Genomic DNA, 55,534 nt, shown 5'->3' with positions numbered 1-55,534 from the left:
GAGATACTCGACCGCCGCCGTCGGCACCGCGAACGAGTCGCCCGGGTGGTACACGCGGTCGTCGATCAGGTAGCCGAGGTTCGGGATGACCGGGATGGACGGGTGGATCACCGCGTGCTGGCCGCCGAAGGTCCGGATCGAGAAGCCCGCGGCATCGAACGCGTGACCCGGCTCGACCGCCACCACCTGCTCGCCGAGACCGAGCTGGTCGGCCACCGAGGCCGGACCCCAGATCCGCAGTCGCGGGTCCCGCTCGGCGGCGGCACGCAGCTGCTCCACGTCGAGATGGTCCACGTGGTCGTGGGTGACGAGCACGGCGTCGGCGCCGTCGAGCGCCGCCGCGATCTCGCTGAACGCGCCCGGGTCGACGACGAGGGTGCGGTCGCCGTCGTCGAGACGCAGGCAGGCGTGGGTGTACTTGGTCAGTCGCACTGCTCAGACCGTCTCGGGACCGTCGGTGTGGGCCGGCGGGGCGGCCTCGTCCGCGGCGTGCATCGCGGCCTCCTCGGCGCTGGCGGCGTACCCCGCGCGCCCGACGTCCGTGGCGACCTCGTCCTTCTCCTCGTCCGGGTGCGCGCCCTCGTCGGGGGCCACCAGCCGGCCGGTGCGCTCGGCCTCGTCCGCACGGTCCAGGTCGGCCTCGCTCACGTCCGGCTCCTCCTCGGCCAGCTTGGCGTCGAGGGACTCCCCCTCCAGCGCCTCCTCCGCGGTCTCGCCACGCCACGACTTCTGCGCGCGCTCCGGCGGCGAGTAGCCCGCGTCCAGCGGGTCCTCGGTGTTGTCACCGGTCAGCGTGTCGGAGGGGTCGGCCTGGTCGCGGTCGACGACCACGCCCTCGTAGAGATCATCGGATTCGCGCTCGCTCATGCTGGTCTTCCTTCCCGATTACCGAGAGATGCTCACGGGGACGCTGCGCGATGTGACCTCCGTGCTCTGGTTCCGACGAGACCTGCGGCTGCGCGACAACCCGGCGCTGCATGAGGCGGCGAAGGACGGCCCCGTCGTCGCCCTGTTCGTCCTCGACCACACCCTGCTCAAACCGGCCGGCGCCCCCCGTGTCGCGTTCCTGTACCGGGCGCTGCGTGCGCTGGACGCCGAGCTGCGCGAGCACGGCGGCGAGCTCGTCGTGCGCCGGGGCGACCCGGTCAACGCCGTACCGAAGGTCGTGCGCGAGACCGGGGCGGGCGCCGTCCACGTGGCAGCCGACTTCGGACCGTACGGCTCGCAGCGCGACGCCCGGGTCGAGGACGCCCTGGGCGACGTGCCGCTCGTGCGCACCGGCTCGCCGTACGCGATCGCTCCCGGACGCATCCGCAAGGACGACGGCCAGCCCTACAAGGTCTACTCGCCGTTCTACCGGGCCTGGCTCGAGCACGGCTGGCGCGCGCCGGCGGCCACGATCACCTGCCGGGTCGACTGGCACTCCGGCGCGGACTCGGTGGACATCCCGCAGGACCCGCGGCTGCCGGCCGACCTCGACCTGCCCGAGGCCGGCGAGGCCGCCGCCCGCAAGGCCTGGAAGGCGTACCGCGACAAGGGCCTGCTGCGCCGTTACGACGACGACCGCAACCGGCCCGACCTCGACCGCACGTCGCACATGTCGGTCTATCTCAAGTACGGCTGCATCCACCCGCGGACGCTGCTGGCCGACCTCGGCGACGGCGACGACACCTACCGCAAGGAGCTCGCCTGGCGCGACTTCTACGGCGCGATCCTGCATCACTTCCCCGAGTCGGCGCGCGAGTACTACCTGCCGGAGTTCGCGAAGATGAAGTACGCGCGGGCCGACACGGATGCCTTCGACGCCTGGCGTGAGGGGCGCACCGGCTTCCCCATCGTCGACGCCGGCATGCGACAGCTGCTGGGCGAGGGGTGGATGCACAACCGGGTGCGGATGATCGTGGCGTCGTTCCTCGTCAAGGACCTCCACATCGAGTGGCAGCACGGCGCGCGTCACTTCATGCGGCACCTCGTCGACGGCGACCTCGCCTCCAACCAGCACGGCTGGCAGTGGACGGCCGGTACCGGCACCGATGCCGCGCCGTTCTTCCGGGTCTTCAACCCGGTCACGCAGGGGCTCAAGTTCGACCCGTCCGGCGACTACGTGCGTCGCTGGGTCCCCGAGCTGCGCGGCGTGTCGGGCAAGGCGGTGCACCAGCCGTGGGACCTGCCCGACGGGCTGCCCGACGACTACCCGACACGCCTCGTCGACCACGCCGAGGAACGGCGCGTGGCGCTCGATCGCTATGGCAGGATCCGGAGCTGATCCGGCCACGGGGGGCCTGGACCGTCGGGGGGCGTGATGCTCGGGCTCGTGATCGTCGTGGCGGCGACCGCCGCCGCCATGGCGCTGCTCGTGCGCTACAGCGACCACGTGTTCGAGTCGAACCGCACCCGGGTGGTGCGCGAGCGGCCGGCACGCCGCCGACCACTACGCCGACCACTACGCCGGCACGCGCCCTCGCCCGGCCCGGACCCGGTGGTCTGGCGCACCCTCGTCGGCGCCGGCCGCGACTGACGCCCCGCCCCGCAGAGCAGGGGCACATGCGAGCTTGACGAATCCTTGACGATCTCGTGACGGCGGGCTGAGGACCGATCCGCGATCGTGTCGCGGTGACCGTAGAGACACCTGCCGCCGCGCCGCCCGCGGACCTCGAGAACACCTCCCCCACCGCGGACGCGGCACCGTCGCGTCGCCGCCGCGCGCTGCGCGTGCTCACCGCCAAGCCGTGGCTCACCGCGGTGGTCGTGGTCGTCGTGGCCGGCACGGCCACCGGGGTCGCCCTGCTCACCGCCGGCGGTGACGACGACACCGACGCCGCGCAGGCCACGGTGACGACCCGGCTGGTGAGCCCGTCGACCGGGACGGTGCAGGCCTCGGTGTCGACCACCGGCACCCTCGCCGCGGCCGACACCACCGACGTCAGCTTCTCCTCGGCGGCCGAGATCACCTCGGTGCGGGTCTCCCAGGGCGACAAGGTGACGAAGGGACAGGTGCTCGGCACCATCGACACGGTCTCGCTGCGCTCGGATCTCGCGCAGGCCCGGGCGACGCTCGCCGAGGCGAGGTCGACCCTCGCCACCGCCGAGGACGACAGCGACACCAGCGACGCGCAGCTCGCCGCCGACGAGGCGGCGGTGACGAGCGCGAAGCAGGGCGTCGCCACCGCCAAGGACGACCTCGCGGCCGCCACCCTCCGCTCGCCGATCAGCGGGACCGTCGCCGAGGTGAACGTCGACAAGGGCGACCAGGCCTCCGGCTCGGGCACGTCCGCCACCACCACCTCGTCGGACTCCTCGTCGGGCTCGTCGGGCTCCTCGGGCTCGTCCGCCGGCGGGTCGAGCGGCCAGTCCGGCACCGGCGACAGCTCGACGTCGTCCTCGTCGTCGGGCGACTTCGTGGTCAGCGGCCTGAAGAAGTGGACGGTCTCGGCCACCCTCGACGACACCGAGGTGGGCCTCGTCCACAAGGGCGACCAGGTGCAGGTCACCACCGACAACGTCTCCGGCACCGTGTTCGGGACGGTCACGTCGGTGTCCGTGCTGTCCTCGGGCTCGTCGAGCTCCTCGGGCAGTTCGTCGAGCTCGGCGAGCTACCCCGTGGAGATCGCGGTGACCGGCTCGCCGTCCGGGCTGCACGACGGGGCGTCGGCGACGCTCGCCATCGTCTACAAGCAGGCCACGAACGTCACGACCGTCCCGACGACCGCCATCCGCACCGACGGCTCCACCAAGTACGTGTACGTCGCGAGCAACGGCAAGAAGACGAAGCGGACGGTCACGACCGGGCTCGCGTCCAGTGGCACCACGCAGATCACCTCCGGGCTCACCACCAGCGACCGCGTCTACGTCCAGACGATCACCGGCGCCGGTGGCCGCGGCTCGACCGCCGGATCACGCAGTGGGAGCAACACCCAGAACGGGTACGGCCAGCAGGGCCAGCAGGGCGGCCAGCAGGGTGGCTTCCCCGGCGGTGGCGGCGGCGGGATGCCCGGCGGCGGTTTCGGCGGCGGCCAGCAGGGCGGCTCGCGATGAGCGCACCGGCGGTCGAGCCGATCATCTCGCTGCGCGACGTGCGCAAGGTCTACCGCAGCGGGCTGCTCGAGGTCGAGGCGCTGCGCGGCGTCTCGCTCGACATCCCCGAGGGCGAGTACGTCGCCATCATCGGCCCCTCCGGCTCGGGCAAGTCGACGCTGATGCACGTGCTCGGCTGCCTGGACGTCGCGACCAGCGGCGAGTACCGCCTCGCCGGCGAGGACGTCGGCGGACTCGACGACGACGACCTCGCCGAGATCCGCAACCGCCGCATCGGCTTCGTGTTCCAGCAGTTCCACCTGCTGCCCGCGTTCACCGCGCTGCGCAACGTCGAGCTGCCGCTGTCCTACGCCGGCGTCCCCCGCGACGAGCGCCGCGAGCGCGCCGCCGCCGCGCTCGGCCGCGTCGGGCTCGCCGAACGCCTCGACCACCGCCCGGGCGAGCTGTCCGGCGGCCAGCAGCAGCGCGTGGCCGTCGCCCGGGCCCTCGTCACCGAGCCCGCGATGATCCTGGCCGACGAGCCGACCGGCAATCTCGACTCGCACGCGACCGAGGACGTCCTCGCGCTCTTCGACGAGCTCTGCGCGGCCGGCCGGACGATCGTGCTCATCACCCACGACGCCGAGGTCGCCGAACGGTCGCAACGCGTCGTCCGGGTCCGCGACGGGCTCGTGGTGCCCGAGGCCGTCGAGGTGCCGGCATGAACTGGGGCGAGACGATCCGCACCGGCCTCGCGGCGGTGCGCGCGCACCGGCTGCGCTCCGGCCTCACCGTGCTCGGCATCCTCATCGGCATCGCGACGGTCGTGTTGTCCGTGGGGCTGGGCGAGGGGACGAAGTCGTCGGTCAGCAGCGAGATCAACGCACTCGGCAGCAACCTGCTCATCGTCTCACCGGGCAGCACCACCAGCTCGTCGGGCGTGCGCAGCGGGTTCGGCTCGGCCGCCACACTGACCGTCGGCGACGCCGCAGCACTGGGGTCGAAGTCCGCGGCGCCCGACGTCCGCGCCGTGGCCCCGACGCAGAGCTCGTCGGTCGAGATCGACTACGGCAGCACCAACTGGACGACGACCGTCGTGGGCACCACGCCGTCCTGGCTCACCGTCCGCGCGCGGCACCTGTCGTCCGGGACGTTCCTCACGGCCAAGGACGAGGACGACGCGGCCACCTCGATCGTGCTCGGCTCGTCGACCGCGCAGGAGCTGTTCAGCGGCCTCAACCCGGTCGGGCAGCAGGTGACGATCAGCGGCATCACGTTCACGGTCAAGGGCGTGCTCGCGGCCGCGGGCTCGGACTCGTCGAGCAACCTCGACGACACCGCCGTCGTGCCGCTGTCGACACAGGTGCAGCGGCTCTCGACCAGCTCCTCGCGCAGCTCGTTGTCCAACGTCTACATCGCGGCGACGTCCAACGACACCATCTCGGCCGCCTACCAGGAGGTCGACGCGATCCTGCTCGCCCGCCACTCGATCACCGACTCCTCGTCGGCCGACTTCACCATCACGACGCAGGACTCGCTGCTGTCGACCGCGACCTCGGTCAGCGGCACGCTCACCATCCTGCTCGGCGGGATCGCCGCGCTGTCGCTGCTCGTCGGCGGCATCGGCGTCATGAACATCATGTTGGTGTCGGTGTCCGAGCGGACCCGCGAGATCGGGCTGCGCAAGGCGCTCGGCGCGACCCCGCTGCTCATCCGGCGCCAGTTCCTCGTCGAGGCGTCGACGCTGGGGCTGGTCGGCGGGCTGGCCGGGGCCGCCCTCGGTATCGGCGGCGCCCACGTGATCCCGCACTTCATCTCCAACGAGATCACGGTCTCCTCGACCGCGATCGCCGTCGCGATCGGCGTCGCCGTCGCGATCGGCCTCGTCTTCGGCGTGTACCCCGCGAGCCGCGCTGCGCGGCTCGCGCCGATCGACGCGCTGCGCAGCGAATGACCCGTTCCGCCCACCCGACCCCAGCACCGACCTCACGAAGGACACCTGTGATGAAGCACCTCCCGTCCGTTCCGTCCCGCCGCCGCGGGACCGTCGTCGCCGCCCTGGCCGGCGGCTGCGCGCTCACCGTCGCGCTGGCCGCCTGCTCCAGCGGCTCGGACGGCGGCACCGGCAACGCCAGCCCCGCCGGCAACGCCGCATCCGGCTCGGCCGCCGCGGGCAACGGGGGCGGCAACGGAACCGGCAACGGTGGCGGCAACGGCGGGCCGGGGGCCGCGGCGTCCGGCGAGATCGCGCAGGTCAGCGGCAAGACCCTGCAGGTCCAGAGCTCCAGCAGCCAGTCCGCGGTGACCTACACGGCCAAGACGACCTTCACCGTGCAGCGGTCGGGCACGCTCGCCGACGTCACCGTCGGCTCGTGCGTCGTCGGCGCGGCGGCGAGCTCGTCGGGCTCGTCGGGTTCGGCGGGCTCGGCGGCGACCGCCGTCACCGCCACCACGGTGCGCATCACGAAGGCCACGAACGGCACGTGCAGCGTCGGCGGCTTCGGCGGCGGCGCTCCCGGCGGGCAGCAGGGCGGCGCGCCGAACGGTGGCGGCGCCCCGAGCGGCGGCGCCCGGCCGAGCGGCATGCCCAGCGGTGGCGCGCCCAGCGGGATGCCCGGGGGGCAGGGCGGCCGACAGGGCGGCCAGCGCGGCGCGATCGTGGCCGGCAAGGTCACGAAGGTGTCGGGCTCGACCATCACCGTCGCGGTGACGGCCCGCCCGGCCGGCTCGGGGTCGAGCTCGGCGAGCTCCGCGACCTCGACGGGGACGATCACCGTCACCTCGGCCACGAAGTACACCCGCACCGTGACGACGACGGCGAAGTCGGCCAAGGTCGGCACCTGCGCGGTCGTGCAGGGCTCGACCAACTCCTCCGGCGCGGTCACCGCGCGGGCGATCGCGCTGAGCAGCAAGGTCAGCGGCTCGTGCACCACGGCACTCGCCGGCCAGGGTGGCGGCCCCCGCAACGGCGTCGCCTCGTCGACGGGCAACGGCAATGGCTGATCGCGCGCCGGCCCGGCGCCGCCGGCAGCGACGTCGGCGCCGGACCGTCGCCGGGGTGGCCGCGCTCGCCGTCGTCGCGGCCGGCGCGGGGACCGCCTGGGCGATGTCCGGCGACGACGGCCCGAGCTACCGCGTCGCCACGGTGACCCGTGCCGACGTCGAGCAGACCGTGGACGCGGACGGCACCCTCACGGCCAAGGACACCGCCACGCTCGCGTTCGCCTCGGCGGGCACCGTCGCCGCCGTCCGCGTGGCCGTCGGGGACACCGTCACGGCGGGCCAGACCGTCGCCACCCTCGATCCGGACGACCTCGAGGCGGCGGTGGACGACGCCAGGACCGCCGTCGCGCAGGCGAAGGAGCAGCTGGCCACCGACCGCGAGGCACAGGCCAACGGCACCACGGTGTCGACGAGCACCGGCGGCTCGGGCGCCAGCTCCACGTCCGGCACCGGCAGCACCGGCACCGGCACCGGCACCGGCACCGGCACGACGGGCGGCACGACGAGCGCCAACGCCGTCAGCACCACCGCGCTCGACACCGACGCGGTGGCGGCGGTGCGGCTCGTCGCGGCCCGGACGCCCACGACGTCGTCGTCGTCGGCCGGCAGTGCCGTCACCTCGGCGCAGCAGGCCGTGATCAGCGCGCAACAGGCGCTGGACAAGGCACTCGCCGCGCAGGACGACGCCGTCGACGACCTCGTCGACTCCTGCGCGGCGTCGGCCGAGTCGAGTCCGACGACGGTCACCGCGACCGCGGGCGACGACGGCACGGTGAGCGGGCAGGTGAGCTCGGCGTCCGCGGTGACGCTGCGGACGAAGTCCGGCGACCTCGCCGAGACGACCTCGGCCAACCCGCAGCGCCCGAGCGCCGGCGGCAGCTACTCGTTCGCCGGCCTGACCGCCGGCACGACCTACCGCGTCGAGATCGCCCGGACCGCGACCGTCGACACCGACGCCTGCCAGGACGCGGTGAGTGCCGTGGGCAGCGGGCAGAAGGCGCTGGACAAGGCCGCCACCTCGCTGAGCAGCGCGCTCGCCACGCTCACCAAGGCCGTCACCGCGCTCGTGAAGAGCGGCACCGGCTCCACCTCCGGCGGCACCGGCTCGACCGGCACCGGTTCGACGGGCGGTTCGTCGAGCGGTTCGACGGGCGGTTCGACGGGCGGCTCGCGCAGCGGCGGGACGACACCCACGACCGGCGGTTCGACGGGCTCGGGGACGACGTCCGGGTCGGCGTCGGGCTCGACCTCCGGTTCGTCGTCGGGCTCCGGCTCGTCGTCCGGGTCCTCGTCCGGGTCCTCGTCCGGCACGACCGTGACCGCGGAGCGCATCGCCGCCGACGTGAAGACGGTCGACGCGAAGCAGGCCGCCCTCGCGGTCGCGAAGCAGGCGGTCGGCCACGCCACCCTGACGTCGTCGGTGGGCGGCACGGTCGCCGCCGTCGACGTCGCGAAGGGCGACACCGTCTCGGCGTCGTCGAGCAGCAGCACGATCACGGTGGTGGGCCGCGGGACGCTCGCGGTCACGGTGGACGTCGCGATCGCCGACATCGACCTGGTGAAGGTCGGCCAGTCGGCGGCGGTCACGGTCGACGGGCGCACCGCTCCGGTGCCGGCGAAGGTCAGCTACATCGGCGCGACGAACACGTCGAGCAGCAGCGGCTCGTCGGCCACCTACCCGGTCACCGTCACGCTCACGCGGCGCTACGCCGCGCTCTACGACGGGATGGGCGCCGGCGTCTCGATCGACGTCGGCACCGCGAGCAAGGTCCTCACCGTCCCCGTCTCGGCGCTGCACACGACGTCGCGGGCGAGCACGGTGCAGGTGCGCAACGGCAAGACCGTCTCCACCAAGACGGTGCAGGTCGGACTCGTCGGCACCGAACGCGCGCAGGTCACCTCGGGTCTCGCCGCCGGCGACGAGGTCGTGCTCGCCGAGATCTCGGCCGCGGTGCCCTCGAGCAGCAGCACCAGCTCCACCCGGCGCGGCGGCAGCAGCACGCTCGGCGGCCTGACCGGCTCCAACGGTGGCGGCAGCGGGGGCGGCGGCGGCTTCGGCGGCGGCCCGCCCGGCCGCTGACCTGAGGATGTGGTGACGGCGGCGGATCCGCGGGGGACGCCGCCGTCACCGCCTCCCCACGTATCGCCCTACTTCAGCAGCTGGCGCGCCATCACCATGCGGTTGATCTGGTTGGTGCCCTCGTAGATCTGGGTGATCTTCGCGTCGCGCATCATCCGCTCGACCGGGAAGTCCTTCGTAAATCCCGCACCGCCGAAGAGCTGGACGGCGTCGACGGTCACCGACATCGCGGTGTCGGAGGCGAACACCTTGGCCGCGGACGAGCTGAACGTCAGGCCCGGCTCCTCGCGCTCGGCGCGCGCCGCGGCGGCGTAGACGAGCTGGCGGGCGGCCTCGATGCGCATGCCCATGTCGGCGACCATGAACTGGACGCCCTGGAAGTCGGCGATGGCCTGACCGAACTGCCGCCGCTCCTTGATGTAGCCGACGGCCTGGTCGAAGGCCCCCTGCGCGATCCCGAGCGCCTGCGCGCCGATCGCGAGGCGGGTGTGGTCCAGCGTGCGCAGGGCGGTCTTGAAGCCGGTACCCGGTTCACCGACGATGCGATCGGCCGGGATGGTGCAGTCCTCGAAGTGGATCTCGCAGGTGGGGCTGCCCTTGATGCCGAGCTTGCGCTCCTTGGGGCCGACCGAGAACCCGGGGTCGTCCTGGTGGACGACGAACGCCGAGATGCCCTTGGGGCCCTTGCCGGGCTCGGTGACGGCCATGACGGTGTACCAGCTCGAGACGCCGGCGTTGCTGATCCACGCCTTGGTGCCGTTGAGCACCCAGTGCTCGCCGTCGCGCACCGCGCGGGTGCGCATCGACGCCGCGTCCGACCCGGCCTCACGCTCGGACAGCGCGTAGCTGAACATGGCCTCGCCCGACGCCAGCGGCGGCAGCACCTGCGCCTTGAGTTCCTCGGAGCCGGACAGGATCACCGGCTGCGACCCGAGCTTGTTCACCGCCGGGATGAGCGAGGACGAGGCGCAGACCCGGGCGACCTCCTCGACCACGATGCAGGCGCTCAGCGCGTCCGCGCCCATGCCGCCGTACTCCTCGGGCACGTGGACGGCGTGGAAGCCGGCACGGACGAGCGCGTCACGCACGTCGTACGGGAACTCGCCGGTCTCGTCGATCTCGGCCGCCCGCGGCGCGATGCGGTCCTCGGCCAGCTCGCGCACCGACTTACGCAGCAACTGCTGCTCCTCGGTGAGCCGGTACTGGTCGAAGTCGGAGGTCGCGGAGGCCATGCCCGCGATACTAGGACGCCCGACTAAATTTCTCAGCCCCGGTCGGCGGGGATCTCGTCACTCACCCGGCGGACCAGCTCGGCGACGGTGCGGCGGTGCAGGGCGGCGCGGACGGCCTGCGCCATGTCGTCCTCGATGTCGCCGAGCAGCCCGTGCACCTGCCGGCCGATCGGGCACGACGGGTTCGGCCCGTGGGTGGCGACCAACGCCCCGGTGACGACGACTTCCCACACCTCGTCGAGACGGATGTGCTCGGCGGCCCGCGCGAGCTCCCAGCCACCGCGCGCGCCGGGGCGCGAGCGCAGCAGCCCGGCCTCACGCAACGGGCCGAGCACGCGGCGCAGGTGGACGGGATTGACGTTCACGCTCTGCGCCAGCTCGTCCGAGCTCACCGGACGGGCGTGCGCGCCGAAGCCCCCGCCCGCACCCGCGAGGTAGACGAGCGCGTGCGCGGCGACGGAGAACTGCGTGTTCGCTCGGCCGGCCACGCCACCATCTTGCCTTATCGCAACCGATACGGCTACGGTTTGATCCGTAACCGAAACAGTTGCATTAGGGAGCGTGCACATGACCACCTACGCCGTCACCGGCGCCTCCGGACAGCTCGGCCACCTCGCCGCCGAGCGGCTGCTGCAGCGGGTCGACGCGAGCGACGTCGTCCTGCTCAGCCGCGATCCGGCCAAGCTCGCGCAGTTCGCCGACCGCGGCGCCACCGTGCGGGCCGCCGACTTCACCCGCCCCGAGACGTTGGCCGATGCCTTCGCGGGGGTGGACCGGCTGCTCCTCGTCTCGACCGACGCCATCGGCGAGCGCGTCGCGCACCACCGGGCGGCGATCGACGCGGCCGTGGCCGCCGGGGTCGAGCGCATCGCCTACACCTCGCTGCCCCGCCCCACCGCCGACAACCCGGCCGGCGTCGTGCCGGACCACGCGGCGACCGAGGAGTACCTGCGTGCCAGCGGCCTCGGCTGGTCGATGCTGCGCAACAACCTCTACGCCGACATGCAGGTCGACGCGGTGCGGCAGGCCGCGGCGCACGGCTCGTTCGTCACCAACTACGGCGCCGGCCGCGCCGCCTTCGTCACCCGTGCCGACTGCGCGGCCGCCGCCGTCGGCGCGCTCGTGTCCGACACCGGCGACGTCGTCCACGACGTCACCGGACCCGAGGCATGGACGGCCGAGGGGCTCGCCGGCCTCGCGAGCGAGGTGTCGGGCACGCAGGTCGGGGTCACCGACCTCGACGACGCGGCGTACGCCGAGACGCTGGCGGGCGTCGGCCTGCCGCAGCCGGTGGTCGAGCTGGTCGTCTCGTTCGGCCGTTCGGTCCGCGAGGGGTTCCTCGCCGACGTCACGACCGCCGTGCGCGACCTCGGCGGCGCCGATGCGACGTCGCTGCGTGACCTCGTGTCCCGACCGGGTGACCTCGTGTCCTGACCGGCGTCACATCCGCGCCTGTCACATCCCCAGTCCGTCGCGGACGTCGGCGAGCGCGGTGCCGAACGCCGCACCGTGGGGCAGCGCCGGCTCGCCGGGAAGGAGCGGCAGGTCCGGCGTCACGACGTCGGGCGTGACCCGCGCCAGGCCGGCGAGCACGGTCGTCACCGCCTCGACGTCGGCCTCGCGCAGCACGTGCTCACGGTCGTCCATGCCTGCGCGCAGCGGCCGGCCCGCCAGCCTGTCCTCCACGCTCACCACGCGGTCGTCCGCGACCAGGACCTCGCGGATGCGCGGGGTGCGCAAGCCGTGGTCCGCCCCGGCCAGCGCGTCGTAGAAGCGCTGCAGCCGCAGCAGCGTCTCCGCGGTGCCCGACCCCGGCCAGGGCCGCGAGCACCTCGTCGGGGAGGTCTGCGCCCACCTCGCCATCATGGCGCCCCCGCGCCGCGTAGGACAGCCCGTGTGCGGCCCGTATACGGCCCGTGTGCAGTCTGCACACGCCCCGTGCGACATCCCGTGGACGGCCGGTGGTCGAGGGGGAGGTGAGCCGACGCTGCCGTCGTAACGAGCCGTGACGGTGGAAGGCGGCAGGGACGCGGCGGCGGCCGTCGCCCGCGGCCCACGGGCACGGTCCGCTAGGGTGAGCCGCGAGCCGTGACTGGCGCTTCGCAGGTGGATCCGACCACCGGGGAGCGGCTCGCGCACCACCGCCGCGCGCCTGGGCTCACCGAGACGACCGACGGAGGCCCTCATGTCACTGCCCTTCGACGCCGCCACCGCGTCGTCCGCGTACCAGGCCGCGCTGCAGGTGATCGAGTCGGTCGAGCCGACGGTCGCGGGCGCGATTCGCGGCGAGCTGGCCGACCAGCGCGCGTCGCTGAAGCTGATCGCCAGCGAGAACTACGCGTCGCCCGCCACGCTGCTGACGATGGGCACCTGGCTCTCGGACAAGTACGCCGAGGGCACCGTGGGCCACCGGTTCTACGCCGCCTGCCAGAACATCGACACCGTCGAGCAGGCGGCGGCCGAGCACGCGAAGGCGCTGTTCGGCGCATCGCACGCATACGTGCAGCCGCACTCGGGCATCGACGCGAACCTCGTCGCCTTCTGGGCGATCCTCGCGCAGCGCATCGAGTCGCCCGCGCTCGCCGAGGCCGGCGCCAAGCACGTCAACGACCTCACCGAGGACGACTGGCAGCAGCTGCGCCGCGCCATGGGCAACCAGCGCGCGCTGGGCATGTCACTCGATGCCGGCGGGCACCTCACCCACGGTTTCCGGCCCAACATCAGCGGCAAGATGTTCGAGCAGTCGTCCTACGGCACCGATCCCGAGACCGGCCTGCTCGACTACGACGCCGTCCGCGCGACCGCGCGCGAGTTCAAGCCGCTCGTCCTCATCGCCGGATATTCCGCGTATCCGCGCAAAGTCAATTTCGCCACCATGCGCGAGATCGCCGACGAGGTCGGCGCCGTGTTGATGGTCGACATGGCGCACTTCGCCGGTCTCGTCGCCGGCAAGGTGTTCACCGGCGACTTCGACCCGGTGCCGCACGCCCACGTCGTCACGACCACCACCCACAAGTCGCTCCGCGGCCCGCGCGGGGGCATGGTGCTGTGCCAGCCGGAGTTCGCCGACTCGGTCGACCGCGGCTGCCCGATGGTGCTGGGCGGCCCGCTCGGTCACGTCATGGCTGCGAAGGCGGTCGCCCTCGCCGAGGCGCGTCAGGACTCCTTCCGCGCCCACGCCCAGGACGTCGCCGACAACGCCGTCGCGCTGGCCGAGGGGCTGTCCCGCCGCGGCGTGCGGCTCGTCACCGGCGGCACCGAGAACCACCTCGTGCTGCTGGACGTCTCCGGCTTCGGCATCACCGGCCGGCAGGCCGAGTCCGCACTGCTGGACTCCGGCATCGTCACGAACCGCAACGCGATCCCCCGGGACCCCAACGGCGCCTGGTACACGTCGGGCGTGCGCATCGGCACGCCCGCGCTGACCTCGCGCGGGTTCGGCACGGCCGAGTTCGACCGCGTCGCCGAGCTCATCGTCGACGTCCTCACCGCGACGGCCCCGACCGCCGCCGCCAGCGGCGGGTCGTCCAAGGCGAAGTACACCATCGCCGACGGGGTGGCCGAGAAGACCCACACCGCCGCCGACGAGCTGCTCGCCGCGAACCCGCTCTACCCCGGTCTCGACCTCGGCTGACCGTCAGGCCGGGACGCTGGACTCCTCGACCGCGGGCAGGCCGAGGGGCCAGCGCCTGGGATCGCCGGCGGCGTCCCAGAGCTCGGCGAGGTTGCCCGGCCAGACCGTCTCGGCCGTCGCGTCGAGCTCGGCGCGCGTCCACCAGTGCTGCCCGAGCACGGTCTGCTGCTCGTCGGCGGTGAAGCCGGCGGTGTCGACGTCGAAGGCGGCGGCGCGGACGAGCACGTAGGTGTCGTGCGAGTCGATCACCTTGTCGCTGTAGCCGTGCACGACCCGCACACTCGCCACCGGTCCGCGGACGTCGGCCGCGGTCACGACGAGCCCGGTCTCCTCGCGCAGCTCGCGGACCGCGGCGGCCACGACGTCCTCGCCGGGGTCGATGCCGCCGCCCGGTGTCATCCACCAGGAGAAACCGGGGTGCTCGCGCGGCAGCCCCTGGTCGCTGTCGTGCATCAGCAGCAGCCGTTCCCGGTCGTCCACGAGCAGCACCCGCACGGTGGCACGAGCGCGACGCGGCCGCGATTCGAGGTCGACATCCACGGTTTCCAGTGTCGGGCACCGTACCGTCGGAGGTGACGAAGGGGGTCGCCATGATGGAGACCGCTGCCCCGGCCGCGCCCGTCGTCCGGCCGCACGCGGTCGTGACGGCCGCCCGGCTGATGATCGCCACCGCCGCGGTCAGCGCGATCTCGCTCGTCGTCTTCCTGGTCCGACTCGACGACGTGCGGCGGCGGCTGCGCGACGCCACCCCACCGCCGAGCGACGCCAGCGTGACCACCGCCATGACCGTGACGGCGCTCGGCTACGTCGCCGTCCTGGTCCTCTTCCCCGTCCTCACCCGTCACGTGACGCAGGGGCGCAACTGGGCCCGGCTCGCCACCTGGGGTCTCGCCGGCCTCGGCGTCGTGCTGACCCTGTCGACGATGACCCGACCGCAGCTCGGGTTGGCACGACTGCTCGAGATCGTCGGTCTCGTCCTGGACGCGGCCGTCATCGCGCTGCTCGTGCTGCCCGCGAGCAGCCGGTGGTTCCGCCCCCTGGCGCGCTGAGCCCGTCCGCGCGTGCCAGGATCGCGGCATGCCACTCGACCCCCAGATCGCCGGCCTGCTGCAGATGATGGAGGCCGCCGGGAACCCGCCGATCTCCCAGGGCACGCCGGACCAGGCGCGAGCCGGCCTTCGCACGTTGATGGTCGACCTGCGCGACCCCGCCTCGCTCGTGCCGGTGGCCTCGGTGACGCCGGGGACGATCGGCGACGGCATCCCGGTGCGCGTCTACCGGCCCGAGGCCGACGGCCGCGCCACCCGGCCGACCGTCGTCTACTTCCACGGCGGCGGCTTCGTCATCGGCGACCTCGACACCCACGAGAACGTGTGCCGCCGGCTGTGTCGCGACACCGGCGCGGTCGTCGTCAGCGTCGACTACCCCCTCGCCCCCGAGCAGCCCTTCCCGGCCGCGCTCGACACCAGCTACGCAGCGCTGCGCTGGGTGGCCGACCACGTCGACGACTACGGCGACGACGAGGACCGGCTCGTCGTCGGGGGTGACAGCGCCGGCGGCAACCTCGCCGCGGTCTGCGCGCAGCTCGCCCACCGTGACGGCATCGCCCTCGCCGCGCAGCTGCTCGTCTACCCGGCCGTCGACATGCTCGGCGACTACTCGTCACGGACCGAGAACGGCGCCGGCTACTTCCTCACGCTCGACGACATGCACTGGTTCGCCGCGCAGTACCTGGCCTCGGCCGGCCCCGACGACGAGCGAGCGGCCGCGTTGGCGGCCGACCCGCGGGTGTCGCCGCTGCTCGCGGACAGCCTGGCCGGCATCGCGCCGGCCGTCGTCGCCACCGCCGAGTTCGACCCGCTGCGCGACGAGGGCGACCGCTACGCCGAGGCGCTCACGGCTGCCGGCGTCCCGGTCCGGGCCCGCCGCTTCCCCGGACTGATCCACGGCTTCTACGGCATGGAGACGTTCAGCAGCGGCGCCGACGCCGCGACGACCTGGATCAACGGCCAGCTCGGTGAGCTGCTGGCGGGAACGAGTACGGACTCGCGGTGACGCCCTCGCCGCTGCCGTCGGCGCGCCACTCGTAGACGTCGACGCCCCGCACGAACACCCGCAGCGCGCGGCTCATGACGTCGAGCGGGTCGCCGTCCCAGATCACGACGTCGCCGTCCAGACCGGGGCGCAGCGAGCCGACCCGGTCGTCGAGACCCATGATCTGCGCCGGGTTGACGGTGATCGCACGGAGCGCGTCGTCGCGGGTCATGCCCTCCTTCACCGCCAGCGTCGCCTGGTGGACGAGGAAATGGATCGGCACGACCGGGTGGTCGGTGGTGATCGCGACCCGCACGCCGGCGTTCGCGAGCCGGCCGGGGTTGGCGATGGTGCGCTCCCGGAGCTCGACCTTGGAGCGCGTGGTGAACAGCGGCCCGACGACGCACGGGATGTCCCGATCGGCCAGCACGTCGGCGAGCAGGAAGCCCTCGGTGGCGTGGTTGACGATCAGCCGGTACCCGAACTCGTCGGCGAGGCGGATCGCGGTGGCGATGTCGTCGGCACGATGGGTGTGCTGGCTCCACGGCAGCTCGCCGTCGAGCACCCGCACCAGCACCTCGCCGGTGGGGTCGCGGTCGAACGGCTTGCCCTCCTCGGCGGCCGCGTCCCGTCGCCGCCGGTAGTCCTGCGCCTTGAGGAACGCCTCGCGGATCACGGCCGCCACGCCCTGCCGGGTCGAGGGCAGCTGCTTGCGGTCGCCGTAGACGCGTTTGGGGTTCTCGCCGAGCGCGCTCTTCACCGACGCCGGCGCCTTCATCACCATCTCGTCGACGATGCGGCCCCACGTCTTGATCGCGACGGTCTGCCCACCGATCGGGTTGCCGCTGCCGGGCTTCACCACCACCGACGTGACCCCGCCCGACAGCGCGTCGCGAAAGCCGATGTCGGCGGGGTTGATGGCGTCGATCGCACGGAAGCGCGCCCCGTTGGGGTCGGTCATCTCGTTGGTGTCGTCGCCCGCCCAGCCCTGCGCCTCCTCGTCGATGCCGACGTGGCCGTGCGCCTCCACGAAGCCCGGTAGCACCCACCGCCCGGACGCGTCGACGGTCTCGACGCCGTCGGGCACCGTGACGTCGACGCCCACCGCGGCGATCACGCTGTCGGTCACGAGGACCGTCCCGGATTCGTGGACGGTGCCGTCGCCGACGACCACCCGGCCGCCGACGATCGCCACGCTCGCGTTCTCGATAGGGGGCATGCCCCTACGGTAGTGACGCCGTCAGCCCGCCGTCGCGACGCCCAGCTGGTTGGGCTGGTAGCCCACGAAGACGTCGGACAGCGATCCCACGTTGAGGCGTTTCTGCACGAGCTCGCCGAGCACGTCGAAGGGGTTGTTCACGCCCGGCACATCGCCGGAGTCCAGCGTGTTCGCCGCGAGCGGCGTCCACTTGCCGTAGACGCCACTACCCGCCAGGCCGCCGCCGAGCAGCCACATCAGGCTGCCGTGGCCGTGGTCGGTGCCGCCGCTGGCGTTCATCGCCACCCGACGCCCGAACTCCGTCATGACGGCGACGGTGACGCGCTTACGCCGCTCGACGCCGAGGTCGTCCATGAAGGCCTTGAGCGTCCGCGCGGTGTAGTCGAGGTTGTTGTCCAGGTCGCCGACCTCGTCGGTGTGGGTGTCCCACCCGCCGACGTCCACCGTGGCGACCTGCATGCCGACCTCGGCCCGCAGGATCTGGGCGAGGTTCTTCAGCTGGGTGCCGAAGGAACCGCTCGGGTAGGTCACGCTCGTCGCCGCCTGGGCCCGGATGGTGTCGGCCGTGGACAGCGCCGAGATCGTGGTGGGGACGTCGGCGCCGAGCGGCCCGCCGACGCCGCGGTAGAGCGAGAGCAGGGCCTGCTGCGCCGTCGGAGCGAGCGAGTCCCCGCCGGGGAACTTGAAGTCGCCGATCGCGTTCATGGTCAGCGACGGCTCCGCTCCGGCCAGCGCGACCGGCCGCGCCGAGCCCTCGGCGACCGCCCGGAACGTCGTGCCGGGGCCCAGCGCCTCGAGAGTGCGCTCGAGCCAGCCGGTCGACGACGTGTCCGATCCCCCCTTCTCCAGCCACTGCTGGGCCTGGAAGTGACTGCGCGAGATGCCGCCCTGCGAGCAGCCGGGCACGAACGCCAGCTCGCCGGTCGCCCACAGCTGGTCGTAGAGCGGCTTGAGCTTGGCGTTCAGGCCCCAGCCGCCCGACAACCCGACGAGGTTGGCGTCGCCCAGCGTCAGCCCGGATCGGACCTGCTTGAGGTAGTCCAGCCCCAGGTCGGCGGTGTTGGGCTGGACGATGCGCAGGCCGTCCGCCGCGCCGCGCATGAAGATCACGATCAGCGTGCGATCGGACGTCGACGGCGTGGCGGCGTACGCCGCGCGCGTGGTCGCCAGCTGCGTGCCCATGGCGGCGACGCCGGCCATGCCCACGCCGGCGAGGAACCGGCGCCGGGTCCAGCCACCGGTACCCCACGCGTCGTCCTGCGCGCAGAGTTGCGCGCCGACGCGATCGGCGTGCGCGCGGATCGTGCTCTCGAAGGCGTTCTCGGTGTGCATCGGGTCGTCCGTTCTCAACGCAGCGCGTGGTGGGGGCCGTCGAGGATGACGGCGGCGACGTAGTAGCCGAGCCAGCTGAGGCGCGACCGGCCGATCGCGGTCGCGGCGGGCTCGCCGGCGACCGTCTGCACGGCGGCGAGGTGGTCGGCCGTCCACGTCGTGCCGGTGAGCCGCTTGGCCATTGCGGCGATGGCCTCGCCGCTGGTCTTCGCGTCGCCGTAGAGCGCGGCGACGTCGGGCTTGGTCAGGCCGCCCCACCAGCCGCCGGTGAGCGCCACGTGCTGCTCCCACGTCTTGAGCAGCGCGCCGGGCGAGCGCCAGGCGGCCGCGACGTCCGGGTAGCCGTTGGGGGCCGCCCACTCCAGCGGCGTATGGCCCATGCCGCCGCTGACCCAGGTCAGCGTGTTGAGCGCGTCCTTCCAGCTGCTCGCGCCGATGCCCAGCACACGCACGGTCGCGAGCAGGTTCTCGGCGGGGCGGCGCACCTTCTTGCCGCGGCTCTGCCAGAACTCGACCGAACGCAGGATCGTCGACACCATCGGCAGGATCTGCGTCCGGCCGTCGAGATAGGCCTTGGCCACGGCGTTGACGAGGTCGGTCGACGGCGAGTCCGAGACGAAGCGGACGCACATCTTGCGGGCGAGGTTCTGCGCCGTGTACGGGTGCGACGCGAGGTAGCGCAGCAGGTCGTCGCCCGCCTTCTCCCCCGCCGCCGCGTTGCTGTTGGCGTGGGTGAAGCCCAGCACCGTCACCTTGCCGGTGGGATGCACGTAGTCGTCGAAGACGTAGTGGAAGCTGTTGGTCAGCGTCCGTCCGGTGAGCAGGCGTGCGGCGTTCTTGACGTCGTTCTCGCTGTAGCGCAGCCCCACCGTGTGCAGTTCGAGCAGCTCGCGGCCGTAGTTCTCGTTGACCGCACCCTTGGTCGAGTCCTTGAGGCTCAGGTAGGTCAGCATCGCCGGGTGCTTGGACGAGGCGAGCAGCATGTTGGTGAACGAGCCGGTCGCGTACTTGCGGACGACGTCGCGGTCGTAGGCGTGGCGGGTGACCCAGACGTCGCCGTTGTGGTTCGGCACGTTGAGGTGGTTGCTGAAGAAGTCGACCAGCACCTCGGCGAGCTGCGACCCGCTCCAGGCCTGCAGCCCCAGCGTGACGCGGGTGAGCTGGTCCATCGCGTCCCAGCCGTACTCGCGGTTGTTGCTCTTGAGCCACTGCCGCAGGTCGTAGGGGGTCATGCCCAGGAGCGGCCCCTGGGCGGCGACGGCCGGGTGGCCGGAGTAGCCGGGGTAGCTGCGGGCCCGCGAGACCATCAGGTCGTACCAGGCGTCGGGGCCGCGCTTGGTGACGTACGAGCGCGACGACGTGGTCGAGCCGAAGGAGAAGCGCGACAGGAGGTGGTCGACCGGGTCCCAGGCCAGCGGCGCGACGGCGGTGCGTTTCGCGGCCTTCACGGCGGCCGCGATCGTGGGGTAGACGCGGGCGGTCATGAGTAGCTCATGGGCGGGGGCCGAACCTCTCGGAATCGACCGGCGTCCCGCAGCCGGCCACTGACGCTCCCCGCGCAGACGTGAGATTAGCGTGAGACGGCCCTCGGCGCCAGCAACCGCCGGGGCTCGGTTCGCTTTTCGGCCCGATTACGTTGGTCTCATGAGCACCGAACCATCAGCCACGATCGGCGTCACCGGCCTCGCGGTGATGGGCCGCAACCTGGCCCGCAACCTGGCCCGCAACGGGCACACCGTCGCGCTGCACAACCGCACCCATGCCCGTACCGAGTCGCTGGTGGCCGAGCACGGCGACGAGGGCACCTTCGTCCCCTCCGAGCGGCTCGAGGACTTCGTCGCCTCGATCGAGCAGCCCCGCGCGATCATCGTCATGGTCAAGGCCGGCGCTCCGACCGATGCCGTCATCGATGAGCTCGTCCCGCTGCTCGACGAGGGCGACATCATCGTCGACTGCGGCAACGCGCACTACGCCGACACCCGGCGCCGGGAGCAGCAGCTCAGCGACAAGGGCATCCACTTCGTCGGCTGCGGCGTCTCCGGCGGCGAGGAGGGCGCGCTGAACGGGCCGTCGATCATGCCCGGCGGCTCGCGGCACGCGTGGGACCGGCTCGGGCCGATCTTCCGCTCCATCGCCGCCGAGGTCGACGGCGAGCCGTGTTGCGTCCACGTCGGGCCGGACGGCGCCGGGCACTTCGTCAAGATGGTGCACAACGGCATCGAGTACGCCGACATGCAGTTGATCGCCGAGGCCTACGACTTGCTGCGCGAAGGCCTGGGCGCGACGCCGGCCGAGATCGCCGACATCTTCCGTACCTGGAACGAGGGCGACCTCGAGAGCTTCCTCATCGAGATCACCGCGGTCGTGCTGGCCCAGGAAGACGCCGACACGGGCACGCCGTTCGTCGACGTCGTCGTGGACCAGGCCGAGCAGAAGGGCACCGGCCGGTGGACGGTGCAGAGCGCGCTCGATCTCGGCGTGCCCATCACCGGCATCGCCGAGGCCACCTTCGCCCGTGCCCTGTCGTCGCACGCCGAGCAGCGCGGGCCCGCCCGGGACGCGTTCGGCACCGAGACCGGCGAACTCGACGCGTCCGACCGCGACGAGTACATCGAGAACGTCCGGCTGGCGCTCTACGCCTCGAAGGTGGTCGCCTACGCACAGGGCTTCGACCAGATCAAGGCCGGCAGCGTCGAGTACGACTGGGACGTCGACCCCGGTGCCATGGCGATGATCTGGCGGGGCGGCTGCATCATCCGGGCCCGGTTCCTCGATCGCATCCACGACGCCTACACCGACGACCCCGACCTGCCCAGCCTGCTCGTGGCGCCCTACTTCGCCGACGCGGTCCGCAACGGGCTGGACGCCTGGCGCCAGGTGGTCTCGCAGGCCTCGCTCGCGGGCATTCCGGTCCCGGCCTTCGCCTCGTCGCTGTCCTACTTCGACGGGCTGCGTCGCGAACGGCTGCCGGCCGCCCTCATCCAGGGCCTGCGTGACAACTTCGGCGCCCACACCTATCGCCGCATCGACCGCGACGGCATGTTCCACATCGAGTGGGCCGGCGACGCGCTGCAGCACGACGCCTGACCGGAGCGCGGTGGGTTGCGCCCGCCGACGGGCACAACCCACCGCGCTCGGCGGCTCACTCGCCGGTCGGCAGCTCCACGTGGCCGCCGAAGGCCTGCCGCATGGCCGAGAGCAGCTTGTCGGCGTACACGGCCTCGCCACGGCTGGAGAACCGGGCGAACAGCGACGCCGCGAGCACCGGGGTCGGGACGCCCTCGTCGATGCCGGCCTTGATCGTCCAGCGCCCCTCGCCGGAGTCGGACACGCGCCCGGCGATGCCGTCGAGGTTCGGGTTGCCGTTGAGCGCGCCGGCGGTGAGGTCCAACAGCCACGACGCCACGACCGACCCGCGACGCCACACCTCGGACACCTTCGCGATGTCGATGTCGTACTGGTAGTACTGCGGCTGGTCGAGCGGGGTCTCCTCGGCCGAGTGCGTCTTCTCCTTCTTGCCGGCGTTCGCCTTGTGCAGGACGTTGAGCCCCTCGGCGTACGCGGCCATCATCCCGTACTCGATGCCGTTGTGGACCATCTTCACGAAGTGCCCGGAGCCCGCCGGCCCGCAGTGCAGGTAGCCCTGCTCCTCCGGAGCCGGGTCGCCCTTGCGGCCGGGGGTGCGGTCGATGTCGCCGACCCCCGGGGCGATGCTGGCGAAGAGCGGCTCGCAGTGCGCGAACGCCTCGTCGGAGCCGCCGATCATCAGGCAGTAGCCGCGGTCGAGACCCCACACGCCGCCGCTCGTGCCGACGTCGAGGTAGTGGATCCCCCGCTCGGCCAGGGCCGCCGCGCGGTCGAAGTCCTCGCGGTAGTTGGAGTTCCCACCGTTGATGATGATGTCGTCCTCGTCGAGCAGCTCGGCCAGCTGTTCGACGACCTTGTCGGTGATGCCGGCGGGGATCATCACCCACGCGACGCGGGGCTTGTCCAGCTTGGCGACGAAGTCCTCGAGCGACTCGGCGCCGGCCGCGCCGTCGTCGGAGAGCTGCTTCACGGTGTCGGCGTTGGTGTCGTAGGCGACCGCGGTGTGACCGTCGCGCATGATGCGGCGCACGATGTTGGCACCCATGCGGCCGAGGCCGATCATTCCCAGTTGCATGTCAGGACTCCTTGGCGGACCGGCGCGCGGCGCGGTAACGGGTGATCAGGGCGTTGGTGGAGCTGTCGTGCGCGAGGTCGGGGTCGTCGGCGGCCGACAGCTCGCCGGCCACCTTCTTGGCGAGCACCTTGCCCAGCTCGACACCCCACTGGTCGAAACTGTTCACCGACCAGATGGTCCCCTGCGTGAACACGCTGTGCTCGTAGAGAGCGACGAGCGTACCGAGCGCGTGGGGCGTCAGCCGGTCGAGCAGCAGCGTGTTGGACGGCCGGTTGCCCTCGAACACGCGATGGGGGACGAGGTCGGCGTCGGTGCCCTCGTCGCGCACCTGCTCGGCGGTCTTGCCGAACGCCAACGCCTCGCCCTGAGCGAAGACGTTGGCGGTGAGCAGGTCGTGGTGCTCGCCCAGCGGGTTGAGCGACTGCGCGAAGCCGAGGAAGTCCACCGGGATGAGCAGCGTGCCCTGGTGGATGAGCTGGTAGAAGCTGTGCTGGCCGTTCGTCCCCGGCTCCCCCCAGTACACCGGGCCGGTGGCGTAGTCGACGGTCTCGCCGGCCAGGGTGACGTGCTTGCCGTTGGACTCCATCGTCAGCTGCTGCAGGTAGGCCGGGAACCGCTTGAGGTACTGGTCGTAGGGCAGCACGGCCTGCGTCTGCGCATCGAAGAAGTCCGCGTACCAGACGGTGAGCAGGCCGAGCAGCACCGGCAGGTTGGCCTCGAACGGGGCGGTGCGGAAGTGCTCGTCCAGCTCGTGGAAGCCCGCGAGCAGCTCGCCGAACGCGTCCGGCCCGATGGCGATCATCGTCGACAGCCCGATCGCGGAGTCCATCGAGTACCGGCCGCCGACCCAGTCCCAGAAGCCGAACATGTTCATGACGTCGATGCCGAACTCGCTGACGGCGTCGGCGTTGGTCGACACCGCGGCGAAGTGCTTCGCCACCGCGGACCGGTCGCCGAGCGCGTCGAGCAGCCAGTCGCGAGCGGTCTGCGCGTTCGTCATCGTCTCGAGGGTGGTGAAGGTCTTGGACGACACGATGAACAGCGTCTCGGCGGGGTCGAGGTCGCGGGTGGCCTCGGCGAAGTCGGTGCCGTCGACGTTCGACACGAAGCGGAACGTGAGGTCGCGGTGGGAGTAGTGCCGCAGCGCCTCGTACGCCATGACCGGACCGAGGTCGGAACCCCCGATACCGATGTTGACGATGGTGCGGATGGGCTTGCCGGTGTGCCCGATCCAGCGACCGGAGCGGATGCGCTCGGCGAACTCGGCCATCCGACCGAGCACCTCGTGCACGGCGGGGACGACGTCGACGCCGTCGACCGTGATGCGCGTACCGGACGGGGCGCGCAGCGCGACGTGCAGCACCGCACGGTCCTCGGTGGTGTTGATCTTCTCGCCGGCGAACATCGCATCGATGCGCTCGCGCAGCCCGGACTCCTCGGCGAGCTGCAGCAGCAGCCGGAGGGTCTCGTCGGTGATCCGGTTCTTGGAGTAGTCGAGGTAGATGCCCGCGGCCTCCAGGGTGAGCCGGGTCCCCCGGTCCGGATCGTCGGCGAACAGCTCGCGCAGGTGGCGGCCGCCCACCTCGGCGTGATGGGCCCGTAGCGCGGCCCAGGCGGGTCGTTCGGTCAACGGAGCGGGAGTGGTCATGTGACGTGCCATGGCGTGAGGATGCCCATACCGAATGCGTACCAGACCGGCCCGAACGGTCGATGACGGCCGGTTAGCCTGGGTTCATGAGCGAACTGCCCAAGCTCTCGGTCATCGGGACGGGATACCTCGGCGCGACCCATGCGGTGAGCATGGTCGAGCTCGGCTACGAGGTGATCGGCCTCGACGTCGACCAGGCGAAGATCGATCTGCTCCGCGCCGGGAAGGTGCCCTTCTTCGAGCCCGAGCTGCCCGAGCTGTTGGAGAAGCACGTCAACGGCGGGCGGTTGCGCTTCACGACCGACTACGCCGAGGTCGCCGAGTTCGCGGACGTCCACTTCGTCTGCGTCGGCACCCCGCAGCGACCGGGCGAGCTGGCCGCCGACCTGACCTATGTCGAGGCCGCGTTCCGTTCGCTGGCCCCGCACTTGGACCGCAGGGCCCTGGTGGTGGGCAAGTCGACCGTCCCCGCCGGGACCGCGGTACGCATGGAGGCCCTGCTGCAGGACCTCGCCCCGAACAAGGAGGTCGAGCTCGCCTGGAACCCGGAGTTCCTGCGCGAGGGGTTCGCGGTGCAGGACACGCTGCGTCCGGACCGGCTCGTCCTCGGCGTCCACAGCGACTGGGCCGAGAAGACCATCCGTTCGGCCTTCGAGCCGGTGATCAAGGCCGGCACGCCGGTCGTCGTCACCGACTTCGCGACCGCGGAGCTCGTCAAGGTGGCGGCCAACTCGTTCCTCGCCACCAAGATCTCGTTCATCAACGCAATGGCCGAGATCTGCGAGACCACCGGTGCCGACGTGACGCAGCTGGCCGAGGCGATCGGCCACGACGCCCGTATCGGCCGCAAGTTCCTCAACGCCGGTCTCGGCTTCGGCGGCGGCTGCCTGCCCAAGGACATCCGAGCCTTCATCGCCCGGGCCGGCGAGCTGGGCGTCGACCAGGCGGTGTCGTTCCTGCACGAGGTCGACAGCATCAACCAGCGGCGCCGGGCGCGGACCGTCGACCTCGGTCTCGACCTCCTGGACGGCTCCTACCGCGGCGCGAAGGTCGCGGCCCTGGGCGCCGCCTTCAAGCCGAACTCCGACGACATCCGCGACTCCCCCGCCCTCGACGTCGCCGCCGCCATCGGCCGCCGCGAGGGCCAGGTGATGATCTACGACCCGCAGGCCATCGAGACGGCGCGCGCGAAGCAGCCGGAGCTCAACTACGCGACCTCGCTCGAGGACGCCCTCGACGGCGCCGACATCGTCTTCCTGCTCACCGAGTGGGACGAGTTCAAGTTCATGCACCCGGGTGTGGTCGGCAAGCTCGTCGCCCAGCGCAAGATCGTCGACGGCCGCAACGTCCTCGACCCGGTGCAGTGGCGGCAGGCGGGCTGGCAGTACCGCGCGCTCGGCCGCCCCTGACCCCCGCCTTCCTCGGCGAGTTGGTGGCAACCGAGCCCGGTTTTTCGACCAACTCGCCGAGGAAGGCGTCAGGGGACGAGGCTGATCCGCACGGCGCGGAATTGTTCGGGCGTCGCCTCGAGCACCCGCCGCCGCGGATCCTTGACCTCGAGCCAGGGGCCGGTCGGGTCGAGGTGGGCGAGCCGGCGGTCGGCGAGCACGGCCCGGACGGCCTCGCGGTCGCCCCCGGCGACGACGGCCTCCAGCGCGGCGCCGGCCAGCACCCCGGCGGCGCCGTCCGCCGCGGTCGCGAAGGCCGCCTCCGCCTGGTTCGCCCGTCGCCGCGCGTAGCGCTGCTGTGACCAGCCGCCCGCCTTCGTCCCGCCCTGGACGTAGCTCGACCCCACCTTGGACGAGATCAGCGCCGTGCCGTCGAAGACGCCCGCCGCATACCCGCCGCGTCGCACGAGCAGGACCCCGACGCGCCTCGATCGCGTGGCGTGGGCGACCAGATCGCCGACGGTGTCACCCACGAGGGGCGGGAACGGTACGTCGAGCCAGGCGCGGTCGCCGTCGGCCCCGACGAGCTCGACCCGGTCCGGGCCCACCGTCTCCTCGGTCTCGCCGTGCCGCTCGCGGAAGCCGGTCAGCCAGCGTTCGAGCCGCTCGGGGGCGACGGTCACACGTCGCGCATCGGCCGGGGGTGAGGTCACCCCGACGATGATGCCCCGGCGAGCGGGATCTCGAGTGCCGCGTCGTCGCCGGTCGCCCCGTCGCGCTCGTCGACGCGGACCAGCGCGATCCCGGCGAGCACCACGAGACCACCGATCAGCTGCAGCACCGACGGTTGCTGGTCGAGCAGCAGCCAGGCGAACAGGATGGCGAAGAGCACCTCGGCCAGCCCGACGAACGACGCCACCTTGGCCCCGAGCCGGCGCGCCGCGGCGATGCCGGTCGTGTACGCGGCGACGGTCGCCACCAACGCCACCCCGAGGGCCGGGACGAGCCAGCTGAGCCGGGCTCCCCCGAGGTCGACGTCGGCGGCCCTCGTCTCGAACGGGATCAGGCCGACGAGTGCGAACACCGCGAGCGCCGTGAAGCCGAGGACGCAGCCGGCCCACGCCATGGCGACGGGATGCAGCTGCGCGTCGCTGTGCGACGAGACGACGAAGTACGTCGCGAGGCCGGCGGCGGCGCCGAGACCCCAGAGAACGCCGACGAGATCGACGCGCTGCGGACCGGTGAGGTCGAGCACCAGCACCAGGCCGACGATCGCGATCAGCCCGCCCGCCACGGTCAACCGCGACGGCCGCTGCCCGTGGCGCAGCCAGAGCCACAGCACGACGAACAGCGTCCCCGAGTACTCGAGCAGCAGCGCGACGCCGACCGACAGGTGCTCGACGGCGTTGAAGAAGAACAGCTGGCAGCCGGCGAGGGCGACCAGCCCGTACGCGGCCACGTCGGCGGCGCCCGTGCGCAGCGACCGCCAGCGCCCCCGCAGCACGAACAGTGCGGGGACCGTCAACGCCAGCGCGGCCAGTCCGATGCGGACGGTCACCGCGCCGCCCGGCGTCCAGCCCGACGCCATGAGCGAATCGGCGAACGAGCCCGACGTGCCGAACGTCGCGGCCGAGACGACCGCCAGCCCGAGCCCGACCGATCTGCCGCGCAGCGCCACGGTCATCCTCCACCGTAAGGGTCTAAAGTGATTTCGGTCGTGACGCTATCGACCGGCCCGGTAAGGAGTCAAGATGCTTTTCGCTCATGACACCGAGGTGGCCCTCGCCGCGGCGGCCGCGCTGGTCAACACCGAGGAGAACGGCGGTCTCGACAGCGTCGCCGAGCTGGCCGACTTCGTCACGAGCTGGCGGTGGTCCGGCGCCCACCGCCGCAGCCGGTCCGAGCTCGACGCGGTCCGCGCGCTGCGGCCGCGGCTCCGCACGGTCTGGCACGCCGACGTCGACGAGGCGGTGACGATCACCAACACCCTGCTGCGGGAGTCGCACGCACTGCCGCAGCTCGTCGCCCACGACGAGTGGGGCTACCACCTCCACGCCACCGACCCGGACGCCCCGCTCGCCGACCGCATGGCGGTCGAGGCCGCGATGGCCTTCGTCGACGTCATCCGCCTGGAGGAGCTCGACCGCCTGCGGGTGTGCGCGTCAGACGACTGCGAGTCCGTGCTCGTCGACCTGTCGAAGAACCGCTCGCGGCGCTTCTGTGACTTCGGGTGCGGCAACCGCGCCAACGTCGCGGCCTACCGCGCTCGCCGGTCGAGCGCTACGACGTGATGTCCTTGCGGTCGAAGCGCAGGAACGCGAGGCCGAGGAACACCGCGATGTAGACGAGCGCCACGCCGGTGCCGCGGATCATGTCGTCGTAGCGGACGGGCGAGGACAACACGTCGACCCACGAGTAGTCCCAGTGCGCCAGCAGGTAGTTGCGCAGGCTGCCGAGCGCGGTGATCTGGTCGATGATGTTCGAGATGACGGTCAGCATCACCGCGCCGCCGACCGCGCCGAGCGGGTTGTCGACGCAGACGCTGAGGAAGAACGCCAGCGCGGCGATGCCCATCAGCTGGACGACGATGTAGCCGACCGCGACGAGCATGCGCCAGGACGACCCGCCGCCGCCGAACGACCCACCCAGCGGGGACACCGCCGGCCCGAAGCCGAAGAAGACGCCGCCGACCAGGAACGACCAGACCGGCAGCACCAGGTTCGCCGCCACGGTCATCACGCCCGCCACCGCGAGCTTCTGGCGCAGCAACCGGGCCCGCGGCACCGGCTGCGCGAGCAGGTAGCGCAGCGACGACCAACTGGCCTCGCTCGCCACGGTGTCGCCCGCGAACAACGCGACCACGACGACGAGCAGGAACCCCACCGACGCGAACTCGGTGAACAGCGCGAAGTTGTAGCCGCCGGCCGTCGCCAGTCCGACGAGCTCGGGCGCGCCGTCCGATGCCGCCTCGGCCGCGCCGCCGAACTGGAAGGCGCAGGCGATGATGATCGGCAGGACGAGCAGCAGACCGAACGACACCTGCGTCCGGCGTCGCTTCACCTGCCGCACGAACTCCACCCGCAGCCGCAGCGTGCGGTGCGCGTTGTAGGTGTGCGGCCGGTCGGGGTCGAGCACGGCGAGCCGGTCGTGCACGCCGCGATGCGTGGCCGCGACCTTCGACAGCTCCCGGTCGGTCGTGCGGGTGGCGCGGCCGAGCCCGGCGCGGCCGTTGGCGTGCTGGGTGCCGGTCGGCTGCTCAGCCACTGACGTCCACCTCTTCCCCGATGAGCTCGAGGAACACGTCCTCGAGCGAGCGGCGGGCCGGCACGAGCTCGGCGTCGACGCCGGCCGCGGCCAGGATCTCGGCGGCGCGGGCGGGGTCGCCCACGGCGAGCTGGGCCCCGTCGGTGCCCGAGATCTCGTCGACCGACCCGGCCGACACCACGCGGCCCTTGTGCATGACGACCACGTGCGTGCAGGTCTGCTCGACCTCGGAGAGCAGATGGCTCGACACCACGACCGTCCGTCCGGTGTCGGCGTACTGCTTCATGACCTCACGCATCTCGGCGATCTGCGGCGGGTCGAGGCCGTTGGTCGGCTCGTCGAGCACGAGCAGTTCGGGCAGGCCGAGCATGGCCTGCGCGATGCCGAGCCGCTGCCGCATGCCCTGGCTGTAGGTGCGGACGCGGCGGTCGATGGAGCCGCCGAGACCGGCGATGTCGAGCGCGACGGTGAACTCGGCCTCGTCGTCGGGACGCCCGGTCGCGGCCCAGTAGAGCCGCAGGTTCTCCCGGCCGGTCAGGTGCGGCAGGAAGCCCGGGCCCTCGATGAACGAGCCGAGCCGCGACAGGACCGGCGCGCCCGGCGCGACGGGCTGGCCGAAGACGTGCAGCTCACCCGAGGTCGGGGTGATGAGGCCGACGAGCACGCGCAGCGCCGTCGTCTTGCCCGCGCCGTTGGGGCCGAGCAGGCCGACGACCTGGCCCTTCTCGACGCGGAAGCTGATGTCGTCCACGGCGCGGTACCCGCCGGAGTACTCCTTGACGAGGTTGCGCACGCTGACCGGGACGTCGGTGAGGTCGGGGTCCGGCCGCAGCACCCGGCGGCGCCGCAGGAACACCGCTCCCACGAGCAGGGCGACGAGCAGGCACGCGCCGAGGCCGGCGAACAGCCAGCCGAGCGGGAACCCGCCGGACACCTCGGTGCCCTTCACCCCGGACGCGACCCGCAACGGGGTGGCCTCGGCGGCGAGACCGATGGTGTAGCTGCGCGGCTCGGCCGGGCCGGCGTACGCGAAGTCCGACGTGCTCACCGACAGCACCAGCCGATGACCGGGCAGCACGTGCTGGACGACGGTCGGCAGGGCGACGTCGACGGTCTTCGGCTGCCCGGGGGTGAGCCCGGTGACGCGCAGCGGCGACACGAGCTGCGAGGGCAGCGTGTACGAGCCGTCGGGGGCGAGGTCGCGCAGCCCGGCGAAGAGCACGGTGTCGGTCGAGTTCCGCGCGGTGACGGTGATGCGGACGTTCGAGCGGCCCACGACGGTCGTGTCGTTGTCGATCGTCGCCGTGCTGAACAGCGCGGTCTGCCCCGGCGCGGAGGGCAGCACCGCGAGCGCGCGGTCGAAGCGGCCGGAGATGCCGCCCAGCCCGGGGATGCTCGTGATGACCGCGGGGACGCCGCCCGCCGGCGACGAGACGGTCTGCGGCCGCCCGGTCAGCGCGTACCCGGTGGTCTTCCCGCTGCCGAACGCGAGCGTCGGGTACGCGGCCGCGCGCATCGTCGAGCGCTCGCTGTCACCGGTCTCGGCGCTGATGACGCCGTCGTCCTGCGAGTAGGTGAACGGTTGCGCGCCGCGCAGGTCGTCACCGGCGAAGACCTTGCCGAACCACGAGATCGCGTTGTTGGCGGCGGTCGAACCCCCCGCGGCGCTGTTGTCGTGCCCACCGGCGCGCCACGACACCGACACCGGCGTCCCGGTCGCGGCGATGCCCCGGGCGTTCGCGTCGGCCTGGCTCAGCGGGAACAGCGAGTCCTGCTCGCCCTGCGTCAGCTGGGTCGGGGCCTTGATGCGCGACAGGATCGTCGCCGGGCTCGCCTCGCGCATCAGCGTGCGCAGCGCCGCCGTCGGTGCGCCCCGGGCGGCCGACTGCTGGTAGGCGCGACAGACGTCGGCGGCGAACCGGCCGCAGGTCGGCGTCCCGCTCACCGTCGGTTCGCGGCGGCCGCCTAGCAGGGCCTGCAGGCCGCCGCTCGTCCGGTCGCCGAAGCCGTTGCCGAAGAGCTGGCCGACCCAGAGCTTCTTGAACGGGCCCGGCCCGGTGCCGCCGAAGTTAGGGAAGAACGCCTGCTCGAGGTCGTTCCAGGTGATGTCGGCGCTGACCGCCTTCACCCGCGGGTCGTAACCGGCGAGCAGCAGTGACAGCCCGCCGCCGTAGGACGAACCGGCCGCGGCGATCTGCGCCTGGCCGCCGCTGCGCTTCACCTCGTCGCGCTGCGAGAGGTAGGTGACGAGCAGTTTCGCGTCGGCGACCTCGTAGCGCGGCGACGCGAAGTGGATCTTGCCGCCGGACTTGCCGAAACCGCGTGCGGTGTAGGTCAGGACGACGTAACCCGAGCGGGCGAACCGCTCGGCGTCGCTGCGCAGGCCCGACTTGTCGCCGCCGAAGCCCTGGGTCAGCAGGACGGCCGGCGCCGGGGTGGTCTCGGGCAGGTAGAGCGTCGTGTCGAGGCGGACGGCGGTGCCGTCGGGCTCGGGCGTCCCCGTGACGAACTGCGACCGGCTGCGGACGGTCGGGTCGGCGCCGGTGACCGCGAGGGTGGTGATCAACCCGGCCGCGATCACGACGCCGAGCAGGACGATCAGTACGGTGCGCGAGCGCAGTCTTTCGCGTAGTGCGCCCAACGTCACGCTGCGTCCGCTCGCTGCCGGTCACCCATCAGGTCACTGTACGGACGGTAACTGTGTCCTGACGTCGGGGAGGACCCCGAGCGTCACCCTGATGCGGGGGCCGTCGGCAGCCGCTGTTGCAACGCCTCGTTCTTGGCCTCAGCGCCGGCCGCGAGATCGTGCTGGAACTCGGTCATCCGCTGCGCGAGGCGCGGGTCGTGCGCGGCCAGGATGCGGACGGCGAGCAGTCCGGCGTTCCGGGCCCCGCCGATGGACACCGTCGCGACGGGCACGCCGGCGGGCATCTGCACGATCGAGAGCAGCGAGTCCATGCCGTCGAGGTACTTCAGCGGCACCGGGACGCCGATGACCGGCAGCGTGGTCAGCGAGGCGACCATGCCGGGCAGGTGGGCCGCTCCCCCGGCGCCGGCGATGATCACCTTGAGACCGCGGCCGGCGGCCTGCTGCGCGTAGTCGGTCATGCCCAGGGGGGTGCGGTGGGCCGAGACGACCCGCACCTCGTGCGCGACGTCGAACTCGGCCAGCGCCTCGGCGGCGGCCCCCATCACCGCGAAGTCCGAGTCCGAACCCATGATCACGCCGACGTCAGTCATGCGGTCCCCCGTGCATCAGGTAGTCGGCCGCCGCCGCGGCCCGCTCGCGGAGCGCGGTCAGGTCGTCACCGCAGACGGTCACGTGCCCGACCTTGCGGCCGGGACGGAACTGCTTGCCGTACAGGTGCAGCTTGACGTCGGGCCAGTGCGCCATGAAGTGATGGACGCGCTCGTCGATGCCCTTGGGCTCGACGTCCTCGGGGCCGCCGAGCAGGTTGACCATCACCGTCCAGCGGGCGGTCGGGTCGGGCGTGCCGAGCGGGTAGTCGAGCACGGCGCGCAGGTGCTGCTCGAACTGTGACGTCCGCGCGCCCTCGATCGTCCAGTGCGCGGAGTTGTGCGGTCGCATCGCGAGCTCGTTGACGACGAGACCGCGCGCGGTGAGGAAGAGCTCGACGGCCAGTACGCCGGTGACCCCCAGCTCGTGCGCGATGCGCAGCGCGAGGGCCTGCGCGGCCTCGCCGGTGTCGTCGTCGAGCTCGGGGGCGGGGGCGATGACCTCGACGCAGATGCCGTCGCGCTGCACCGTCTCGACGACGGGCCAGGCGGCGCCCTGCCCGAACGGCGAGCGGGCGACGTCCGCGGCGAGCTCGCGCACGATCTCCACCTTCTCCTCGGCCAGCAGCCGGGTCCCCGACGCCAGGACCGCCGCGGCGTCGTCGACCGAGTCGACGACCCAGACGCCCTTGCCGTCGTACCCCCCGGTCGCGGCCTTGAGCACGATCGGCCAGCCGGCGTCGTCGCCGAAGCGCTGCAGGCTCTCGGCGGTGGTGATCGGCGCCCAGACCGGGCACGGCACGCCGAGCGCGGTGAGCCGCTCGCGCATGGCGAGCTTGTCCTGCGCGAAGCGCAGCGCCGCGGACCCCGGCTGCACGTTGACGCCGTCGGCCTCGAGGGCCTCGATGTGCGCGTTGGGGACGTGCTCGTGGTCGAAGGTGACCGCGTCGCACCCGTGTGCGAACGAGCGCAGGTCGGCCAGCTCGCGGTAGTCGCCGACGGTGACGTCCCGCGCCACGAGCGCTGCGCCGTCGTCCGCGCTGTCGGCCAGCAGGCGGACCGACTGGCCCAGCGGGATCGCGGCCTGGTGCGTCATGCGGGCCAGTTGCCCCGCGCCGACCATGCCGACGACGGGCAGTCCGGTGCGCTCGTCCACGGTCAGCAGCCTAACGAGCGCCCAGCCTGGGCAACTGCTGGGCGAGCCACCACGTTCGCGTCGTCGGGCGGCTAGGGTGCGGAACCGATGACCACCCTGCGCCCGTCCTCCCTCCGCGATCGCCTTCGCGGGTCCGCGCGCATCCTGATCAAGGAACTGTCCGCGTTCGGCGTCATCGGCGCGGTCGCGTTCGTCCTCGACATCGGCTTGTTCACGCTGTGCGCGTCCTTGGGCGCGCTCAAGGCCAAGGTGATCTCGACGGCCGTGTCGACGACGTTCGCCTACTTCGGCAACCGGCACCTGTCGTTCTCGCACCGCGCGCGGACCGGGCTCGGCCGCGAGGCGGCCTACTTCTTCGGCATCAACCTGATCACGCTGGCGTTCTCGCTGCTCGTCATCGCGCTGTTCGTGTACCCGCTGGACTTCGACCACGAGAGCGCCACGGTGCTCGTCGTCAACGTCGTCACGATCGGGCTGGGCACGATCTTCCGCTTCTGGGCCTACAAGCGGTTCGTCTTCCTGCACCCGGACCGCGTGCACGCCCGCACCGTCGACCTCGACGAGGAGCTCGCCGAGTAGGCCCGCACGCCGGCCGGCCGGGACGACGTCAGCCGGCGCCGCCGATGTCGGTCTCGTACGCCTCATAGACGAGGTCGGCGCCGCGCTGCCGGTGCCGGATCAGGTGCGCGAGCAGGGCCGTGGCGCGGTCGCGCAGCTCGGTGACGTGCTCCTTGCCGACCGGGCCGTCGCTGTCGACGACCAGCGAGGCGATCTCGGCGGCGAGCTGCTGGTGCTCGGCGGTGAGCTGGTCGACGCCGTGGGTCAGCCGGACGTCGCCGGTGAGGATCGTCTGGTGCAGGCCGCCCGGGCCCTCGGTGACCTCGACGTGGGCGGCGAAGTCACCGGCCAGCGTGACGAGGGCGTCGTGGACGGTCTCGCCCCACACGACCGCGCGCCCGTACGCGGGGGCGGCCAGGGTGATCTCCACGTAGTCGAGGGTTCCGCGCAGTTCGGCGCGGCGCGCCCGGACGGCGGCGAGCTCGGTGTCGGCGTTCGTGACGGGTTCCATGCGATCACCTCCGGTGAGGGGACGTTCATGCTGTCGCTCCCGATCTTGCGCCGTCCACCCGGGTGGCACGACGCGCACGGGTCGCCGGTGTGATCTCACACCACCAGGACGGACTTGCCGACGATCGCGCGCCTCTCGATGGCCTCGTGGGCACGGGCGGCCTCGGCGAAGGGCACGCGTTGCCCGATCCGGGGGCGGACGACCCCCGTCCCGAGCAGGTGCAGCGCGGCCTCGGTCAGCTCCCTGCGGTCGGCCTCGACCACGTCGCGGTCGATGCCGTGGACCACGACGTCGTCACGGTCGGGCGCGCCACCGAAGCTCCCGCTCGCCGCACCATAGGCACCGAGGTGGCCGCCGGGGCGCAGCAGTGCGGCCGCGGCCCGGCCGATGTCACCGCCCACGCCGTCGAGGACGACGTCCACGGGCGCGATGTCGCGCGTCCAACCGTCCGCGGCGTAGTCGAGGACCTGATCGGCGCCCAGCTCGCCCACGGCCGCGGTCTTGTGCGGGCCGCCCGCGGCACCGAGCACCGTCGCGCCCGCCCGCTTCGCCAGCGGGACGAACCAGTACCCCACCGCGCCGGCCGCGCCGGTGACCAGCACGCGGGTGTTCCGGCCGAGCGGCACGGGCGCGAGCTGCGACAACGCGAGGACGCCGTCGTGCAGGGCCGCGGTCGCGACCGCCGGGTCGAGACCGTTCGGCATCGCGTAGACGTCGTGCAGCGGGACCGCCACCCGTTCGGCGTATCCCCCGGCGTTGCCGGTGCGGGCGATCACGGGCTCGCCGACGCGATCCGTCGGCACACCGTCACCGACCGCGGCGATCGTGCCGGCGACGCCCGTGCCGGGCACCCACGGTGGTCGCATCGGGAAGTAGGCCTGGCCCCACCCGGAGCGCAACTGCGTGTCGAGATGGATGATCTCGACGAGCTCCACGTCGATGCGTACCTGGCCCGCCGCCGGTTCCGGGTCGGGTCGTTCCCGCACCGTCAGGACGTCGGGACCGCCGAACTCGGACACCTCGATCACGCGCATGACACCTGTCTAGGGGTTCGAGCGCGGTTGAGGTCAAGCGTCGATCGGTTTCCCGTCGGATCGCGCGCGGCGGACTCCGAACCCGGCACCGATCAACGCTGCCGCCGCGCCGCCCAGCAGGCATGTCCAGAGCGACCAGGAGGTGACGTACGCGAGCAGCAAGAAGGCGAGCGGGCCGAGGAACAGCCCTTCGGCGACGGGATGCCGGCGGGACCACTCGCCGAAGGCCCCGTTCGCGTCGAACCACATCGCGAGGGCGATGATCCCGTACACGATCGCGGCCACGACCCCCATCGGCCAGCCGCGTTTCGACCCCAGCTCGACCACGACGAGCACGCCGATCGGCAGGATGAGGAGGCGGGACCACACCGGCGGGCTCGCGGCGAAGTCGGTGAATCGGGTCAGCAGGCCGGCCACGACATCCCCTCCCAGGACCGCGATGGTGCGGACCAGATGGTGGCACAGCCTCGGCGTCTCGGCGCGGCTGACACCGCGGCCGATGCCGTAGATGAAATCGTCTACAACGATCTAGGGTGGTGGTCATGCCGGACACGACGACGATCAGGGTGAGCCGGGCGACCCATGCCCGCCTCACCCGCCTTGCCGCGGAGCGGCACGAGACCGTCGACCAGACCGTCAGCCGGGCGGTCCGCGCTCTCCGACAAGACACCATGGGCCGCGATCTCGCGACGGAGCTGACGGATGACGAGAGGGCCTGGCTGGATGCTGACGCCGGGTGACGTGGTCGAACTGGATCTGGGAATCCCTGCCGGCAACGAGGCGGCGCTTCGCCGACCGGCCGTCGTCGTCACCGCGGCACGCGTCCTGCGTGGCGGTCCCACGGTGGTGCAGGTCGTCCCGCTCACGCGAACGATCAGGGCGAGTGGGGCCGAGGTGGTCATCGACCCCGACGACGGCAACGGCCTCGGCGCGCGCTCGGCTGCGCAGTGCCAGCACGTGCGCTCGGTGGCGACCGCGCGGATCCACGAGCAGACCGGGAACGTCGGGCCGGTGATCCTCGGCGAGGTCCGCGAGACCTTGTCTCTTCTGCTGGACGTGTAGGCCACGGCCACCGGCGGCCACGACGGGACTCCTGTCAGCACCGCGCCGGCACTGTCAACCTTCGTGGCGCACGACCGTCGCGACGACGGGCCGACCTCGTCGCGTGGATCGCCGATCAGCGCGGCGTCGCTGCCCAGCAGGCGCGTCCACAGATTCGTGCGCCGTTCGTGGCACCCCTTGCGGCTGAGGACGGAACTGTCGTACCCCCTCGCTAGCCTCGAACACATGATCGAAACGGTGGTCGCGACGGCGGACGACCTCGCCGCCTGGGCCGCCGAGGCCACGCCCTTCGACGGGTTCCTGACCCCGTTCGGCGGGTTCGACGTGCCCGAGCTCTCCGAGGTCGGCCGGGTAGACGCGCTGGTGGCGCTGCAGCGGCTGCGGTCGTGGATCGACGCGCAGGAGGCCCGGCTGTTCGCGGCCACGGTCGCTGCCGACGGTGAGAAGGGTTTCGCGCTCGACGAGATCGGCTGCGCGCTACGGCTGTCGGCCGGGGTCGTCGCCGAGCGCGCTCACGTGGGCACCGAGCTGGTCGACCGGCTGCCCGCCACGCTCGCCATGTTGGAGTCGGGCGCGATCACAGGCCGTCATGCGCAGGCGCTGGTCGACGCCGTCTCGCTGCTCGACGCCGGCATAGCCACGCGGGTCGAGCAACGCGTGCTGTCGGGTGCGGCCGAGCAGACGCCCGCCGCGTTCCGCCGGTCGGTGCGGCGCGCGGTCGCGTCGTGCGACGCCGCCGGCGTCGAGGAGCGGCACGAGCGGGCAATGATCGACCGCCGCGTCTGCGTCACCCCGACGAACGACGGGATGGCCGAGCTGTGGGCGCTGCTGCCCGCCGACGGCGCGGCGTCACTGCTCGCGGCGCTGAACGGGGTCGCCGGCCGGCGGGTGGCCGGTGACGAACGGACCGCCGGCCAACGCCGCGCCGACGCGCTCGTCGGGCTGGCCGCGCAGCAGCTCACCGACCCGTCGCTGCCGGCATGGCAGGGGCGTCGCCCGGCCGTCCAGGTCACGGTCGCGGCCACCACGCTGCTCGGAATGGACGACGAGCCGGCCGAGCTCGACGGCTTCGGACCGCTCCCCGCCTCGATCGCCCGGGCGATCGCCGCCGACCCGTCCGGCACGTGGCAGCGGCTGCTCACCGACCCGGTCGGCCAGCTGGTCGACTGCTCCCGCCGCTACCGTCCCGCCGCTCCACTCGCCGAGTTCGTCATGGCCCGCGACCGCACCTGCCGCTTCCCGCGGTGCCCTCGTCCGGCGCGACGGACCGAGCTCGACCATCAGATTCCGTGGGAGGACGGCGGCACGACCACCGCCGACAACCTGGAATGCCTTTGTTCCCGCCACCACCACCTGAAACATCAGTTGATTCGATAAAGTGCCATCATGTACATGCCCCGCGCCGCTGCGATCTACGCGCGCATCTCGAAGGACGTCACCGGCGAAGCGCTTGGCGTAGAGCGACAGCTCGATGATTGCCGACGACTGGCCCGAGAGCTTGGCTGGACCGTCGTTGACGAGTACATCGACAACGATCTGTCGGCCTTCAGCGGCAAGCTGCGTCCGGAGTACCGGCGCATGTTCGACGACGTCAAGACGGGCCTGCGCGACGGCATCCTGAGTTATCACACCGACCGGCTCACCCGGCAAACCCGCGAGCTCGAGGACCTGATCAGCCTGTGCGATGCCAACCGCGTCGCCGTGCAGACTGTTCGTGCGGGATCGCTGAACTTGTCGGATGCCTCAGGCCGGATGACAGCCCGCATCGTCGGCGCAGTCGCGCGCGGCGAGAGCGAGCGGATGAGTGAGCGAATGAAGGCCGGGAACAAACAGCGCGCCGAGAAGGGCCGACCCGACACCCGCGGCTACCGCAAGTACGGCTACGAACGCGACCACATGACCATTCGCGAGGACGAGGCCGCAATCATCCGCGAGTTCGCCGACCGGCTCTTGGCTGGGGAGAGCCTGACCGCCCTGACCCGCGAACTCAACGACCGCAACGTCCCCACCGCCACCGGACGAGGGCCCTGGTACTCAGCAAGCCTGCGACAGATCTTGCGCAGTGCCCGGCTCAGCGCACAGCGCGAGTACCAAGGACAGATCGTCGCCCTCGGTGAGTGGCCTCCGATCCTGAGCCGGGAGCAGACCGCCCGCATCCGGCACCTGCTCGACGACCCGGCACGACGCACGTTGCGGACCCCGAGTCGCTATCTGCTCTCCGGGGGATTGCTGCGCTGCGGGACGTGCGGCGGTTCGATGTCCGGGCGACCGAAGGAACACACCCCGTCCTACGAGTGCCGCAAGATCGGCCACAACTGCGGACGAGTGTCGATCAAAGCCGAACCGATGGAGGACTACGCCCGCGACCTGGCCCTGACCGCGCTCGACGGCCCCGACCTCGCCGCGAGCCTCCGCAGCTTGGAACAGGGCACCACTCAGACCGCGACCCTCACCGACCAGCTCGCCGCCGATGAGCAACGCCTCGACGAGCTGGCCGAAGCCTTCGCCGACGGCGAGGTCACAAGAACCCAGCTCACCACCGCGACCAAGAAGCTCACCGCACGGATCACCGCCAACCGCGACCGGCTCGCCGCCGACAACGGCCACCGCGACCTGTCCCGCTATCTCGGCCAAGGCATCAGACTGCGCCGCGACTGGGACACCATGACCCTCGACCAGCGGCGAGCAGTCATCACTGCCGTGTTCGAGCAACTGACGATAAGCCCGGTCCTGCGACGCGGCCAACGCGGCTTCGACACCGACCGGATCGGCATCGTCTGGCGCGTCTGACGCTGCCGGGTCACGTACCGCCCCCGCCCCGCTACCCCACGGTCCGGGCAACCCGGCGCGCGTCAAGGGCACGCTCGCAAGCTCGCTCTCCGGCCCCTGACACGAGCCGGAACGCCCGGTCCTGGCAGCTATCGGGGCGGCGGCTCAGGAGTGGCCGCGCGCGGCGGACCCAACGCGCTCTACGCCAACACGTCGACCACGGTGCCCACGCCCTCGACCTCGCCACCGCACGCCGTACACGACCAGCTCAGCGGCGAGGACTCTCCGACCCCCTGACTCGTCGGCATCGGGGGAACCACCATCGACGACGCTGCCCCGCACTCGACGCAACGCCCGACAGCCTCCCGAACCGCGAGGTGCGCACACCCGCAATCCAGCCCATGCACACGACCGGCTGCCCGAGCGGCCGCGCGAGCTGCGGTCCGCCGTTGCTGCCTGTTCATCCCGCCGGCTCCGATGCAGCGTGGCGCGGGCCTGCGGCCGGCGCGCCGGCCGCGCTGCGCTTGCCGTCCGGCGCATCCGGCTCGGCGGCATCGCGCTCCGCCACCCCGGAGCCGCCGGGACCGAGCACCTCCCACCGACGCCGCTGCACCACGTAGCCGATCCGATACACCTGGGCCCGATCCAGATCACTCAACCGCACCCCACGCCTCGCATGCGGCCTCGGCCGCTGCACCTGTTCAGTCATGCCGCCCCCTGCTCGTTCCGTACGCCCTCGATTACCACAGCTACCGCCCGCAACGTCACCGGATCGGCGACCCGCTCCGGCAGTCCCTGCGCGTGCCGCGACGCCGTGACCACTGCAGCGATTTGCTCATGGGTGAGCCCGTGCTCGGCCATCACGCCACCGCCCAGGACAGCCAGAACGACTGCCGCTCGTCGCCGGGCAGCGAGAACCACGACCGCAACAGCGGGTGCGCACCCATCCGCGCGTCGAGCCTGCCGACAAGCTCGTCACGGGTGGCGGCCTCGAACCGTTCCACCTCGGGCTGAAAGCCCTGCGCGCACTCATACCGATGACGGCCCAGCGCCCGCGCCGACTCCTCGAACCCTTTGCCCAGGTACTTGCCGATGTATCGAGCCGCGATCCTTGCCCGCTCGACCACGGCAGCGTCCGACAGGCCGACCCGGCCCTTACGCGCAAGATCGATACGGTCGCCATGCGGCCAGCACGCCCGAACGGTCCGGATCGGAACGAACGCCCCGAGCGCAGCGTGCGCGTGCCACCCGTGGCCGCCAGGATGTAGCTCCGGCACCCACAAGTACGGGAACGACCCCCCGACCTCGCCACGCAGCGTCCGCCAGAAGTCGTGCAGATGATCAACCAACAGGTCGCGATCATGGTTCCCGCTGCCGCGATAGGTCAGCGTCAACATGCGATCACAGCGATTCGACACCACGTAGTGCCGTACCTGACGCCGCGCACGCCGTGCACCTTCCTCACCGCTTCGCACCGTTCCACCGGCGCCAGGCGCGCGTTCACGCGCAGGCTGCGACGTGACGAACCCACCACCCGCCTCGAACGCGCCAGCCACAAGCCGAGCCGACCACCGAGAACTGAGCTGTGATGCACGGACAGCTCGCGCAGCCGACGACACCACAGCCACCGGCTGCCGTGAAGGTTGTGCGGACACTGCGAGCGCTCCCCGACGTCGATCCAGAATCGAATCGACCTCGGCGGCTACGCCATCGCTCTATGTGCGCGTCTGGGTGTCAGCGCAATACCCACCCGCAGACCATGATGAGGATCGTCCACTCGGCGGATTGAGGTCTTACCCCCGGACCGCCCTGCGGGTTGCGCTCCGGTTTGCCAAGTGCGGCAACCTTACAGTCGTGTAACTCCGTGTCGCAACGACCAAGGGCCCTACTGCGACGCCACGGTGATGACCGAACCAGCGACGGCGCCGCCCAACGCGCCGAGCGAGGTCGACACTGCTAATACGCGCGAGTCGAAGGTCGACGCGACTTGGTTCATTGCGTCGACTACGCGTTGCAGATCGATGGCCTCGATCTCACTAATGTCCGAGCGCATGTCATAGCCGAAGAGGAACATTTCCCCGATGTCGTATCTGCTGTCCTGCAGACTTCGCAAACTATCGAGCCAACGCTCGGTCAGCGAGTCCACGTTAGACATGGCTAGCCAAAGACGCGCCATTAGTTGGCGGCCCTCTTTACGCCAGCCGCGGTTCGCTCGCGCAGCCTTCATTCGTTTGACCGGCGACAGTGCGCGTCCGGAGGCGTACGCATAGTTGTGCGCTAACAGGTGGCTTAAATCAGCGCGAATCTGATTGCGAATGTCAAGAATGCGCCGACCGACGTTCTTCACCTCGGCGAAGTGGCCGCTCGACGTACGAAGACTTAGTAAGCCAAAAAGCGCCATTTCCTCGAGCTCTCCGCGAGCGTCGTATCCGATTGTAAATCGTACGCGATTGTTACTGGCGCCGGCCGCTGGCTCGATCTCTGCCTTCTCAGAGGCAGCGTCGGCCGAGACCTCCATTGCCGTATGTAGGAACACATAGTCACACCCAGGACTGCATGCTTGCGTATAGGACCCAAAGCCAGCCGCGGTGATCGCATCGGTGATCACCTTCGCCGCTATGTGACCCCCGGAGAGCGGAAGGTGGCGACTCTTTTGCTTCCACACGACCAACAACGTCAGTCCGTCCCATGCCACCGCGTAAGTATCTGTAGGAGGCTGATCAGTTCCATGGTGAGATTGTTGATGTTGCACTGCGACGCGGAGTGTGAAAACTATAGGCGCACTGAATTCGACTGAAGCAAACCCATCTTCGCCGGTCAGTACTGTATTTGCGCCAGAGCTGTTAGCGGGAAACATTCCCCGCCAAGAACTCCAAAAATCGTCAATGTCCTCGACGTCAATAGTTCCAGGTATACGCGAGTCCTCACTGAGCTTCTGAACGATTGCGGCAGCGACCACAGCAGCAGACTCAGGTTTGGGCCTGGTCACCATGAGCGTTCCTAGACGGGCGAAGTAGTACTCCTTCGCTGCGCCGACCTGGTCCTGGCCGCCCGCCAGCTCAAGTTTGGTGTCACTCACCTGCACGTCCCCCTGGAAGTCTCTTCAGCACGACTGTGCCACCGGCCGACTCCGTGGACACCGCTAGGAGGTTCGCTCAGTTTCGTTGGTAGATCAAGAGGAGTAGTGCCGTGCCGCGCTGCGCGCGACACGACACGCCACCCATCGCACCGCCAATCGGGAGGCCCGACAGGGCACCTCTACGAATGGTGAAGCACGAGGCCGGCTGGACGGTCACGGGCGACCCGGCCGACGGGTTGGTGTGGCGTAGCCGGACCGGTCACGTCTACCGGGCACCGCCGGGGTGATCCCCCCGGGCGCGTCGCTGCAGCACCGCGCGCTCCTGCTCGTTATCGCACAGCTCGGCGGCGCGCCGGAACTCCGCGGCCGCGTCGGCGGCGTGCCCCAGCCTCGCGAGCACGTCGCCGCGCACCGCCGGTACGAGGTGGTAGCCGCGCAGAGCGGGGAGGTCTTCGGCGATCAGGTCGTCCACGATGGCGAGCGCCTCGGCGGGGTCGCCGGCCATCGCGACGGCGACCGCACGGTTGAGCTCCACGACCGGCGAGCCGGTCACCTCGACGAGCGCGTCGTACCGCTCGGCGATGCGCGCCCAATCGGTGTCCTCGGCCCGGGCCGCGCGGGCGTGGCAGGCGGCGATCTGCGCCTGCAGCACGTACGGCCCCGCGCCACCGAACGACTCGGCCCGCGCGAGAGCGGCGAGCGCGTGGGTGATGAGCGTGCGGTCCCAGCGCGAACGGTCCTGGTCGGGCAACTGCACCGGCTCCCCGGCCGCGGAGACCCGCGCCCGCAGCCGGGACGCCTGCAGCTCCATGAGCGCGACGAGGCCGTGGGCCTCCGGCTCGGGCGGGGCCAGCGCCGCCAGCATCCGGCCGAGCCGCATCGCCTCCTCGCACAGGACCGGCCGCGTCCACGTCGCCCCGGACGACGCGGCGTACCCCTCGTTGAAGACGAGGTAGACCACCTCGAGCACCGACGCGAGCCGCGACGGGAGCTCCGGCCCGGACGGCACCTCGAACGGCACGCCCGCGGCGCGCAGCGCCTTCTTCGCCCGCGTGATCCGCGCCGCCATCGTCGGCACGGGGACGAGGTACGCGCGGGCGATCTCGTCGGTCGTCAGCCCACCGACCATCCGCAGCGTCAGCGCGACCCGCGCCTCGGGCGCCAGCACCGGATGGCAGGCGGTGAACATCAGCCGCAGCACGTCGTCGGCGACGGTGGTCTCGACGTCGATGTCGGCCATCGGGTCGGCCACCTCCTGCCGCTCGTGACCGATCTCGGCGAGTTTGCGTTCGTAGGTGACGGCACGCCGCACCGAATCGACGTAGCGACGCCGCGCCACCGCGGTCAGCCACGCGGCGGGGTTGTCGGGCACGCCCGACGCCGGCCACTGCTCCAGCGCGGCCACCAGTGCGTCCTGCGCGAGATCCTCGGCCAACCCCACCTCGTGGACGACGCGCGCCAGCCCCGCGACGACCCGCGCGGCCTCGATCCGCCAGACGGCGGCGACGCGAGACGCGACGTCCTGCGTCACTGCCCCTGGTCGGCGATCCGACTGCGCAGCTTCTGCTCCTGCACGCGCATGTCGGGGGTGAAGTTCTCGCCGAGGTCCTCGATCTCCATGATCGGGCGCACCTCGAGTTCGCCGTCGACGAACGGCACCCGCTGCGCCCACTCCATCGCCTCGTCCATGGAGCCGACCTGCCAGATCCAGTACCCCGAGACGAGCTCCTTGGTCTCGGCGAACGGGCCGTCGACGACGGTGGTCTGCCTGTCGGCGAACCTGATGCGCTTGCCCCGCGAGCTGGGCGCGATCCCGTCACCGGCGAGCATGACGCCGGCCGCGACGAGCTCGACGTTGAACTTGCCCATCGCGTCGAACTCCTCCTCGGTGCCCACGTGTCCGGCTTCGCTGTTCTCGGTCGCCTTCACGATCACCATCACGCGCATCGCGTTCTCCTTCGCTCGGCCCGGGTCCTACACCCTGACTCACTCGGACGTCGAACGGCCAGCCGCGGAATCGACAGCCGACGAAGACTTCCTACAACTCGATCGCGTCGATGGCGCGGTAGATCCGCTTCTCGCTGACCGGACGGGGGGTGCCCAGCTGCTGCGCCCACACGCTCACCCGCAGCTCTTCGATCAGCCGGGCGATGTCGCGGACGTCCTCGGCCGCCGCCCGGATCGGCGGCAGCGCCCGTACCAGCTCGTCGTACGCGTCGCGGACGGCATGGACGCGCAGCATCCTCCCCCGGTCGGTGTCGACGTCGCGGGGCAGCATCTCGAGCCGCCGCCCGATCGCAGTGACGTAGCGCGCGGCGTCGGCCAGGTGCGCCGCGCCGATGCGGGTCACGAAGCCCACGGGCAGCAGCCGCCGAAACTGCTCGCGGACGTCCGCGATCGACTCCGCCTGGGTGCGCGGCGGGTCGGCCGGCAGCGCGAGCCGCACCTCGTGGGCGGCGGCGAGCACCGCCTCGACGCGGCGCACCACGTCCGCCGTCACCGCGACGAGCTGCCCGGCCACCGTCGCGCGCAGCTGCTCGAACCCGTCACGCGTCCACACCGGCTCGGCGACCAGCGAGTCGACGGCGGCGTCGGCCGCGTCGTCGATCAGCGCGGCGAGCGAGCCGTCGGGGTTCGAGCCGAGGACGAGCCGTGACCGCGTGCCGATCGTCCGCTCCACGGCCTTCACCGGTGAGGACGTCGCGAGCCGCAGCAGCCGGCGGACGCCGGGACGCATCGCGGCCGCCTGCTCGGCCGCCGTCGCGAACACGCGGACCGCGACCGAACCCCCCTCGTCCACCAGCGCCGGGAACCCGCGGACGGTGTGGGCACCACTGCTGCGCTCGACGCTGCGCGGCAGCTCGGCGAGGTCGGCCGGCCACGCGGTGAGCCCGCCGCGCTCCAGCTCCCCAGCCACGGCGGCGGCCACCGCGGCGCGGACCGGCGCGGCCAGCTCCTCCTGCAGCGCGGTCAGGTCCTTGCCGCGCGCGACGACGTCCCCGGTCGCGTCCTCGACGGCGAACGACACCCGCAGGTGGCCGGGCACCTTGTCCACGTCGAACGCCTCGAGCGGGACGAGCACGCCGGTGCGTCGCTGCAGCTCGCGCTGCAGTCCGGGCAGCAGCGGATCCTGCCCGGGCTGCAACTCGGCGAGCACCGCCCGCGCGGTGTCGGGCACGGGGACGAAGTTGCGGCGCAGCTCCTTGGGAAGCCCGCGCAGCAGCGCGACGACCAGCTCCTCGCGCAGCGCAGGGACCTGCCACGCGAACTCCTCGCCGCCGAGGCGGGCGAGCACGTCGACGGGGACGTGCACGGTGACGCCGTCGTCGGCCGCACCGGGCTCGAAGCGATAGGTCACCGGCAGCGCGAGGTCCCCGGCCCGCCAGGTCTCGAGCGTCTCGGGTGCGTCGTCGTCGTGGCGCAGCAGGTCGTCGCGGGTCATCGTCAGCAGATCCGGCGTCCGATGCCGTTGCTTCTTCCACCACGCGTCGAAGTGCCGCTGCGACACCGCCTCCGCCGGCACCCGGGCGTCGTACCAGGCGTGGATCTCGTCGTCGGTGACGAGCAGGTCCCGGCGGCGGGCCCGCTCCTCCAGCTCGGTGAGCTCGGCCCGCAGCGCCTCGTTGTCACGGAAGAAGTGGTGCCGCGTCGTCCAGTCGCCCTCGACCAGGGCGTGCCGCACGAACAGGTCGCGGGCCACGTCCGGTTCGACCGTCGAGTACCCCACTCTTCGACGCGGGACGAGCGGCAGACCGTAGAGGTTGACCCGCTCGTAGGCCATGACCGCGCCGCGCTTGGCGTCCCAGTGCGGCTCGCTGAACGTCCGCTGCACCAGCGGGCCCGCGACCCGCTCGACGGTCTCGGGGTCGATGCGCGCCGCGACACGGCCGAACAGCCGCGACGTCTCGACGAGATCGGCGACCACGATCCACCGCGGCGGCCGCTTCGTCAGCACCGATCCGGGCGCGAGCACGAAGCGCGAGTTGCGCGCGCCGAGGTAGTCGCGGTTGTCGCCCTCGCGGGCGCCGACATGGCCCAACAACCCGGCGAGGAGAGCGGCATGGATGCGTTCAGGGGGCGCCGGCTCGTCCGACTCTACGACGTCGAGATTTCGCGCGATCGTGCGCAATTGTCCGACGAGATCCTGCCACTCGCGGATGCGCAGGTAGTGCAGGAACTCCTCTCGGCACATCCGACGGAACTGGTTGCCCGACCGCTCCTGCCGCTGCTCGCGCAGGTAGTGCCACAGGTTGAGGAACGACACGAAGTCGGAGTGCTCGTCGGCGAAGCGGGCATGCTTCTGCCGCGCCGCATCCTCCCTGTCGACGGGGCGTTCGCGCGGGTCGGGGATCGACAGCGCCGCCGCGAGGACGAGCATCTCGCGGACGCACCCCTCGGTGTCGGCCGCGAGGATCATCCGGCCGATGCGCGGGTCGACCGGCAGCTGCGCGAGCCGACGGCCGACGTCGGTGATCGCACCGGCCGCATCGAAGGCGCCGAGCTCCTGCAGCAGCTGCACCCCGTCGCGGACGCTGCGCTTGTCAGGCGGGTCGAGGAAGGGGAAGTCGGCGACGTCGCCGAGCTGCAGCGCCGCCATCTGCAGCATGACCGACGCCAGGTTCGTCCGCAGGATCTCGGGGTCGGTGTAGCGCGGCCGGGCGGCGAAGTCGTCCTCGGCGTAGAGCCGGATGCAGATGCCGTCGGCGACGCGGCCGCAGCGCCCGGCCCGCTGCGCCGCCGACGCCTGCGACACCGGCTCGATCGGCAGCCGCTGCACCTTCGTCCGCCGCGAGTAGCGCGAGATGCGCGCGGTGCCAGGGTCGACGACGTACCGAATGCCCGGGACGGTCAACGACGTCTCGGCGACGTTCGTCGCGAGCACCACCCGGCGACCGGTGTGCGGCTGGAACACCTTCTGCTGCTCGGCGGTCGAGAGCCGCGCGTAGAGCGGCAGCACCTCGGTGTTGCGCAGCCCCGACAGCGCATCGGCGGTGTCGCGGATCTCGCGTTCGCCGGACAGGAACACGAGGACGTCGCCGGGCGCCTCGCGTTCGAGCTCGGCGACCGCGTCCACGATGGCCTCGGTGGGGTCGCGCGTCTCGATGCGGACGACCTCGTGGTCCGGATCGTCGGCGCCGTCGTCGGACTCGGCGTCGCCCGTGCGCCCTACCGGCACCTCCAGCGGTCGGTAGCGGATCTCGACCGGATAGGTCCGGCCCGACACCTCGACGATCGGCGCCGGCGTGCCGTCCGGCTGGGCGAAGTGGGCGGCGAACCGCTCGGGCTCGATGGTCGCGCTCGTGACCACGACCTTGAGGTCGGGACGCCGCGGCAGCAGCTGCTTGAGGTAGCCCAGCAGGAAGTCGATGTTCAGGCTGCGCTCGTGCGCCTCGTCCAGGATGAGCGTGTCGTAACGCAGCAGCCGGCGGTCGCGCTGCATCTCGGCGAGCAGGATGCCGTCGGTCATCAGCTTGACGAGGGTGCGGTCGCTGACCTCGTCGGTGAAGCGGACGGTGTAGCCGACGGTGTCGCCGAGCGGGGAGCCCACCTCGTCGGCGATGCGCTGGGCGACGGTGCGCGCGGCGAGGCGGCGCGGCTGGGTGTGGCCGATCGTCCCGCGCACGCCGCGACCGAGGTCGAGGCAGATCTTGGGCAGCTGCGTCGTCTTGCCCGAGCCGGTCTCACCGGCGACGACGACCACCTGGTGCTCGCGGATCGCGGTGGCGATGTCGTCGCGCTTCGCGCTGACCGGCAGGTCGGGGTAGCGGATGTCGGGGACGGCCGACCGCCGTGTCTCGATCAACCCCTCGCCCCGCGCGATCTGCTCGGTGACCTGCGCCCGGGCCCGCGGGTCGTCCCGCCGTCGCAACCCGTCGAGGCGGCGGCGCAGCCGCGCGGCGTCGCGGATCGTCAGCCCCTCCAGCCGCTCGCGCAGCTCGGCGACGGACGGGGGCGCGAACACTCCGCCCAGGATAGGCGGTGCGCGCGGGTCGATTTCGGGTACGTGGATCGCATGAGTGAACCGACCGACCAGGACATCGCGGCCGAGCCGCACGAGGGCCTGGACAGCTTCGCCAACCCGGACGCCAAGGCGGCCGAGGACCGTATCCAGCCGCTGTCGCGCGCGTCGGGCGAGGGCCCGCCGCCCACCGACGCGCCACCGGCCGACACCGCGCCGACCGTCGAGGGCACCGGTGCGGGCGATCCGCTCGCCGGCGTGCGGATCGACGACGAGGACGCCGCCCACGCCGTCGACCCGGAGGACGGGTCGGGCCGCGCCTGATCCCGCTCGTCACGCCAGATACGTCAGGAGCCGCTCGGCCAGGTCGGCCGGGCGGCTCTTCGCGAGCAGGTGGCCGCCGGGCAGGACGTCGGCCTCGACACCCAGCCGCTCACGCGCCACGCGGACCTGGAAGGCGGCCGGGAAGAACCGGTCGTCGGCGCCCACCAGCACGTGCGTCGGCACCGCCGGCCAGGCCTGGAACGTGCACGGTTGCCCGAACGGGGTGTCGGCGGGAGCGCGGTCAGCACCGGCCATCGCGGCCTTCACGTCGTCGGGGATGTCGTGCAGGAAGTACGTCTCGAGGTCGAACTCGCCCGAGCGGCCGGCCGCGGCGTCGGCCGTGGCCCGCGCGTCCGGCTGGCCCGTGGCCTCCCACCACTCGCCCGGCGTCTCACCGGGCAACGGGATCATCGCGTTGAGCAGGACGATCCGGGCCAGCGCCTCTCGGCGCGCCAGCATCGGCGCCGTGAACCCGCCCATCGACTGCGCGACCACGACCACGTCACGGTGAGCACCGATCGCCTCGTCCACCAGCGCGGCGTACTCGGGCAGTCCCAGCGCCGGGTCGTCCTCCCGGATGTCGACCGCGACCGCGACGTGACCCCGCGACTCGAGCTCGATGACCAGTTCGCGCCAGTACAGCGCGACGCCACCGGCACCGGGGATCAGGACGAAGGTCGTCATCGCCGCACCTCGATCAGCTCGTAGTCGACGATGTGGCCGTCGACGACCTCGAGCAGCCCCATCGTCCCGTGCGGTTGGCGCCGCTTGTCCGTCGGCGAACCGGGGTTGATCGCCCGCTGCCCGTCGACCGTCTCGTCCCACGGGATGTGCGAGTGGCCGAAGACCACGAGGTCCGCGGTAGGGAACATCCGCCGTAGCCGCGCCGCGCGGCCCTGCCGGGCACCGCTGTCGTGCACCATCGCGACGGCGAGGCCACCGAGGTCGAGCTCGCACCGCTCCGGGGCACCCCAGCGCGCGACGTCCGGACCGTCGTTGTTGCCGCGAACGGCGTGGACCGGCGCGAACCGCGCCAGCTCGTCCAGCGTCGCGGCCGTGCAGACGTCACCCGCGTGCAGGATGGCGTCGACACCGTCGAGGCGCGCGGCGACGGCCGGTGGACACGCCTTCCAGTGGCGCGGCGCGTGCGTGTCCGAGAGCAGGGCCAGCCGCATGGCGCCAGTCTGCCGACCGCGCGAGCACGACGGAACGGCCCGGACGAGACCATGTCTCGTCCGGGCCGTGTGGGGGGCGCGGTCGGTCGCTGCCGTCGCAGGTCAGTCGGCCGGTCCGCTCGTCAGGGTGACGGTCTTGGTGTGGCTGGAGCCGGACGTGTCGGTCCAGGTGATGGCGACGCGCTGCCCCGGGTCGTAGGCGGCCAGCCGCTTCTTCAGCGAGGTGCCGTTGGTGACGGACTTGCCGCCCACCTCGGTGATCACCGAGCCCGACGTGATGCCGGCGTCGGCGGCGGGACCGCCCTCGACGACCGAGGTGATGCCGGCGCCGCCGGAGGCGGAGTCGGTGACCCCGACGCCGATGAAGGCGGGCAGGCCGATGCGGACCGAGGAGGTCTCGACGCCGGACTCGATCTGCCGGGCGATCGTGAGCGCGTCGTCGATCGGGATGGCGTAGCCCTCGGACGTCGCGCCGGAGCCGTTGCCCGAGGACGCGGCGGTGTTGATGCCGACGACGTCGCCGGACGAGTCGTACAGCGGGCCGCCCGAGTCGCCGGAGACGATGCCGGCGTCGGTCTTGATGAGGCCGGTGAGCTTCTCCGAGTCGCTGCCGCTCTCGTCCGAGGCGGTGATGGACTGTTCGAGCGCGGTGACCTTGCCGCTCGCCGCGGTCAGCGAGCCGGTGCCGCCGGCGTTGCCGACGCCGGTGACGGCGGCGCCGACCTTCAGCGCCGAGACGTCCGAGGCGTCGCCGACCTGGGCGGTGGTCAGCCCGGACGCGTTGCGCAGCTTGATCACCGCGACGTCGTCGCTCTTGTCGGTGCCGACGACGTCCGCCTTGTAGGAGCGGCCGGTCGTCTCGTCGGTGACCGTGATGCTGGTGGCACCGCTGATGACGTGGTTGTTGGTGAGGATCTCGCCGTCGGAGCTGAGGATCATCCCGGTGCCGGCGCTCTCGGCGTTCTCGTACTTGAGCACCGAGGTGATGGTGACGATGCCCTTCTGCTGCGTCGCGCTCGCCGCCGTCCCGCTGCCCTGCGAGCTGTTGCCGTTACCGCTGTTGCCGTTGCCGCTGTTGCCCTGCCCGCCGCCGGGGAGGACGCCCTGACCGGGCAGCTGGCCGGTGTTGCCGGAGTTGCCGGAGTTGCCGCTGCCCGAGCCGCTGCCGGTGCTGCCCGACCCGGAGCTGCTGCTGCCGTTGCCGAACGCGGGCTGCTGGGCGACCGTGCCGCTGCCGTCGGTCGTCGCGCGCCCGATTCCGACGCCGGAGAGCACGAGTGCCGCGGCCAGCGCCGCACCGCCCACGCCGACCAGCGCGCGCCTGCGCCGCGGCGAGCGGCCGGCCGGGGCCGGAGACCCCGCCGGCGGGTACGTGCCCACCGCGCCGTAGCCGGGCTGCGGGCGGTACTCGGTGGCGTAGGGGTCGGCGTACGGGTTCGTGTACGGCCCGGGGTACTCGCTCGAGTAGCTGCCGAGGTAGGGCGAGCCGTGCCCGGGCTGCTGCTGCGGCTGCGCCGACGGGTAGGGCGACGGGTACGGGCTCGGCGACGGCGCCGACTGCGGTCCAGAACCCTGGGAGGAGAACGGGGTGGTGCGGTCGGGCTCGGGGTTCTGGTCGGAGCCGGACTGCGCGTCGTTGATCGCCATGTCCACCACTGAACGCGCACAACCCAGTCGTTCACTGAGCTGTAGCCGTGCGAAACCTGTGTGAGCTTCGGGCCTGCTCGCATACCGGACGCACGCTACGCGACACGCCGGAGCCGATTGACGCAATCGAACGCCTGTTCGATGATTGACTGATGCTGGACGTTGCCATCCGCCGCGCCGACGGCACCGCCGTCGTCGACTGGCAGCACGTCGGCGTCCGCACCGCACCCCCGTTGCCGGTCGCACCGGCCCTGCGCACGATTCTGCCCGACGGGCTGCGCCGCGGCAGCACGGTCAGCGTCGGCGGCTCGCTGTCGCTGCTGTTCGCGCTGCTCGGCGCGGCGTCGACCGACGGCGCGTGGTGCGCGCTGGTCGGTTTCCCGCGGGTGAGCGCCGAGGCCGCGCGCGAGTACGGCGTCGATCTCGGCCGGCTCGCGCTCGTCCCCGCGGCCGGGTCGGGGTGGACGACGGCGGTGGGTGCCCTGCTCGACGCCGTCGACGTCGTGGCCGTCCGTCCGCCTGCCGGCCGTGGCCTCGTCCCCGGCGACGTACGGCGGCTGGCCGCGCGCGCCCGCAGCAAGGACGCGGTGCTCATGCCCTTCCTCGCCGGGTCGACGGCGGGGTCGGCGTGGCCCGCGGCCGACGTCCGGCTGCAGGCCGGCGAGGGGGTCTGGTCGGGCATCGGCTCGGGCACCGGCCGGTTGCGCGGTCGCCGGGTCGAGGTCAGCGCCGGCGGTCGCGGTGCGTCCGCCCGCCCGCGCTCGGCCGAGCTCTGGCTGCCGGCGCCGGGCGGCGGTGTCGCCGAGGCACCGCCGGCCGTCTCGGGCGTTCCGCTCGCCCCCGTCGTCGAGCTCGCCGGATGACGACCTACACCCGGCGGGTCAGCATCTGGTGCCCCGACTGGCCGGTCACCACCGCCCGGGTCGAGGCCGGTCGCGGGGCCGACGACCCCGTCGCGGTCGTCACCGCCAACCGGGTGGTGGCCTGCTCGCAGCGGGCCCGCGAGCAGGGGGTGCGGCGCGGCCTACGACGGCGCGAGGCGCAGGGCCGCTGCCCCGAGCTCGTGGTGCTCGGCCGCGACGAGGCCGCCGAGGCGCGGGTCTTCGAACCGGTGGTGGCGGCGCTCGAGGCGATCGCCCCCGGCGTCGAGATCACCCGGCCCGGGTTGGCCGCGATCGGCGTCCGGGGCCCCACCCGCTACTTCGGCGGCGAGACCGGGGTGCTGCGCGCGCTCTCGCGCGGGGTCGCCGACATCCCCGCCCTGCAGGGGGCCGACGTCCTCATCGGCATCGCCGACGGCGCGTTCGCGGCCGAGCAGGCGGCGCGGCGCGGCATGGTGATCGAGCCCGGCGAGTCGTCGGCGTTCCTCGAGAACCTGCCGATCGAGACCCTCGCCCCCGCCGGCACGTCACCGCTGGTCGACCTGCTCATCCGCCTGGGCGTCCGCACCCTGGGCGCCTTCGCCGCACTGCCCGCCCGCGACGTCCTCGCCCGGTTCGGGCCCGACGGCGCCTGGGCACACCGGCAGGCACTGGGCACCGACGACCACCCGGTCAGCGGCCGCCGTCCCCCCGTCGAGTTCACGGTCACCCTCGATCTCGAACCCCCGGTCGACCGCGTCGACACCGTCGCATTCTCCGCCCGCGGCGTCGCCGAGCAGTTCGTCACCGACCTCGCCGCGCACGGCCTGGCCTGCACCTGCCTCGAGCTGCAGGCACTGAGCGAGAACGGCGAGGAGACGGTGCGCCGCTGGCGTCACGCCGGGGTGCTGGGGGTAAGCGACGTCCTCGACCGCGCCCGCTGGCAGCTCGAGGGGTGGCTGTCCGGGACCAACCGGCCGAGCGGCGGGGTGATCCGGGTCGTCCTCGTGCCGATCGAGGTCGTCCCCACCGGCACCCACCAGCAGGCGCTGTGGGGCGGGCAGGGTGACGAGGACGAGCGGGCCGCCCGAGCCCTCGCCCGGGTGCAGACCCTGCTGGGCCACGGCTCGGTGCTGGCGCCGGTGCTCGAGGGCGGCCGCGATCCCGGGCAGCGCACCCGTCTCGTGCCGTGGGGGGACGAGCCGTTGCCGCTGCGCTCGCCCGAGCAACCCTGGCCCGGCCAGCTGCCGGCCCCCGCCCCGTCGGTGCTGCTCGACCCACCCCGGCCGGCGCAGCTGCTCGACGCCGCGCGGCGTCCGGTGGTGATCACCGAGCGAGGCGCGATGCCCTCGCCGCCCGCCCTGTTCGGCACCGGGCGCGACCTCGCGGCGGTCACGTCGTGGGCCGGCCCCTGGCCGGTGGACGAGCGCTGGTGGTCACCCGACGACGCACGACGGGTCGTCCGTTGCCAGGTCGTGGACGTTCACGGCCGCGCCTACCTCGTCACCGGGACGATGCCGGCAAGCGGCAGCGGCGAACCCCCTCGCTGGCAGGTCGACGCCGTCTACGACTGACGCACGGCATCACCGCGCGACCGGCCGGGTGCCCTGATGCGTGGACGGCAGAATGCGCGGATCCGCGTCAACGGCCTGCCTCCCCTCATGACCGCATTCCATTCGCTCCCGGTTGCTCGCCCACCGGTTCCAGGGCGAGGTACGGCTTCTCGGTGGGCACCTGCCACGCGACGTCGGTGATGTCGGCGAGGTGCGCCGGTTCCTCGTAGTGCGTGTCGGCCCAGACCTTCCAGACCAGCCGACACGCGCCTTCCTCGAGCAGGGAGACCACCGCCTCGCGTGCGATCGCCGTGCGCTCGCCGTCCGTCAGCCGATCGAACTGCCTGAGCTCGTCGACGAATTCGTAGAGCCCCACGTCACCTGCTCCGAAGAGGTCCCGCGCCTCCCGAGCGACGTGATCCCGCAACTCGTCGTGCCGACTCATGGTTCACCCCCGTGCAGCCGTGTCATGGCCGGGGACCGTAGCTCGGCGCGGTGTCCTCCCGCTCGCATGAGCCGGCGGGCTGTGGACAACCCGCCGTTCGGGCGGTGCGAACGTGACTGCCTGTGGACAACCCGACCATCCCGCGCGGTTTCGTGGCAGCATGCTCGGCGTGAATCGGAGGAGGTTTGCGGCAATTGTCGCGATGGCGCTGGTCGTGCTGTCCGCTGCCGCCTGCACCTCCGACGACGGCAGCGACCCGACACCGAGCCGAACCGTCACGCGAACGACCCCGACCGCGCCGACCACGACGACCCGCCCGAGCAGCAGCGCCACCCCCAGCCCGACCGTGCCCACCACCGGACCCAACGTGCGCCCAGGCGAGAAACCCCCCACCGAGTCCGCCCTCGCCAAGACCCACACCCCACCCGGCGCCACCGAGTTCGCGTTGTTCTGGTTCCAGGCGCTGGACTGGGGCTACGCCACCACGGACACAACGCTGACGACAGGGCGCTACCTGACTCCCTGCTCGACCTGCACCGACTTCGTGAACGACATCGACACGGCCCGGCGTAGGCATCAGCACTTTCAGGGTGGACGCATCGCGCTGCACGGTCGGAAACTGGTCGCGAACGACAATCGCCACCCCGGATCCACCGTGGTCGATGTCTACTTCGACTCCGCGGCCGTCAAGACACTCGACTCGACGGGTCGAGTCGTGTCCCGAGGTGGCGCCTCCCGAAATCTCCGATGGCGCCTCTGGCTGGGTTGGACGGCCGACCATTGGGCAGTCCGCGACATGAGACGTGTGATCACGAAATGACGCGACCGACTCGGGCATGGCTTGTGCCAGCGCTCATCTGGGCGCTCTTCGCGACCGGCATCGTCTACTCTTCCCCCGCTACGGCAGACCGGTGCAACGGGAACAAGTTCTCGGGATGTAACGCCGGTCAGTCCATCCGGGTCGCAGGGCGCGACGCCACTTCGCCGAGACGAGCTGGATCTGCGACCAGCGGCCGTTCGGACTCGTTGACGGTCACCTGCGGGACGAGCGCGGAACGTCAACTGACCAACCTCGGCGACCGTCTACCAGCCGTGGCCGGCAGCACCTGCCAAAGCCAACGCATCATCTGCCGAGCCACCGAAAAAGCCGAGAAC

Annotated in this window: 53 protein-coding genes and 1 riboswitch (1 of these 54 cut by a window edge); of the genes, 23 read left to right on the top strand and 30 right to left on the bottom strand. The window is 72.0% G+C overall.

Annotated features, from left to right (window positions below):
- Together BUE29_RS20130 and BUE29_RS20125 are read right to left on the bottom strand one after the other, a co-directional pair.
- A protein-coding gene (locus BUE29_RS20130) for an MBL fold metallo-hydrolase (protein WP_073392264.1) crosses the window boundary here: on the bottom strand, positions 1-432 show its 5' portion. It extends 207 nt beyond the left edge of the window; the window shows 432 of its 639 coding nt (coding positions 1-432); it begins with the start codon at positions 430-432; the stop codon falls past the left edge of the window.
- 3 nt (positions 433-435) lie between these two features.
- Complete coding sequence (locus tag BUE29_RS20125; RefSeq protein WP_073392263.1) at positions 436-867, bottom strand: DUF5709 domain-containing protein; 432 nt, start codon at positions 865-867, stop codon at positions 436-438.
- A gap of 28 nt (positions 868-895) precedes the next feature.
- Between BUE29_RS20125 and BUE29_RS20120 the strand changes: the two genes are divergently transcribed.
- The 7 genes from BUE29_RS20120 (at position 896) to BUE29_RS20090 (ending at position 9,097) form a co-directional block, all read left to right on the top strand.
- Positions 896-2,266 (top strand): cryptochrome/photolyase family protein, encoded by a 1,371-nt coding sequence (locus BUE29_RS20120; RefSeq protein WP_073392360.1) that lies wholly within the window; start codon positions 896-898, stop codon positions 2,264-2,266.
- Between the two features lie 33 nt (positions 2,267-2,299).
- A complete protein-coding gene (locus tag BUE29_RS20115) occupies positions 2,300-2,518 on the top strand; it encodes a hypothetical protein (RefSeq protein WP_073392262.1) in 219 nt (72 codons plus the stop codon).
- 95 nt (positions 2,519-2,613) lie between these two features.
- Positions 2,614-4,035, top strand: a complete 1,422-nt coding sequence (locus BUE29_RS20110; protein ID WP_084181548.1) for an efflux RND transporter periplasmic adaptor subunit — start codon at positions 2,614-2,616, stop codon at positions 4,033-4,035.
- Positions 4,032-4,739 carry an ABC transporter ATP-binding protein gene (locus BUE29_RS20105; protein ID WP_073392261.1) on the top strand — a complete coding sequence of 236 codons (708 nt, stop codon included), beginning with the start codon at positions 4,032-4,034 and terminating at the stop codon, positions 4,737-4,739. Before BUE29_RS20110 ends, BUE29_RS20105 begins: the two co-directional genes overlap by 4 nt.
- Positions 4,736-5,968: an ABC transporter permease gene (locus tag BUE29_RS20100; RefSeq protein ID WP_073392260.1), complete on the top strand. Its 1,233-nt coding sequence runs from the start codon at positions 4,736-4,738 to the stop codon at positions 5,966-5,968. The genes BUE29_RS20105 and BUE29_RS20100 overlap by 4 nt, the downstream gene beginning before the upstream one ends.
- A 50-nt stretch (positions 5,969-6,018) precedes the next feature.
- Complete coding sequence (locus tag BUE29_RS22250) at positions 6,019-7,017, top strand: hypothetical protein (RefSeq protein WP_073392259.1); 999 nt, start codon at positions 6,019-6,021, stop codon at positions 7,015-7,017.
- Positions 7,010-9,097 carry a permuted SH3 domain-containing protein gene (locus BUE29_RS20090; protein ID WP_084181542.1) on the top strand — a complete coding sequence of 696 codons (2,088 nt, stop codon included), beginning with the start codon at positions 7,010-7,012 and terminating at the stop codon, positions 9,095-9,097. The genes BUE29_RS22250 and BUE29_RS20090 overlap by 8 nt, the downstream gene beginning before the upstream one ends.
- A gap of 68 nt (positions 9,098-9,165) precedes the next feature.
- Here the strand turns inward: BUE29_RS20090 and BUE29_RS20085 are convergent, their stop codons facing one another.
- Both BUE29_RS20085 and BUE29_RS20080 read right to left on the bottom strand, forming a co-directional pair.
- Complete coding sequence (locus BUE29_RS20085; RefSeq protein ID WP_073392257.1) at positions 9,166-10,329, bottom strand: acyl-CoA dehydrogenase; 1,164 nt, start codon at positions 10,327-10,329, stop codon at positions 9,166-9,168.
- A gap of 32 nt (positions 10,330-10,361) precedes the next feature.
- A complete protein-coding gene (locus BUE29_RS20080) occupies positions 10,362-10,817 on the bottom strand; it encodes an Rrf2 family transcriptional regulator (RefSeq protein ID WP_073392256.1) in 456 nt (151 codons plus the stop codon).
- Positions 10,818-10,896: 79 nt separating this feature from the next.
- Between BUE29_RS20080 and BUE29_RS20075 the strand changes: the two genes are divergently transcribed.
- Entirely contained in the window at positions 10,897-11,763 is an 867-nt protein-coding gene (locus BUE29_RS20075) for an NAD(P)H-binding protein (RefSeq protein WP_073392255.1), read from the top strand.
- 21 nt (positions 11,764-11,784) lie between these two features.
- On the opposite strand, the gene BUE29_RS20070 is transcribed toward BUE29_RS20075, so the two are convergent.
- Positions 11,785-12,195: a hypothetical protein gene (locus BUE29_RS20070; protein WP_073392254.1), complete on the bottom strand. Its 411-nt coding sequence runs from the start codon at positions 12,193-12,195 to the stop codon at positions 11,785-11,787.
- A 212-nt stretch (positions 12,196-12,407) separates the two neighbouring features.
- Positions 12,408-12,494, top strand: a riboswitch (ZMP/ZTP riboswitch).
- A gap of 20 nt (positions 12,495-12,514) precedes the next feature.
- On the opposite strand from BUE29_RS20070, the gene BUE29_RS20065 reads away from it, so the two are divergent.
- On the top strand, positions 12,515-13,963 hold the full coding sequence (locus BUE29_RS20065; RefSeq protein WP_073392253.1) for a glycine hydroxymethyltransferase: 1,449 nt from the start codon (positions 12,515-12,517) through the stop codon (positions 13,961-13,963).
- A gap of 3 nt (positions 13,964-13,966) precedes the next feature.
- Here the strand turns inward: BUE29_RS20065 and BUE29_RS20060 are convergent, their stop codons facing one another.
- Positions 13,967-14,503 (bottom strand): NUDIX hydrolase, encoded by a 537-nt coding sequence (locus BUE29_RS20060; protein ID WP_234971535.1) that lies wholly within the window; start codon positions 14,501-14,503, stop codon positions 13,967-13,969.
- A 32-nt stretch (positions 14,504-14,535) separates the two neighbouring features.
- On the opposite strand from BUE29_RS20060, the gene BUE29_RS20055 reads away from it, so the two are divergent.
- Together BUE29_RS20055 and BUE29_RS20050 are read left to right on the top strand one after the other, a co-directional pair.
- A complete protein-coding gene (locus BUE29_RS20055; protein ID WP_143168288.1) occupies positions 14,536-15,012 on the top strand; it encodes a hypothetical protein in 477 nt (158 codons plus the stop codon).
- Between the two features lie 28 nt (positions 15,013-15,040).
- Entirely contained in the window at positions 15,041-16,018 is a 978-nt protein-coding gene (locus tag BUE29_RS20050; protein WP_073392250.1) for an alpha/beta hydrolase, read from the top strand.
- Here the strand turns inward: BUE29_RS20050 and BUE29_RS20045 are convergent.
- The 3 genes from BUE29_RS20045 to BUE29_RS20035 are packed head-to-tail and all read right to left on the bottom strand — an operon-like array spanning position 15,966 to position 20,032.
- Positions 15,966-17,216 (bottom strand): amidohydrolase, encoded by a 1,251-nt coding sequence (locus BUE29_RS20045; protein WP_073392249.1) that lies wholly within the window; start codon positions 17,214-17,216, stop codon positions 15,966-15,968. The two genes, BUE29_RS20050 and BUE29_RS20045, sit on opposite strands and share 53 nt — an antisense overlap.
- Positions 17,217-17,237: 21 nt before the next feature.
- The gene (locus BUE29_RS20040) at positions 17,238-18,548 is read right to left on the bottom strand and encodes a DUF1501 domain-containing protein (protein WP_073392248.1); all 1,311 of its coding nucleotides are present in this window, start codon (positions 18,546-18,548) and stop codon (positions 17,238-17,240) included.
- Positions 18,549-18,562: 14 nt separating this feature from the next.
- Entirely contained in the window at positions 18,563-20,032 is a 1,470-nt protein-coding gene (locus BUE29_RS20035) for a DUF1800 domain-containing protein (protein ID WP_073392247.1), read from the bottom strand.
- Positions 20,033-20,192: 160 nt separating this feature from the next.
- Between BUE29_RS20035 and gndA the strand changes: the two genes are divergently transcribed.
- Complete coding sequence (gene gndA, locus BUE29_RS20030; protein WP_073392246.1) at positions 20,193-21,635, top strand: NADP-dependent phosphogluconate dehydrogenase; 1,443 nt, start codon at positions 20,193-20,195, stop codon at positions 21,633-21,635.
- 55 nt (positions 21,636-21,690) lie between these two features.
- Here the strand turns inward: gndA and gnd are convergent, their stop codons facing one another.
- Both gnd and pgi read right to left on the bottom strand, forming a co-directional pair.
- Positions 21,691-22,710 carry a phosphogluconate dehydrogenase (NAD(+)-dependent, decarboxylating) gene (gnd, locus tag BUE29_RS20025; protein ID WP_073392245.1) on the bottom strand — a complete coding sequence of 340 codons (1,020 nt, stop codon included), beginning with the start codon at positions 22,708-22,710 and terminating at the stop codon, positions 21,691-21,693.
- Between the two features lies 1 nt (position 22,711).
- Positions 22,712-24,370 carry a glucose-6-phosphate isomerase gene (gene pgi, locus BUE29_RS20020; protein WP_200800341.1) on the bottom strand — a complete coding sequence of 553 codons (1,659 nt, stop codon included), beginning with the start codon at positions 24,368-24,370 and terminating at the stop codon, positions 22,712-22,714.
- Positions 24,371-24,444: 74 nt separating this feature from the next.
- Here pgi and BUE29_RS20015 point away from each other — a divergent pair, with 74 nt between their 5' ends.
- Positions 24,445-25,767: a UDP-glucose dehydrogenase family protein gene (locus tag BUE29_RS20015; RefSeq protein WP_073392243.1), complete on the top strand. Its 1,323-nt coding sequence runs from the start codon at positions 24,445-24,447 to the stop codon at positions 25,765-25,767.
- Between the two features lie 68 nt (positions 25,768-25,835).
- Here the strand turns inward: BUE29_RS20015 and BUE29_RS20010 are convergent, their stop codons facing one another.
- Positions 25,836-26,459 (bottom strand): acVLRF1 family peptidyl-tRNA hydrolase, encoded by a 624-nt coding sequence (locus BUE29_RS20010; protein WP_084181538.1) that lies wholly within the window; start codon positions 26,457-26,459, stop codon positions 25,836-25,838.
- Positions 26,456-27,430 (bottom strand): EamA family transporter, encoded by a 975-nt coding sequence (locus BUE29_RS20005; RefSeq protein WP_073392241.1) that lies wholly within the window; start codon positions 27,428-27,430, stop codon positions 26,456-26,458. Before BUE29_RS20005 ends, BUE29_RS20010 begins: the two co-directional genes overlap by 4 nt.
- A 67-nt stretch (positions 27,431-27,497) precedes the next feature.
- On the opposite strand from BUE29_RS20005, the gene BUE29_RS20000 reads away from it, so the two are divergent.
- On the top strand, positions 27,498-28,037 hold the full coding sequence (locus BUE29_RS20000; protein ID WP_073392240.1) for a CGNR zinc finger domain-containing protein: 540 nt from the start codon (positions 27,498-27,500) through the stop codon (positions 28,035-28,037).
- Here BUE29_RS20000 and BUE29_RS19995 read toward each other — a convergent pair.
- The 4 genes from BUE29_RS19995 to BUE29_RS19980 all read right to left on the bottom strand — a co-directional run bounded on the left by BUE29_RS19995 (position 28,027) and on the right by BUE29_RS19980 (position 33,403).
- A complete protein-coding gene (locus tag BUE29_RS19995; protein ID WP_084181536.1) occupies positions 28,027-29,010 on the bottom strand; it encodes an ABC transporter permease in 984 nt (327 codons plus the stop codon). The genes BUE29_RS20000 and BUE29_RS19995 overlap by 11 nt on opposite strands.
- Positions 29,003-31,657, bottom strand: coding sequence for an alpha/beta fold hydrolase (locus BUE29_RS19990; protein ID WP_073392239.1), 2,655 nt, complete (start codon positions 31,655-31,657; stop codon positions 29,003-29,005). The genes BUE29_RS19995 and BUE29_RS19990 overlap by 8 nt, the downstream gene beginning before the upstream one ends.
- 83 nt (positions 31,658-31,740) lie before the next feature.
- On the bottom strand, positions 31,741-32,250 hold the full coding sequence (purE, locus tag BUE29_RS19985) for a 5-(carboxyamino)imidazole ribonucleotide mutase (RefSeq protein WP_073392238.1): 510 nt from the start codon (positions 32,248-32,250) through the stop codon (positions 31,741-31,743).
- Positions 32,243-33,403, bottom strand: coding sequence for a 5-(carboxyamino)imidazole ribonucleotide synthase (locus BUE29_RS19980; RefSeq protein ID WP_073392237.1), 1,161 nt, complete (start codon positions 33,401-33,403; stop codon positions 32,243-32,245). Before BUE29_RS19980 ends, purE begins: the two co-directional genes overlap by 8 nt.
- Before the next feature lie 87 nt (positions 33,404-33,490).
- On the opposite strand from BUE29_RS19980, the gene BUE29_RS19975 reads away from it, so the two are divergent.
- Positions 33,491-33,982 carry a GtrA family protein gene (locus BUE29_RS19975; RefSeq protein WP_073392236.1) on the top strand — a complete coding sequence of 164 codons (492 nt, stop codon included), beginning with the start codon at positions 33,491-33,493 and terminating at the stop codon, positions 33,980-33,982.
- Between the two features lie 28 nt (positions 33,983-34,010).
- On the opposite strand, the gene BUE29_RS19970 is transcribed toward BUE29_RS19975, so the two are convergent.
- From BUE29_RS19970 to BUE29_RS19960, 3 genes are all read right to left on the bottom strand, one after another.
- The gene (locus BUE29_RS19970) at positions 34,011-34,472 is read right to left on the bottom strand and encodes a hypothetical protein (RefSeq protein WP_073392235.1); all 462 of its coding nucleotides are present in this window, start codon (positions 34,470-34,472) and stop codon (positions 34,011-34,013) included.
- Between the two features lie 95 nt (positions 34,473-34,567).
- Entirely contained in the window at positions 34,568-35,506 is a 939-nt protein-coding gene (locus tag BUE29_RS19965) for a zinc-binding dehydrogenase (RefSeq protein WP_073392234.1), read from the bottom strand.
- A 33-nt stretch (positions 35,507-35,539) separates the two neighbouring features.
- Complete coding sequence (locus BUE29_RS19960; protein WP_073392233.1) at positions 35,540-35,923, bottom strand: hypothetical protein; 384 nt, start codon at positions 35,921-35,923, stop codon at positions 35,540-35,542.
- A gap of 125 nt (positions 35,924-36,048) precedes the next feature.
- Between BUE29_RS19960 and BUE29_RS19955 the strand changes: the two genes are divergently transcribed.
- The 4 genes from BUE29_RS19955 to BUE29_RS19940 all read left to right on the top strand — a co-directional run bounded on the left by BUE29_RS19955 (position 36,049) and on the right by BUE29_RS19940 (position 39,358).
- Positions 36,049-36,246, top strand: a complete 198-nt coding sequence (locus BUE29_RS19955) for a hypothetical protein (RefSeq protein WP_073392357.1) — start codon at positions 36,049-36,051, stop codon at positions 36,244-36,246.
- A complete protein-coding gene (locus BUE29_RS19950; protein WP_200800340.1) occupies positions 36,209-36,568 on the top strand; it encodes a type II toxin-antitoxin system PemK/MazF family toxin in 360 nt (119 codons plus the stop codon). The genes BUE29_RS19955 and BUE29_RS19950 overlap by 38 nt, the downstream gene beginning before the upstream one ends.
- Before the next feature lie 225 nt (positions 36,569-36,793).
- Complete coding sequence (locus BUE29_RS19945; protein WP_073392231.1) at positions 36,794-37,945, top strand: HNH endonuclease signature motif containing protein; 1,152 nt, start codon at positions 36,794-36,796, stop codon at positions 37,943-37,945.
- A gap of 9 nt (positions 37,946-37,954) precedes the next feature.
- The gene (locus BUE29_RS19940; RefSeq protein WP_084181534.1) at positions 37,955-39,358 is read left to right on the top strand and encodes a recombinase family protein; all 1,404 of its coding nucleotides are present in this window, start codon (positions 37,955-37,957) and stop codon (positions 39,356-39,358) included.
- 439 nt (positions 39,359-39,797) lie between these two features.
- On the opposite strand, the gene BUE29_RS22245 is transcribed toward BUE29_RS19940, so the two are convergent.
- The 6 genes from BUE29_RS22245 to hrpA all read right to left on the bottom strand — a co-directional run bounded on the left by BUE29_RS22245 (position 39,798) and on the right by hrpA (position 48,378).
- Positions 39,798-40,046, bottom strand: a complete 249-nt coding sequence (locus BUE29_RS22245; RefSeq protein WP_143168287.1) for a hypothetical protein — start codon at positions 40,044-40,046, stop codon at positions 39,798-39,800.
- Positions 40,047-40,197: 151 nt separating this feature from the next.
- Positions 40,198-40,734 (bottom strand): rolling circle replication-associated protein, encoded by a 537-nt coding sequence (locus BUE29_RS19935; protein ID WP_084181532.1) that lies wholly within the window; start codon positions 40,732-40,734, stop codon positions 40,198-40,200.
- A 488-nt stretch (positions 40,735-41,222) separates the two neighbouring features.
- Positions 41,223-42,416: a hypothetical protein gene (locus tag BUE29_RS22240; protein ID WP_143168286.1), complete on the bottom strand. Its 1,194-nt coding sequence runs from the start codon at positions 42,414-42,416 to the stop codon at positions 41,223-41,225.
- Positions 42,417-42,681: 265 nt separating this feature from the next.
- Complete coding sequence (locus BUE29_RS19925) at positions 42,682-43,947, bottom strand: RNA polymerase sigma factor (RefSeq protein WP_073392229.1); 1,266 nt, start codon at positions 43,945-43,947, stop codon at positions 42,682-42,684.
- Complete coding sequence (locus BUE29_RS19920) at positions 43,944-44,363, bottom strand: YciI family protein (protein WP_073392228.1); 420 nt, start codon at positions 44,361-44,363, stop codon at positions 43,944-43,946. The genes BUE29_RS19925 and BUE29_RS19920 overlap by 4 nt, the downstream gene beginning before the upstream one ends.
- Before the next feature lie 91 nt (positions 44,364-44,454).
- Entirely contained in the window at positions 44,455-48,378 is a 3,924-nt protein-coding gene (gene hrpA, locus BUE29_RS19915) for an ATP-dependent RNA helicase HrpA (protein ID WP_073392227.1), read from the bottom strand.
- A 51-nt stretch (positions 48,379-48,429) separates the two neighbouring features.
- Between hrpA and BUE29_RS19910 the strand changes: the two genes are divergently transcribed.
- Positions 48,430-48,699 carry a hypothetical protein gene (locus tag BUE29_RS19910; RefSeq protein WP_143168285.1) on the top strand — a complete coding sequence of 90 codons (270 nt, stop codon included), beginning with the start codon at positions 48,430-48,432 and terminating at the stop codon, positions 48,697-48,699.
- Positions 48,700-48,708: 9 nt separating this feature from the next.
- Here the strand turns inward: BUE29_RS19910 and BUE29_RS19905 are convergent, their stop codons facing one another.
- The 3 genes from BUE29_RS19905 to BUE29_RS19895 all read right to left on the bottom strand — a co-directional run bounded on the left by BUE29_RS19905 (position 48,709) and on the right by BUE29_RS19895 (position 51,521).
- Positions 48,709-49,383, bottom strand: coding sequence for an alpha/beta fold hydrolase (locus tag BUE29_RS19905; protein WP_073392225.1), 675 nt, complete (start codon positions 49,381-49,383; stop codon positions 48,709-48,711).
- Positions 49,380-49,874: a metallophosphoesterase family protein gene (locus tag BUE29_RS19900; RefSeq protein ID WP_073392224.1), complete on the bottom strand. Its 495-nt coding sequence runs from the start codon at positions 49,872-49,874 to the stop codon at positions 49,380-49,382. Before BUE29_RS19900 ends, BUE29_RS19905 begins: the two co-directional genes overlap by 4 nt.
- A 102-nt stretch (positions 49,875-49,976) precedes the next feature.
- Complete coding sequence (locus BUE29_RS19895; RefSeq protein WP_084181598.1) at positions 49,977-51,521, bottom strand: S1C family serine protease; 1,545 nt, start codon at positions 51,519-51,521, stop codon at positions 49,977-49,979.
- A gap of 152 nt (positions 51,522-51,673) precedes the next feature.
- Between BUE29_RS19895 and BUE29_RS19890 the strand changes: the two genes are divergently transcribed.
- Positions 51,674-52,384 (top strand): hypothetical protein, encoded by a 711-nt coding sequence (locus tag BUE29_RS19890; RefSeq protein ID WP_073392223.1) that lies wholly within the window; start codon positions 51,674-51,676, stop codon positions 52,382-52,384.
- On the top strand, positions 52,381-53,955 hold the full coding sequence (locus BUE29_RS19885; RefSeq protein WP_073392222.1) for a DNA polymerase Y family protein: 1,575 nt from the start codon (positions 52,381-52,383) through the stop codon (positions 53,953-53,955). Before BUE29_RS19890 ends, BUE29_RS19885 begins: the two co-directional genes overlap by 4 nt.
- Positions 53,956-54,040: 85 nt before the next feature.
- Here BUE29_RS19885 and BUE29_RS19880 read toward each other — a convergent pair whose 3' ends face one another.
- The gene (locus BUE29_RS19880; protein WP_143168284.1) at positions 54,041-54,379 is read right to left on the bottom strand and encodes a hypothetical protein; all 339 of its coding nucleotides are present in this window, start codon (positions 54,377-54,379) and stop codon (positions 54,041-54,043) included.
- 160 nt (positions 54,380-54,539) lie between these two features.
- Between BUE29_RS19880 and BUE29_RS19875 the strand changes: the two genes are divergently transcribed.
- The gene (locus BUE29_RS19875; RefSeq protein WP_143168283.1) at positions 54,540-55,199 is read left to right on the top strand and encodes a DUF6318 family protein; all 660 of its coding nucleotides are present in this window, start codon (positions 54,540-54,542) and stop codon (positions 55,197-55,199) included.
- Positions 55,200-55,534 lie beyond the last annotated feature (335 nt).

This window comes from Jatrophihabitans endophyticus, assembly GCF_900129455.1.
Taxonomy (GTDB): Bacteria; Actinomycetota; Actinomycetes; order Mycobacteriales; family Jatrophihabitantaceae; genus Jatrophihabitans; species Jatrophihabitans endophyticus.
The sequence above is the reverse complement of the archived record's forward strand: the minus strand, read 5'-3'. Positions and strand labels throughout refer to the sequence as shown.

Excerpts from the sequence above, each read along its gene's own strand:
- BUE29_RS20085 (WP_073392257.1), bottom strand. The coding sequence starts at position 10,329 with ATGGCCTCCGCGACCTCCGACTTCGACCAGTACCGGCTCACCGAGGAG.
- BUE29_RS20035 (WP_073392247.1), bottom strand. The coding sequence starts at position 20,032 with ATGACCGCCCGCGTCTACCCCACGATCGCGGCCGCCGTGAAGGCCGCG.
- BUE29_RS20105 (WP_073392261.1), top strand. The coding sequence starts at position 4,032 with ATGAGCGCACCGGCGGTCGAGCCGATCATCTCGCTGCGCGACGTGCGC.
- BUE29_RS20120 (WP_073392360.1), top strand. The coding sequence starts at position 896 with ATGCTCACGGGGACGCTGCGCGATGTGACCTCCGTGCTCTGGTTCCGA.
- BUE29_RS19895 (WP_084181598.1), bottom strand. The coding sequence starts at position 51,521 with ATGGCGATCAACGACGCGCAGTCCGGCTCCGACCAGAACCCCGAGCCC.
- BUE29_RS19920 (WP_073392228.1), bottom strand. The coding sequence starts at position 44,363 with ATGCGCGTGATGGTGATCGTGAAGGCGACCGAGAACAGCGAAGCCGGA.
- BUE29_RS19950 (WP_200800340.1), top strand. The coding sequence starts at position 36,209 with ATGACGAGAGGGCCTGGCTGGATGCTGACGCCGGGTGACGTGGTCGAA.
- BUE29_RS20045 (WP_073392249.1), bottom strand. The coding sequence starts at position 17,216 with ATGCCCCCTATCGAGAACGCGAGCGTGGCGATCGTCGGCGGCCGGGTG.
- BUE29_RS22250 (WP_073392259.1), top strand. The coding sequence starts at position 6,019 with ATGAAGCACCTCCCGTCCGTTCCGTCCCGCCGCCGCGGGACCGTCGTC.
- BUE29_RS20050 (WP_073392250.1), top strand. The coding sequence starts at position 15,041 with ATGCCACTCGACCCCCAGATCGCCGGCCTGCTGCAGATGATGGAGGCC.
- BUE29_RS20125 (WP_073392263.1), bottom strand. The coding sequence starts at position 867 with ATGAGCGAGCGCGAATCCGATGATCTCTACGAGGGCGTGGTCGTCGAC.
- BUE29_RS19965 (WP_073392234.1), bottom strand. The coding sequence starts at position 35,506 with ATGCGCGTGATCGAGGTGTCCGAGTTCGGCGGTCCCGACGTCCTGACG.
- BUE29_RS20065 (WP_073392253.1), top strand. The coding sequence starts at position 12,515 with ATGTCACTGCCCTTCGACGCCGCCACCGCGTCGTCCGCGTACCAGGCC.
- BUE29_RS19975 (WP_073392236.1), top strand. The coding sequence starts at position 33,491 with ATGACCACCCTGCGCCCGTCCTCCCTCCGCGATCGCCTTCGCGGGTCC.
- BUE29_RS19885 (WP_073392222.1), top strand. The coding sequence starts at position 52,381 with ATGACGACCTACACCCGGCGGGTCAGCATCTGGTGCCCCGACTGGCCG.
- BUE29_RS20015 (WP_073392243.1), top strand. The coding sequence starts at position 24,445 with ATGAGCGAACTGCCCAAGCTCTCGGTCATCGGGACGGGATACCTCGGC.
- pgi (WP_200800341.1), bottom strand. The coding sequence starts at position 24,370 with ATGGCACGTCACATGACCACTCCCGCTCCGTTGACCGAACGACCCGCC.
- BUE29_RS19970 (WP_073392235.1), bottom strand. The coding sequence starts at position 34,472 with ATGGAACCCGTCACGAACGCCGACACCGAGCTCGCCGCCGTCCGGGCG.
- BUE29_RS20075 (WP_073392255.1), top strand. The coding sequence starts at position 10,897 with ATGACCACCTACGCCGTCACCGGCGCCTCCGGACAGCTCGGCCACCTC.
- BUE29_RS20100 (WP_073392260.1), top strand. The coding sequence starts at position 4,736 with ATGAACTGGGGCGAGACGATCCGCACCGGCCTCGCGGCGGTGCGCGCG.
- BUE29_RS19945 (WP_073392231.1), top strand. The coding sequence starts at position 36,794 with ATGATCGAAACGGTGGTCGCGACGGCGGACGACCTCGCCGCCTGGGCC.
- BUE29_RS22245 (WP_143168287.1), bottom strand. The coding sequence starts at position 40,046 with ATGACTGAACAGGTGCAGCGGCCGAGGCCGCATGCGAGGCGTGGGGTG.
- BUE29_RS19900 (WP_073392224.1), bottom strand. The coding sequence starts at position 49,874 with ATGCGGCTGGCCCTGCTCTCGGACACGCACGCGCCGCGCCACTGGAAG.
- BUE29_RS19935 (WP_084181532.1), bottom strand. The coding sequence starts at position 40,734 with ATGTTGACGCTGACCTATCGCGGCAGCGGGAACCATGATCGCGACCTG.
- BUE29_RS19955 (WP_073392357.1), top strand. The coding sequence starts at position 36,049 with ATGCCGGACACGACGACGATCAGGGTGAGCCGGGCGACCCATGCCCGC.
- gndA (WP_073392246.1), top strand. The coding sequence starts at position 20,193 with ATGAGCACCGAACCATCAGCCACGATCGGCGTCACCGGCCTCGCGGTG.
- purE (WP_073392238.1), bottom strand. The coding sequence starts at position 32,250 with ATGACTGACGTCGGCGTGATCATGGGTTCGGACTCGGACTTCGCGGTG.
- BUE29_RS20090 (WP_084181542.1), top strand. The coding sequence starts at position 7,010 with ATGGCTGATCGCGCGCCGGCCCGGCGCCGCCGGCAGCGACGTCGGCGC.
- BUE29_RS19940 (WP_084181534.1), top strand. The coding sequence starts at position 37,955 with ATGTACATGCCCCGCGCCGCTGCGATCTACGCGCGCATCTCGAAGGAC.
- BUE29_RS20040 (WP_073392248.1), bottom strand. The coding sequence starts at position 18,548 with ATGCACACCGAGAACGCCTTCGAGAGCACGATCCGCGCGCACGCCGAT.
- BUE29_RS19875 (WP_143168283.1), top strand. The coding sequence starts at position 54,540 with ATGCTCGGCGTGAATCGGAGGAGGTTTGCGGCAATTGTCGCGATGGCG.
- gnd (WP_073392245.1), bottom strand. The coding sequence starts at position 22,710 with ATGCAACTGGGAATGATCGGCCTCGGCCGCATGGGTGCCAACATCGTG.
- BUE29_RS20005 (WP_073392241.1), bottom strand. The coding sequence starts at position 27,430 with ATGACCGTGGCGCTGCGCGGCAGATCGGTCGGGCTCGGGCTGGCGGTC.
- BUE29_RS20070 (WP_073392254.1), bottom strand. The coding sequence starts at position 12,195 with ATGATGGCGAGGTGGGCGCAGACCTCCCCGACGAGGTGCTCGCGGCCC.
- BUE29_RS20000 (WP_073392240.1), top strand. The coding sequence starts at position 27,498 with ATGCTTTTCGCTCATGACACCGAGGTGGCCCTCGCCGCGGCGGCCGCG.
- BUE29_RS19905 (WP_073392225.1), bottom strand. The coding sequence starts at position 49,383 with ATGACGACCTTCGTCCTGATCCCCGGTGCCGGTGGCGTCGCGCTGTAC.
- BUE29_RS19890 (WP_073392223.1), top strand. The coding sequence starts at position 51,674 with ATGCTGGACGTTGCCATCCGCCGCGCCGACGGCACCGCCGTCGTCGAC.
- BUE29_RS19880 (WP_143168284.1), bottom strand. The coding sequence starts at position 54,379 with ATGAGTCGGCACGACGAGTTGCGGGATCACGTCGCTCGGGAGGCGCGG.
- BUE29_RS19910 (WP_143168285.1), top strand. The coding sequence starts at position 48,430 with ATGAGTGAACCGACCGACCAGGACATCGCGGCCGAGCCGCACGAGGGC.